Annotated in this window: 29 protein-coding genes; 13 read left to right on the top strand and 16 right to left on the bottom strand. The window is 45.6% G+C overall.

Going from position 1 to position 44538, the window contains the following annotated elements:
* Positions 1-42 precede the first annotated feature (42 nt).
* Positions 43-567 carry an XDD3 family exosortase-dependent surface protein gene (locus tag QUA03_RS17095; RefSeq protein ID WP_333213445.1) on the top strand — a complete coding sequence of 175 codons (525 nt, stop codon included), beginning with the start codon at positions 43-45 and terminating at the stop codon, positions 565-567.
* A 96-nt stretch (positions 568-663) separates the two neighbouring features.
* Here QUA03_RS17095 and QUA03_RS17090 read toward each other — a convergent pair whose 3' ends face one another.
* From QUA03_RS17090 to QUA03_RS17080, 3 genes are all read right to left on the bottom strand, one after another.
* A complete protein-coding gene (locus tag QUA03_RS17090) occupies positions 664-3318 on the bottom strand; it encodes a C39 family peptidase (RefSeq protein WP_333213444.1) in 2655 nt (884 codons plus the stop codon).
* A 544-nt stretch (positions 3319-3862) separates the two neighbouring features.
* Positions 3863-4303, bottom strand: a complete 441-nt coding sequence (locus QUA03_RS17085; RefSeq protein ID WP_333213443.1) for a peroxiredoxin — start codon at positions 4301-4303, stop codon at positions 3863-3865.
* A gap of 253 nt (positions 4304-4556) precedes the next feature.
* Positions 4557-6047, bottom strand: a complete 1491-nt coding sequence (locus tag QUA03_RS17080) for a catalase (RefSeq protein ID WP_333213442.1) — start codon at positions 6045-6047, stop codon at positions 4557-4559.
* Between the two features lie 157 nt (positions 6048-6204).
* Between QUA03_RS17080 and QUA03_RS17075 the strand changes: the two genes are divergently transcribed.
* Positions 6205-6471, top strand: coding sequence for a type II toxin-antitoxin system HicB family antitoxin (locus QUA03_RS17075; protein ID WP_333213441.1), 267 nt, complete (start codon positions 6205-6207; stop codon positions 6469-6471).
* Between the two features lie 287 nt (positions 6472-6758).
* Here the strand turns inward: QUA03_RS17075 and QUA03_RS17070 are convergent, their stop codons facing one another.
* The gene (locus QUA03_RS17070) at positions 6759-8384 is read right to left on the bottom strand and encodes a tetratricopeptide repeat protein (RefSeq protein ID WP_333213440.1); all 1626 of its coding nucleotides are present in this window, start codon (positions 8382-8384) and stop codon (positions 6759-6761) included.
* A 242-nt stretch (positions 8385-8626) separates the two neighbouring features.
* On the opposite strand from QUA03_RS17070, the gene QUA03_RS17065 reads away from it, so the two are divergent.
* From QUA03_RS17065 to ileS, 3 genes are all read left to right on the top strand, one after another.
* Positions 8627-9037, top strand: a complete 411-nt coding sequence (locus tag QUA03_RS17065) for an Npun_F0494 family protein (RefSeq protein WP_333213439.1) — start codon at positions 8627-8629, stop codon at positions 9035-9037.
* A 213-nt stretch (positions 9038-9250) separates the two neighbouring features.
* Entirely contained in the window at positions 9251-9814 is a 564-nt protein-coding gene (locus tag QUA03_RS17060) for a Uma2 family endonuclease (RefSeq protein WP_333213438.1), read from the top strand.
* A 262-nt stretch (positions 9815-10076) separates the two neighbouring features.
* The gene (ileS, locus tag QUA03_RS17055; RefSeq protein ID WP_333213437.1) at positions 10077-13664 is read left to right on the top strand and encodes an isoleucine--tRNA ligase; all 3588 of its coding nucleotides are present in this window, start codon (positions 10077-10079) and stop codon (positions 13662-13664) included.
* Positions 13665-13747: 83 nt separating this feature from the next.
* On the opposite strand, the gene QUA03_RS17050 is transcribed toward ileS, so the two are convergent.
* The 5 genes from QUA03_RS17050 to QUA03_RS17030 all read right to left on the bottom strand — a co-directional run bounded on the left by QUA03_RS17050 (position 13748) and on the right by QUA03_RS17030 (position 18818).
* Positions 13748-14044 (bottom strand): hypothetical protein, encoded by a 297-nt coding sequence (locus QUA03_RS17050; RefSeq protein ID WP_333213436.1) that lies wholly within the window; start codon positions 14042-14044, stop codon positions 13748-13750.
* 84 nt (positions 14045-14128) lie between these two features.
* Positions 14129-14641 carry a dihydrofolate reductase family protein gene (locus tag QUA03_RS17045; RefSeq protein ID WP_333213435.1) on the bottom strand — a complete coding sequence of 171 codons (513 nt, stop codon included), beginning with the start codon at positions 14639-14641 and terminating at the stop codon, positions 14129-14131.
* A 75-nt stretch (positions 14642-14716) separates the two neighbouring features.
* Positions 14717-17785, bottom strand: coding sequence for a leucine-rich repeat domain-containing protein (locus tag QUA03_RS17040; RefSeq protein ID WP_333213434.1), 3069 nt, complete (start codon positions 17783-17785; stop codon positions 14717-14719).
* A 328-nt stretch (positions 17786-18113) separates the two neighbouring features.
* Positions 18114-18476, bottom strand: coding sequence for a DUF5615 family PIN-like protein (locus QUA03_RS17035; protein WP_333213433.1), 363 nt, complete (start codon positions 18474-18476; stop codon positions 18114-18116).
* A 3-nt stretch (positions 18477-18479) separates the two neighbouring features.
* Positions 18480-18818 (bottom strand): DUF433 domain-containing protein, encoded by a 339-nt coding sequence (locus QUA03_RS17030; RefSeq protein ID WP_333213432.1) that lies wholly within the window; start codon positions 18816-18818, stop codon positions 18480-18482.
* 269 nt (positions 18819-19087) lie between these two features.
* On the opposite strand from QUA03_RS17030, the gene QUA03_RS17025 reads away from it, so the two are divergent.
* On the top strand, positions 19088-19972 hold the full coding sequence (locus QUA03_RS17025; RefSeq protein WP_333213431.1) for an aspartoacylase: 885 nt from the start codon (positions 19088-19090) through the stop codon (positions 19970-19972).
* 11 nt (positions 19973-19983) lie between these two features.
* On the opposite strand, the gene QUA03_RS17020 is transcribed toward QUA03_RS17025, so the two are convergent.
* Positions 19984-20685 (bottom strand): phosphatase PAP2 family protein, encoded by a 702-nt coding sequence (locus QUA03_RS17020; protein ID WP_333213430.1) that lies wholly within the window; start codon positions 20683-20685, stop codon positions 19984-19986.
* 160 nt (positions 20686-20845) lie between these two features.
* Here QUA03_RS17020 and QUA03_RS17015 point away from each other — a divergent pair, with 160 nt between their 5' ends.
* Positions 20846-21925, top strand: coding sequence for a M23 family metallopeptidase (locus QUA03_RS17015; protein ID WP_333213429.1), 1080 nt, complete (start codon positions 20846-20848; stop codon positions 21923-21925).
* A 108-nt stretch (positions 21926-22033) separates the two neighbouring features.
* Here the strand turns inward: QUA03_RS17015 and QUA03_RS17010 are convergent, their stop codons facing one another.
* Complete coding sequence (locus QUA03_RS17010) at positions 22034-22597, bottom strand: Uma2 family endonuclease (protein WP_333213428.1); 564 nt, start codon at positions 22595-22597, stop codon at positions 22034-22036.
* A gap of 46 nt (positions 22598-22643) precedes the next feature.
* A complete protein-coding gene (locus QUA03_RS17005; RefSeq protein ID WP_190662685.1) occupies positions 22644-22877 on the bottom strand; it encodes a hypothetical protein in 234 nt (77 codons plus the stop codon).
* 193 nt (positions 22878-23070) lie between these two features.
* Between QUA03_RS17005 and QUA03_RS17000 the strand changes: the two genes are divergently transcribed.
* Positions 23071-25233 (top strand): flavin-dependent dehydrogenase, encoded by a 2163-nt coding sequence (locus QUA03_RS17000; RefSeq protein ID WP_333213427.1) that lies wholly within the window; start codon positions 23071-23073, stop codon positions 25231-25233.
* A 166-nt stretch (positions 25234-25399) separates the two neighbouring features.
* Here QUA03_RS17000 and QUA03_RS16995 read toward each other — a convergent pair whose 3' ends face one another.
* The 3 genes from QUA03_RS16995 to QUA03_RS16985 all read right to left on the bottom strand — a co-directional run bounded on the left by QUA03_RS16995 (position 25400) and on the right by QUA03_RS16985 (position 27972).
* Complete coding sequence (locus QUA03_RS16995) at positions 25400-26734, bottom strand: hypothetical protein (RefSeq protein ID WP_333213426.1); 1335 nt, start codon at positions 26732-26734, stop codon at positions 25400-25402.
* Positions 26735-26990: 256 nt separating this feature from the next.
* On the bottom strand, positions 26991-27653 hold the full coding sequence (locus QUA03_RS16990) for a (2Fe-2S) ferredoxin domain-containing protein (RefSeq protein ID WP_333213425.1): 663 nt from the start codon (positions 27651-27653) through the stop codon (positions 26991-26993).
* A 73-nt stretch (positions 27654-27726) separates the two neighbouring features.
* Positions 27727-27972: an Asr1405/Asl0597 family protein gene (locus QUA03_RS16985; RefSeq protein WP_333156175.1), complete on the bottom strand. Its 246-nt coding sequence runs from the start codon at positions 27970-27972 to the stop codon at positions 27727-27729.
* 355 nt (positions 27973-28327) lie between these two features.
* Here QUA03_RS16985 and QUA03_RS16980 point away from each other — a divergent pair, with 355 nt between their 5' ends.
* Positions 28328-28870 carry a Dps family protein gene (locus QUA03_RS16980; protein WP_333213424.1) on the top strand — a complete coding sequence of 181 codons (543 nt, stop codon included), beginning with the start codon at positions 28328-28330 and terminating at the stop codon, positions 28868-28870.
* 129 nt (positions 28871-28999) lie between these two features.
* Here the strand turns inward: QUA03_RS16980 and chlP are convergent, their stop codons facing one another.
* Entirely contained in the window at positions 29000-30220 is a 1221-nt protein-coding gene (gene chlP, locus QUA03_RS16975; protein ID WP_172186475.1) for a geranylgeranyl reductase, read from the bottom strand.
* Between the two features lie 222 nt (positions 30221-30442).
* On the opposite strand from chlP, the gene yidD reads away from it, so the two are divergent.
* The 4 genes from yidD (at position 30443) to QUA03_RS16955 (ending at position 44124) form a co-directional block, all read left to right on the top strand.
* Positions 30443-31006, top strand: a complete 564-nt coding sequence (gene yidD / locus QUA03_RS16970; protein ID WP_333213423.1) for a membrane protein insertion efficiency factor YidD — start codon at positions 30443-30445, stop codon at positions 31004-31006.
* A 152-nt stretch (positions 31007-31158) separates the two neighbouring features.
* Positions 31159-31551, top strand: coding sequence for a hypothetical protein (locus tag QUA03_RS16965; RefSeq protein ID WP_333165791.1), 393 nt, complete (start codon positions 31159-31161; stop codon positions 31549-31551).
* Positions 31552-32783: 1232 nt separating this feature from the next.
* Positions 32784-38162, top strand: a complete 5379-nt coding sequence (locus tag QUA03_RS16960; RefSeq protein WP_333213422.1) for an AAA family ATPase — start codon at positions 32784-32786, stop codon at positions 38160-38162.
* Between the two features lie 223 nt (positions 38163-38385).
* Positions 38386-44124 carry an AAA family ATPase gene (locus QUA03_RS16955; protein WP_333213421.1) on the top strand — a complete coding sequence of 1913 codons (5739 nt, stop codon included), beginning with the start codon at positions 38386-38388 and terminating at the stop codon, positions 44122-44124.
* The last annotated feature ends 414 nt before the right edge of the window (positions 44125-44538 follow it).

Genomic DNA, 44538 nt, shown 5'->3' with positions numbered 1-44538 from the left:
TAAAAAGGCGATCGTTCCTTGTAGTGCAAGGGTTTGTGAGATTTGAACATTCCCCCTACTGGGGGAACTTCAGTTTACAGTAACGTTACAGCGAAAAACGTCACCCAAACTAACTCTGGCTTTAGCAATTTAAACCAATTCAATACGGTAGTGGCATCTCAAGGCGGAACCCCATCAATGGGCGATTTAGCTGCCACAGACCCCTATTTTCTACAAACAGGAAACTCGACGATTCTCAACTCAATAGCTACGGGTACAAAAGTAGGAGAAATCATTTTTTTAACACCAGCGACTTTGAGCGCCCTCGGTCTTGATTTCGCTCAGTTTAATGCAGTAGGTTCTCAAACAATTGGATTCAGTTTCAATAAATCCTCAATGCCTTCGGGGAACTATATTGCTAACTTTTTTGCCGAGTGCGCTAACGATGCGATCGCTATTAAAGGCTCTTTTGAACAAGGCTCTGCTGAACCAGTACCGGAACCTTCTACTATCTTCGGTACTTTAACCGGATTTGGGATTCTAGGTATTGGCGCAGCAAAACGCAAAAGTAAGCGCAAGATTTCCTAAGTTAGGTAGGGTGTGCATTCAGTACCTTACGAATAGCTGTTATGCACACCTTACTAATAAGCGTAGTGCCTCAGAAATTGCAAACCGTAGAGTAGATTATGGATAGATAAAATGCGCCCACACATTCCCATCTGGCCCAGCAACTTGATTGACGTAACTGTAGGAATACATCAACTTCCTCCCCTCAGTATCGCTGTAACCAGTGAGTGCATTTCCCCAAGGATCTTGCACGATATAACCCTGAGAATTGTAGCCAATTACAGTAAGAATGTGACCAGCCGCAGTAAAATCTCCGGCTAAAACTACTGGCCGCCGATTTAGCAATTCCGATCGCACCTCGGCCCATTTGCGAGTCGTACTAAAACTCGTCTTAAACCCGTAGGCCTGAATCAGCGCCGAAAGCACACTGTGATCCGTTTGAGAGCCCTGGCCGGCATAGTCGAAACACCACTGCAACAACTCATCCTCCAACTGTCCGCCCCACTGAGAACGAAGGCCATAATAATAAAGCACCATGGCGATCGAAGTTACGTTGCAAGTAGACCAGTCAAAACGCGGATTGTCCCGCTGCGAAAAATACGGCACGTTCAATTCCACATTGTTCGGAACCGGATCGAAAATTTTATCTCCCCGCTTGAACTGAACAAAACTAGGAAAAACATAACCTGTATTGCCAAAATTCGGCAGTTCTTCAGTCAGGGAAACTTTCAGGTGAGATCCTTCCGCACCGTAGCTGTTAACGCCGTAAACTCGACCTAAAGGCAGCGTAGTTTTCTCGGTACTGCTCAGGCTAGAAGAATCTACCGGCCGTTTTTTAAAGACAGTTGCTTGCAGGATTGTCATCGTCAAAGCATCGGGGTCAAAGGGAACTTCTTTGCCGTCTTTTTTAATTTTAACGTCCTGCCAATAAATAAATCCGATATTGCCAAAACCGGGAATAGATTCGGCTAGAGTTACTCGGAAATGCCCCAAAATGCAGGCATAACCAGTAATGGCATAGGTAGTGCCTAAAAGTAGGTCAACAACTTGATCAGCAGGCAGTTTCGATGAATCTTCGGGCTTAGCTTTAATCTGAGTTGTTTGAGTTACCAAAAGTTGAGCGCTGACGTTGCTATTCGGTACGTCAGCCAGGTTAAATTTTAGGATTTGAGTACCTTTGGCCAACTGAACGTCGGGTTCATAAAAATAGCCAAAAGTGCCGACAGGCCAAATTGCTGAATCCAGAACCACCTTGAGATGCCCGTCAATAAATCCGTATTTGCTAACGGCCAAAGTCTGGCCTGCTTTGACAAAAACTTTTTGCTGATTGTTGAGCCGGGAAGAATCAAGGGGAGCTACCTTAAACAAAGTGTCAGAAACTATTTTTAAGGTCAAACCTTTTCCGACAGTTAGCGGATCGGAAGTTACGGTAATGTAAATTATTTGGCTGCCAGTAACGTTACCTTTGCTGTCAGTTGCCCGCAACCTGAGCCACCGAGCTCCCGCTACGCTAAATCCTTTAGACAAATTAACTTCCCAAGTGCTGGCAGTTTGGTTTAGCGTGACGCTTAGGGGCAATGTATCCTCAGCTATCACCTCAATTTTTGCTGTTTTTTCTCTGTCAAAAGTACCCCGAAGGACGATCGGCTGATTTACTAAAACTTCTGACGGCCCTTGATAACTTAAATTCACAGCCGGATTAAAAGATTTGCCACCGCGACTGAATTGCACAAAATCGGGATAAATGAAACCAGTATTGCCAAATTGCGGCAAATTCTCGGTTAGCGAGACTTTAATGTGGCTTTGTTCGATCGAGAATCCGGCAATTCCGTAAATCATTCCCGCCGGCAAGGTAATTTTTTCTTGGGGTGGCAGGCTAGCGGCATTTATCGGCCGCTTTTTAAACACAGTCGTTTTGATTACAGTCATCGTAACCGCATTTCTATCATACTCAATTCCCCTGCCGTCTCGCAAAATTTGGACGTGCAGCCAGTACAGAAATCCCGAAGTTCCTAAGTTAGGAACTGCTGCTGCAAAAGCGACTCGGAAATGGTTCTCCACGCAAGCGTAGCCAAGAAGATTGAAAGTTTCTCCCGCGTTAAATTGTAATTTCTGAGTTGGTCCTAAAGTTCCAGAATCTGCAGGGGTGAACTTTAACCAGGTCTTTTTGATCACCCACAGTAACTGCATTCCAGGCGGCGGAACCGGCAACTCGGCGCGATCGAATATGAGAACTTTTGCGCCTTTGGTGATGAGTACGTGTTTTTCGTAGAAAAAGCCGGACTTTCCCACCGGATAAATTGGATTATTTAGTTGAACATTCAGATGTCCGTCTTCTAACTCGTAGTCGCTAACTTGATAAATTTTCCCTGCTGGTATGTCCGCTTTTTGCAGCTCGTTGAGATTGCTCGCGGGTAGTGTTCCGGCTTTGAATTTGGTATCTGTGAGAGTAATTAAAGTGAAAAATTGAGCAGGTGACCCAGAAGCAGGATTAACTTTGATGTTAATTGTTTGTTGGCCGATAACTTTGCCGGTCTTATCAGTTGCCCTCACCTGCACTGTGCGAGTTCCTGTGCTATCGAATCCTTTTTCTAAACTGATGTTCCAAATGCCTCTAGAGAGATTTATCCCTACATTCAGGGCATTTGAGCCTTCTGTTGCTGAAATCGCTGCCACTAAATTTTTGTCAAAAGTGCCAACTAAGACAGCGGCTCTATTGACCTCAATTTCTCGCGGGCCTAAGTAACTTAAAATAATGTTGCTGTTTGTCATTATCTATCCCCCTACCTACTTAATTATTCAGCTAAAGCAAGGATAACTTCTGATTTTATTAAACACAATGACCTGAACCAGGACAAAATCCCCCCTAGATTTAGCCTACGGGCGGTTAATGCCTTTTCCAGCATAAGTTTTTAATTATTGGCGGGAGTTGCCCCACAAATCTCACTTTAGGCGTAGAATAAGCACCTTAACCGAATATATGCCTGGTTAAGCGGATTTGTGGTGTAAGTTTTGAGGGAAAGAATTTAGTTCGAGTAAGTTGCTTCCCCCTGTACCTTTGACCCCTCACTGGCTGAGTCAATCGATTTTAGATTTTAGATTTTAGATTTTAGATTTTAGAATTGAAGCATTGACCCCACGGATGAATGCGTGGGGCTTGTATCCTGGATGCTTTCGGTCAGGACTTACGAAAAAAACCCGGTTCCTAGGAGAATATTGCCTATAGCAACTAGGATCTAGGAAGGAACCGGGTTTTTAGCCGTTTGGTGCGTGCAGGAGTGTTAGTGCGATCGGCTAAATTTCGACTAAACTGCGACTAAACTATAGTGACCAGAATATCTTGAGCGTGAGAGTCAACTTTCAGATTTTCTCCTTCATAAACTTGAATGATTTTGCCGTTACCGTCGATGACGAAGGTGACGCGCTTGGCATAATCACCTTTCTCGACATCGTAAGCTTTGGTAATAGTGCCATCAACATCTGCTAATAGCTGAAAAGGCAAACCGTATTTCTCTGTAAACTTTTGATGCGATTCTTCGTTGTCTCGGCTGACACCGAGAACTACAATATCTTTTCCCTTGTATTCTTCATGGGCTGCTTTGAAGCTTTGGGCTTGTCTGGTGCAGCCGGGGGTGTCATCTTTGGGGTAGAAATACAGGATTACGGTTTTACCGGCGAATTCGGAGAGGGAGACGGTTTTGCCGTTGGTGTCTTTGGCGGTAAATTGAGGAGCGGCACAGCCAATTGGTAAAGTCATAGTTTGGTTTTCCTTGTTTGGTTTTTCTTGCAGTTCCTCAAGTTATTTTACTTGGTTCTGTGCCTTTCCAAGAGACATTTGTTAAAAATCGCGTGAAGCGAAGCTATCCCGCTCTTAATCGCCCCCAACTCCATGACGTTAAGCTTTACTGCATTTAATTTACACCTAAGACGGGGCTAAGAGTCCCTGTTACACGCATAGTTTCAATAGACATCTGCTAAAAAGTAGATGTCTAATTGAATGTTCGGGGGTTCTACATACCAACCGGTTGACCAGCAGCGGCCATCATAGACGGATCGATCGCAATTCCTAAACCTTCTGCGACTTGGCGGCCATAATTCGGATCTGCGCGGAAAAAATGGCACAGTTGGCGCATCTGAATCTCCGGTTTTGCTGCACTCAAACTTTCCACAATGTTAGCTATAAGCCGCTGCTGTGCGTCGGGTTTCATCAAGCGATAAAGGTCTCCTGCTTGGGTGTAATCGTCATTGCCCTTACGGTGATCGTAGCGATCGACTTTGACATTTCCTAAGTCCCAAGCTGGGTCAGCATAAACACAGTTTTGCTTCGGAGCATCCTCGTGGCTGTTGGGTTCGTAGTTCGGCCCGCTACCACCGTTGTTACCCGGTGCCATTGCGCCATCCCGTTGATAGTGCATCACGGGACACTTTGGTTGATTGACTGGCAATTGTTGATAGTTTGCACCGAGACGGTAGCGTTGAGCATCTGGATAAGACATGATGCGAGATTGCAACACTTTGTCTGGAGAGAAGCTAATACCTGGAACGACATTAGAAGGAGAAAATGCCGCCTGTTCCACCTCAGCAAAAAAGTTTTGTGGATTGCGATTGAGTTCAAGAATTCCCACATCAATTAACGGAAACTCTGAGTGCTTCCACACTTTTGTCAAGTCAAAGGGGTTTTCGCGATACTCTGCAGCTTGGGCTTCGGTCATTACTTGAATGCAAAACCGCCACTTGGGATAATTACCTTGGTCGATCGCCTCAAACAAGTCGCGAGTCGCATGATCGGGATCTTCGCCTTTGATCTGCGTCGCTTCTTCGGCGGTGAAATTATCAATACCTTGCATGGTTTTGAAGTGGAATTTGCACCAAACCCGTTCTCCTTGAGCATTGATGAGGCTGAACGTATGGCTGCCAAAACCGTCCATGTGGCGGTGGTTTTTCGGCGTACCGCGATCGGAAAACAGAATAGTTATCTGATGCAAAGCTTCTGGACTCAACGACCAGAAATCCCACTTGGCGTCAGCATCTTTGAGATGCGTTTGGGGATGGCGCTTTTGGGTATGGATCAAATCAGGGAATTTGAGCGGATCGCGGATGAAGAAAACAGGCGTGTTATTGCCTACTAAATCCCAGTTTCCTTCTTCGGTGTAGAACTTGATCGAAAAACCTCTGGGGTCACGTTCGGCATCCGCTGAACCTTTTTCCCCGCCTACGGTAGAGAAACGGAGGAGAACCTGAGTTTCTTTGCCCACTTCTGAGAATAGCTGAGCTTTGGTGTAGCGAGTAATGTCATGGGTGACGGTAAACGTGCCAAATGCAGCGGCTCCTTTTGCATGGACAACGCGCTCAGGAATGCGTTCCCGGTTGAAGTGAGCCAGTTTTTCCATCAGGTGAAAATCCTGCATGAGGATAGGCCCGCGTTCACCTGCTGTCAAGGAATTCTGGTTATCTGCAACCGGAATTCCGCTAGCGGTTGTCAATGTTTTGTCTTCTGTCATAGTAGGTAATATTGATGGCTGCATCCTAGGTATTCTATACCTTTCTGGGATCCAGGTGTTTCTGTGGTGGTAATTCTCCGATCGGCGACTGTGTGTTAAATTATTAGTGTGTTTTCAAAATTGGCTGAGTCCATTAAAACTAATTTCTCAATAAAATATGATTGATTTCTACACTGTAATTCTCAAAAAAAGTGCTGATTATTGGGTTTCTTTGTGTTTAGAAAATGGCTTAGTGGGACAAGGAAATACTCCCGAAAAATCAATTGATAAACTAAAACAAGCTATTGAGTCATTTTCCGAAGTTTATGAATCAGAGTCTGATGTTTATCTCAGTCCTCTTTCTATTAATGAATTACACGAGTTTCTGACTTTAGAAGATGCCGAAAACTCAGATAGTTATGAGTTAAGGAAAATTTATGCCTAAAAACATTCCATCTTTAAAACCTAAAGCATTAATTAAGATTTTAGAACAAAACGGATGTCAGTTTTACCGATAGGGTAAAGGGGATAATCGTTTGTATAGGCGTGAAATTGAAGGCAGAAAAAGGATTGTTCCGATTGATATCGGTGCTGGGGAAATGTTACCCACTTATGTGTTGCGGATTTTCAGGCAATTTGGGTTTACCGATCCAGAAATTGAGGGGATGATTAGTTAAGTCTGCCTTTATTAGTCAGGGATTGAATTTAGCAATTTTACTGGACAGCAGTTTCCTAATCAATACCCCAATCTTTCAGTTGTTTGGTAACTGATTGTATCGGAAAAGCAAGAGCAGTATTGGTAGCAGGTCGTCGAATCGGCTCTTGATTCTGGGCTCGAGTAATGCTAATGGTATAACGACTTCCCTGCCCAATGGCAACAACGCGATTTTGCCGATCTAATACGGGACTGCCAGCATTAACTCTAACTGAAATTGCAGATATTTGTAACTCTCGATCGCTCTTGTTGATGACTTTTCCTGTTGCAACTGTCCAATCATCATTGGTGTCGTCAGAATATCCAATAATGTGGGTAGGTGAGTGGATGGGAACAGAGGCTGAGGCTCTGGCTAAAGGCTTAATATCCTTCGGAATGTTCGTGACTTCAAGTAAAGCTAAATCTAGCTTGTCAGAGGCAGCAGTATTTTTAGCAATCTTAGCGGGTTTCCGCTTACGGAATTCGCCAGAGGTCGGTTTACTATAAAATTCAACTTCGATTTCAGGAGCACTCTGGAGCTTAGTTGGGTCACTCGTTTTCACAAAGCGCTTGGTCACAATCCAAGCTTTGTTTCCTTTCCGTTTTACTACCCAGCCAGTAACCGACTGTAACTCGGGAGAATTTTTAATAATAACTCGGACAACAGAGCGCTTTAATGAAACTAAAGGTTCATCTTTTAAACTGGGCAATCGCTCAGGAATTTCGGAAAATTGCGGATTTTTCCGCATAGCTAAGAGCCGCTTGGTTTCTTTTATTAATAAATTAACCCTAATATTTTGGAGGGATGCGCTTATCCTGTCGGTGAAATTGTTGTCCGCTTGGTTATTCTTGAGGTTGAGTTGAATAGCTTGGCGGTAAGCTGCGATCGCCTCGTCTAATCTTCCCTGTTTATGTAAAATCCAACCTAAATTTTTGTAAGCTTCGGCATCGTTTGGATCTATTTGGATGGCTTGGCGGTAAGCTGCGATCGCTTCCTGTGGTTGGCCTTGGTTGAAAAGCGCATTACCAAGATTGTTATAAGCTTCGGCATAGTTTGAATCTATTTGGATGGCTTGGCGGTAAGCTACGATCGCTTCATCGAGTTTGCCTTGGTAGGACAGCGTATTACCAAGTTTGTTGTAAGCCCAAACCCACTGAGGGTTAACTTTGATGGCTTGGTGGTAAGTTGCGATCTCTTCATCTAATTTGCCTTGCAAAAACAGCCCACCACCCAGATTTTTATAAGCTTCGGCAAAGTTTGGATCGATTTGAATTGCTTGGCGGTAAGCTGCGATTGCTTCATCTGGTTTGCCTTGCAAAAACAGTGCACCACCCAGATTTTCATAAGCTGCGGCAAAGTTTGGATCTATTTGGATGGCTTGGCGGTAAGCTGCGATCGCTTCCTCTGATTTTCCCCGATCGCTGAAGTGAAAGCCGAGAGTTTGGTAAATAGTCGCATCCCAAAAATTAGGTTGAATCGCCTGCCTCAAACTCTCTGTTGCTTCATTTTCTGCATTTTGCTTTTTCTGCACAGCCGCTTGAACAATATAAGCAAAAGAAGTGAGGCGATTGGCAAGCAACGGCAGTGTTGCCGCCACGTATAACAATAAAAAAACTGAGGTTAACTTGGGCAAGAATTTTTGAGGCACTTTCGGTAAAGGCATAATCTTTCTTCCTCTCCAACGCAGTTAAGTTCATTCTACTTCTTCTCTCAAGCTACCAGCCAGGGTTTCTCTAAACCGGGTGATGGGAAATGCACAAGCCTCAGACAGTTATGAACTCAGAAAAGTTTATGCCTAAAAACATTTTTGTTCAACCCCATAACTTTAGTAGATTTTTCACAACTGCACTTTGACTATAAATCTGTAACAATAAAAAATATAGTACCTATTTCCAGTTTCTCGCAATGACTTTTATCCCATCCGAAGCGTTTAAATCTATTAGTTATCCCGATCGCACTGTCAAAAGAGCCGATCGCGCCGTCCGGTGCAGCCCTTTTCAATTACACTTCTTCCAGACCATCCGCGATAACAGTGTTTTCCTAACTGCGATCGCCTCAAATTCCGGTGTCGAAAGCGGCTACACTCGATCGCCCGTATCCGAACTCGTAGCCGAAAACTCGCTACTGTGGCTGATCCAAGTCGGCGTGTTGCGACGGGAAGTAGACGGACAAGGGATTACCGACAGTTTTCGCCTCACGCCCCTAGGCCGCCAACTCGTGGAAAAATGGGAACAGGAAGGACAGGGAGTGCCGGCCGCGTCATTGTGCGATCGCATGGGAAATGCCGTTAGCCGCGGGTTGGGACTATTTGTATAACCGGAATGGCGGCTAATAAGTGGTTGAACCTTAAAATTTGAGCTTTTGGGCGGGCTAGGATGGCCAACCCCACAAGAGTTTGAAGAAATCCACCCCACAAACAAATTTACTCTTTGTGGAACAGGCATCTTGCCTGTTCTTGAGAGATGTGAGTATAAATTAAATGCGCGATCGCTTAACTAATACAAATTAAACTTAAATCAAATAAAAATAATGGTTCAAACCGCTTCTAAACCTTTGACTCTCGATGAATTTCTCCAACTGTCGGAAACCAAACCCGCCAGCGAATTCATCGATGGTCAGATTATCCAGAAACCTATGCCCCAAGGAAAACACAGCACAATTCAAAGCGATTTGGGTGCTGACATTAACCGGGTACTCAAACCGCAACGCATCGCCCGCGCCTATCCAGAATTGCGCTGTACCTTTGGAGGCCGATCGACAGTACCCGATCTTGCAGTCTTTACTTGGGAACGCATTCCCCGCGACGAAAACAGCGAAGTAGCCAACACTTTCGCCATCGCCCCCGACTGGACAATCGAAATTCTTTCCCTCGACCAAAGTCAAACTAAAGTCGTCCGCAACATTCTCCACAGTCTCGGCCACGGAACCAAGATGGGCTGGTTGATTGACCCGGAAGAAGAACTGGTATTTGTCTATTTTGCCGATCGCACCATAGCAGTTTTTGAAGAACCGGGCGATCGCATCCCCGTTCCCACCTTTGCCGAATCCTTTAATCTCACCGTCGCTGAAATGTTCAGTTGGCTGACTGACTAGCGCCACCTAGATTTATGAATGATTAACCGCAGAGGGCGCAGAGGGCGCAGAGGAAGAGAAGAGAGAGATATCTATGGATTTGGTTCGATCTAATGTGCGGTCGATCGCTTATACTAAAATATCTAGTTGTCAGCTCTTCAATGACGAGAGATGACTAAAGTTGTCACTACAAACTTAATTATGATTATTTAACCGGACTTGATATCATCACTCAAATAACCGCTAACTACTAACAACTAACTACATAAAACGTTTGTCAAAAATGGAAGCTAAATCTTACAAAGACACGGTAAACCTGCCCAAAACCAAGTTTGATATGCGCGCCAACGCCGTCAAGCGCGAACCAGAATTGCAACAATTTTGGGCAGATCAAGAAATCTACGATCGCCTCTCGGAAAATAACCCAGGCGATTTGTTCATCCTCCACGACGGGCCCCCCTACGCCAACGGACAACTTCACATCGGCCACGCCCTCAACAAAATCCTCAAAGACTTTATCAACCGCTACCAAATGCTGCGCGGCAAAAAAGTCCGCTACGTGCCAGGTTGGGATTGTCACGGATTGCCGATCGAACTTAAAGTATTGCAGAACATGAAATCGGAGGAGCGGCTAAGTCTTACGCCGATCGAACTCCGCCGCAAAGCCTCCGCCTTCGCGCAGCAAACAATGGAACAGCAGCGCGAATCCTTCCAGCGCTACGGCGTTTGGGGCGACTGGGAACACCCGTATTTAACCCTGAAACCCGAATACGAAGCCGCCCAAATCGGCGTTTTCGGTCAAATGGTGCTCAAAGGCTACATCTACCGCGGCTTCAAACCTGTTCACTGGAGTCCGAGCTCGAAAACAGCCCTCGCCGAAGCGGAATTGGAATATCCCGAAGGCCACACGTCGCGCAGCATCTACGTGGGCTTTCATGTGAAAAAACTGTCAAAATCTTTGCAGTCGAAGCTCAAGCGCTATATGCCGAGCCTCTGGGCGGCGATTTGGACGACTACCCCCTGGACGATTCCGGCAAACTTGGCGATCGCAGTCAATCCCGAACTGACTTATGCCGTGGTGGAACCGCCGGCAAATTCCCACATCGCCCAACAATTTATGTTAGTAGCTGTCGATGCGGTCGATCGGCTGTCGGCAACTTTTAACACTGAATTAAAAATACTTGCCACCTTCAAAGGCAAAGAATTAGAAGGTTGCAGCTACAAACACCCGCTGTTCGATCGCGAAAGTCCGATCGTTGCCGGTGGCGACTACATTACCGCTGATTCCGGGACGGGATTAGTACACACCGCACCGGGACATGGACAAGAAGACTTTATAGTAGGAAAACGCTGCGGGTTGCCAGTTTTAACACCCGTAGACGAGAACGGAAATTTCACCGCAGAAGCCGGACAGTTCGCAGGTTTAAATGTCCTCGGAAACGGCAATGCCGCAGTGATTGATGCCCTTGCGGAAGCAAATTGTTTGATTAAAGAGGAAAGTTACGCTCACTCTTATCCTTACGATTGGCGGACGAAAAAGCCGACTATTTTTCGGGCGACGGAACAGTGGTTTGCCTCCGTTGAAGGGTTCCGCGATGAAGCCCTAAAAGCGATTGCCGAGGTGAATTGGATTCCCGCCCAAGGGGAAAATCGGATTACTGCAATGGTTAGCGATCGATCGGATTGGTGCATCTCCCGCCAGCGGACTTGGGGCGTTCCGATTCCCGTATTCTACGACGAAGAAACCAACGAACCGCTGTTAAATGAAGAAACGATCGCCCACGTGCAAGCCATCTTTGCGGAGAAAGGTTCGGATGCTTGGTGGGAATTGTCGATCGCCGAATTACTCCCCGAATCTTACCGCAATAACGGTCGCACTTACCGCAAGGGAACCGACACGATGGATGTATGGTTTGACTCCGGTTCTTCTTGGGCCGCAGTTGCAAAAGGTCGATCGGAATTAAACTATCCTGCTGATATTTATTTGGAAGGTTCAGACCAACATCGCGGCTGGTTTCAATCCAGCTTGCTGACCAGTGTAGCAACTAACGGCGTTGCTCCTTACAAAACAGTTTTGACTCACGGTTTTGTACTCGATGAAAAAGGCAGGAAGCAGAGCAAATCTGAAGGCAATGTCGTCGATCCGGCGACAGTAATTAAGGAATATGGAGCCGATGTTTTGCGGTTGTGGGTATCTTCGGTAGACTACTCGGCAGACGTGCCTTTGGGCAAAAACATTCTCAAACAGCAGTCGGATGTTTACCGCAAAATTCGCAATACAGCTAAGTTTTTGCTGGGTAATTTGCACGACTTCGATCCGGCAAAGGATGCCGTTGCTTACGAGGAATTGCCGGAACTCGATCGCTATATGTTGCACAGAATGGGCGAGGTTTTTGCGGAAGTCCAAGATGCTTTTGAAAGCTTCCAATTTTCCCGATTTTTCCAAACTGTACAGAATTTTTGCACGGTGGATTTGTCGAATTTTTACTTGGATATTGCCAAAGATAGACTTTACATCAGCGCGACAGATACCCGTCGCCGCCGCAGTTGTCAGACGGTGATTGCAATTGCTGTGGAGAATTTAGCAAGGGCGATCGCACCTGTTTTGTGTCACATGGCTGAGGATATTTGGCAATACCTTCCCTATCCGACTCCTTACAAGTCAGTATTTGAAGCCGGCTGGGTGCAAATTGATGCTTCATGGCACAATCCAGAATTGGCTACTCGCTGGCAGTATTTGCGGCAAGTGCGCGGCGAAGTTAACAAGGTTTTGGAAAAAGCCAGGATTGAAAAGGCGATCGGTTCTTCTTTGGAAGCTAAGGTTTTATTGTACGTTCCCGATGTTGAGAAAAGACAGCAATTGCAAGCTTTGAATCCCAGCAGCGAAGAATTGGTGGATTATGTGCGATCGCAAAATTCCGTCATCGAGTTAGCCGCAGAGGAGAAAGCAAAAGCAGCACAAGATAAACAGGAAGAACAAGCGGCAAAAGTTGCCAAAGTCTTGACAGAAAACACAGTTTATGTTGAGGCAGAAACGATAGAAAAGGGCGATCGACCTTCTCAGATAGTAGAGTATTCTGTCCCTGAACTGTCGGCTTCAGATTCGCAGCCAATCTTAGATCAAGCCGCCGAGTTTGTAGCTAATTTGCCTGAATACGCGGGCAACTTTTTTACAGAATACCAAAAAGTGTTGGTAACACTTGGGCTGTTAGCCTCTGTGTTAGTAACGGGCCGAGTAACGCTGGCGATTTTGGATACGATGAATCAGATTCCGCTTTTGGGAGGCTTATTGGAAGTCATCGGCATCTTATTTACAATCTGGTTTGCTTTCCGTCACTTGCTGTTTGCCGCCAACCGTCAAAAAATTGCAGAACAAATTGATTTCCTGACAGCAGATATGGTGGGCCGGAGTACAGCGCTTGTACTTGCAGAAACAAAGGCGATCGTCCTCGCACCGGCTTTAGATACAGCGCTTGTGCTTGTAGAAACACAGGCGATCGCACAAACAGCCCCAGCCGAAAAAGTGTTTGTAGAAACACCCGAAATCCCGCAAGCAGAATTAGTGGCGATCGAGCCCAAACCAGAAATTCCTACTGAAATAGCTGTAACCCACGATTCTACAATGACCGGCAACGGTGTAGACGAACTGCGCTATTTGTTCATTACTTCGGAAGTGGAATTGGTAGAATCGAATGCAATCCTGCAGGAATTGCCGTACAGTTATCAGTCTCCAGAGTTGGCGATTGGTGTAGTGAAAGCAGACGGGGAAAAGTGCGATCGCTGCTGGAATTACTCGACTCACGTCAGCGAGTCGATCGAACATCCGCTAATTTGCGAACGCTGCGTTTCAGCAGTAGACGACAAATTCTAACGTAGGCTGCGCTTCGGGAAAAATTCTTGAGTTTGTGGTAGCCACATTCACCCCGAAGCGCACCCTACAATAACTTCATTTACTTATTTCTGATTAAAAAAACGGCAGACGATTTCACCAGGGTTGTTTTGTCCAAACGCCAACATGGTTCCATCTTTCTTAACTGTAGTGCGATCGCGGCAATTGTAGACTTCTAGAGGCTGTTTAACTCCATCAACACTAAGAATTACCCTGTATTCCCAATAGTTTTTCGCACTGCGTTTGATATCGACAATGCAAATCTCGCTTCCTTGATAATTGCGGCATACAGAGGCCTCAGCAGGAAGCGCGACCCCGAAAAAAGATATTAATAGCAACAAGTAGCAAACACATTTCATCATCAGCCAATTTACTTATTCCTATCTTACCTTTTTTGATAATCAATTGACAGTATTGTGCAAGCAACTTAGCAATTGGGCGCGCCCTCAAGTCGCGACATCATAAGATAGCTGAACCATACCAGAACTATATGTCTGACATCCAGTTAACTGCAAAGCTGTAGTATTTAGGGGATTAACAAATAAAGGGATTCCCTCGCCTAAAATAATCGGGTGCACCGAGAGAATCACTTCGTTGACAAAATTTTGATTCAGGAAATCGCGAATCAGCAGAGAACCTCCCACCAACCAAATATTCTTGCCCTCAAGCAAGCGCAAATCATTGACAAAACTCTCTAAATCTGTTACCACTTCGACATCAGAAGTGGCTTGAAAATCTAGATTTTTTGTAAAAACATAACTCTTTTTTTCCTGGTACGGATACTCGCCAAAAGTTAGAACTTGTTCGTAAGTTTTCCGACCCATGAGAACCGTATCGATGCTATCTAAGAAGTTACTGTAACCGTAATTTTGGTCTGTAAAAAGCCAGTCAATATCACCATTCGATCGCGCGATATAACCGTCCAGACTAGATGCAATGAATAGTACAATTTTACGCATGATAACACCGAGCTTTTTGGAATGATTGGGGCGATTATCGCCAGAATCACCTTAATTTTAAATGATTTAGCGTCCTCACGGTAGCTTGAGTTCGATACCCAGTTTGTTGCTGACATCGATCGCCGTATTAGCAAAATCAGTCACGCCTGCGATCGGAATTGCGATCGCAGTACCCGCCGCAACAAGAGCTGTTAACCTTTTCTTTAATTTGGTTTTATTCCATTGGTTTTCCGGTTTCTTAATTTCCGCTTCGACATCTTCAATATCAATAATTATCTCATCGCGGATGTCTTCGGGAAACTGATCGGCGGTTTCACGCATCGATGAAATCAGTTTCAGGATTTCTGCCGTATTGGTGTTATTGTTTTGCAGGGATTGATTGCCACCAACTTCGGCACGGTTCGACGAACCGCCGATATTGCCGGAAAAGTTAGCACCTTGAAAAGCACCTTGAAAGTTGTTGGTTTCAGAAGAATTTTGCGTCATTTTTGCTTCTGCTTTATTAATAATTGGTCTACTAACAGCTAGTTTAGCGATATCTACAAGGTCGTCATATTCTCTTCCGTATTTGTCATCGCCCATTTGGTTTCTGCGCCGAAGTTCGATCGACTCATAACCATCCAGCAACTGCCGCAAATCGAGTTTGAGTTTAAGTTTGCCGACACGCACTGTATTCTCGCCCATATCCTCCAGCCCTAGCAATTCATCATAATCCAGCGGATCGGCATCGGGATAACCCGGAACCGGCACCCATTGACTGATTTCGAGATTGGCAAAAGAATTGTGGATTTTGGTAAACGTATCGCGAATCATGCTGAGGAAAGAACGCCGCGTCGATTCCCGCCCGCTAACGGCAATAAAGATTTTCTTATCTTCCGGGTCAGATTTGATCCGGGCGATGTTGTACACCTCAGCGCCTTCCCTGTACTCCAGCATCACCCCCGTGCGCCAGTGGGTGGAGTTGTGGATTTTTTCGTGCATCAGGACGATGAAGCGCGAGAGGATGCTGTCGGGGAGGATGCGGTAGTGATATTGAAATTCCAGGGTTTCGCCTTCGAGTTCGGTGTTTTCCGGTTGTTCTTTGGGCAAGATGCCGGGGATGAGGAAAGTCGGCGCGGGACAATGGCTGACTAGGAAGCAGAGTTCAAATTCGCCCATCAACCCGGTGAGGCAGTGGTAGCGGTGGCTGGGATATTTATTTGAGTCGAGGATGCGACTGAGATCGGCGTGGGTGAGAATGCCTTTAGTTTTGACTTTGAGTGCCTCGTCGCTGAGGAGGGCATAGATGCCTTCAGTCACCCAGTGGGGATTGAGGATGTTGGTGGATTGCAGGATCGGGTGTTCGCGGAAGTTGAGGACAATGCCCAGGTTGTGCAGCAGTCCGATCAGTTGGGTTTGGTCGGTTTCTTCACAGATTTTTTCTGTGGCGCAGATGGTGGCGTATTCGCTGATGCTGATGATGTCTTTGTCGAGGTTTTCCAGGCGCTGCTTGACTTGGAACCAGCTTAGCGGCAAAAGATCGTAGACTTCTTTGAGTTGGGAGATTTCCGTGTGGATGGCGCTGCGGAGTTCCTCGATGCCGGTTCCGCTTTCGCAGGAGGTTTCGAGAATCGCTTTGATGTTGGGATATTTGTCGCGCAAGGCTTTGCGGTTGAGATCCAGGGGTTGTTCGTCGCACTTGTTGCCGACGATGATCACGGGGGAAGCGTCCCCGAAGCTTTCGATCAGTTTCAGCCAGTATTCGAGGCGGTTTTCGTCTTCGCTGGTGCGGCAGTTGCACACGAGGAGGTAGAGGCTGCGTTTGGTAAGGAAAAATTGGTGGGTGGCGTGGTAGATTTCTTGTCCGCCGAAGTCCCAGACGTTGAGTTTGACGGGTTTGGTGTTGACTGTAATTTTCCAGTCTGTGATGTTGAGTCCGTCGGTTTGGGGCTCGTTGGGGTTGTATTTGTTGTGGATGAGGCGTTCGATCAGGCAGGTTTTGCCGACGCTGCCTTGCCCGACGAGGAGGACTTTGGCTTCGTTGAGGGGGAGGACTTCGCCGCTGCGGAGTTGGCGCAGGTAGTTGAAGATGGCGGCGGGAGTACCGGGGTCTTCTCTCAGGTTGGCAGGCCCCAGAACTTCTGGAGAAATGGGCAGGGGATTGCAGCGAAGGTCGAGTTTTTCAAGTTTTGGCAGGGTTTCTAAGCATTCGGGAATCTTTTCAATTTGATTGTTATGGAGGCAAAGTTCTGTCAGATTCGACAGTTTGCCTAGCGCCTCTGGGATGGAGGTAATCTGATTGTCACTGAGGTAAAGCTGTGTCAGATTCGACAGTTTGCCTAGCGCCTCTGGGATGGAGGTAATCTGATTGTCACCGAGGTAAAGCTGTGTCAGATTCGACAGTTTTCCGATGACTTCTGGGATGGATGTAATCTGATTGCTAAAGAGGTAAAGCTGTGTCAAATTCGACAGTTTTCCGATGACTTGTGGGATGGATGTAATCTGATTGCTAAAGAGGTAAAGCTGTGTCAAATTCGACAGTTTTCCGATGACTTCTGGGATGGATGTAATCTGATTGCTAAAGAGGTAAAGCTTTGTCAGATTCGACAGTTTTCCGATGACTTGTGGGATGGATGTAATCTGATTGCCAAAGAGGTAAAGCTTTGTCAGATTCGACAGTTTGCCGATGACTTCTGGGATAGATGTAATCTGATTGTAACTGAGATCAAGCTGTGCCAGATTCGACAGTTTGCCGATGACTTCTGGGATGGATGTAATCTGATTCTCTCTCAGGTAAAGCTGTGTCAGATTCGACAGTTTGCCGATTGCATCTGGGATGGAGGTAATCTGATTGCTACTGAGGTTAAGCCTTGTCAGATTCGAGAGTTGCCAGAGAGCCTCTGGGATGGAGGTAATCTGATTGTTACTGAGGTTAAGTATTTTTAAGTTGGTTAATTGAAGAACACCATCAGGAAACTTAGTTAGCTGATTTCCAACCCATTTCCTTTTTTCCTCATCCCACTTCCCCAACACCAACGTCTCAAGCTGCGTGCACTTGCCAATCTCCGCCGGCAATTCGTCCAAGCCCAGCCCCGACAAATCCAGTTCCGTCAATTTTTCCTCGACTGCCCGGTCAATTCGCCGCACTGCTTCCTCTCGCGTCATGCCCTTTGTCTCTCGGTAGGATTCATTTTATTGTGACAGGAATTTTTGGTTGGTGGGGGGAATTAGGACACGGCAGTGACCAAGGTGTGACAACTTAAGCTGTCAGTCCACCGAGCCTTCTCGCCCACCCGACAGTCCGCCAGGGAATCAATTCCCTGCCGGATTGCTGGACTATTGGTTGTACCTGGTTGTTGACACCAAGGCTCATTGCCATGTCCAACTTTGCCTACGCATCACAACCCCTAGAAACCGGGTTTTTTCCCTTTTCTACGGCTGTCACCAAATATTCTCGCAAAAATCCGGTTTTTGGCCTACGCATCAGTCCTGTTTATGTTAAAGGGAGATGAATGATTCGGTCTTGGTATTCGTTATCAAACGAACCATCAACAATCACAATCAATTCCTCAATATTTTGCCCAATACTTAAATCCTGATTCAAAATGAAAATCCCTGGAATATGAAAACCTTGAGCCAGATGATCTACCAAATGTACGGGCATTGACTTGCGATTGTTTGTCACCAAAATAAAGTTATGCTCCTCACACCACACCAAAATCTCCGGATCGAGAGTGCTTTTTGGGGGTGTACCAATTTCGCCCACTGCCCAAACTACTAAATCAGGGCGTTTTCGCCGAAGTTGTGTAGCATAAATGGGCGTAACATTCTCGTCCATTAAATATTTTAGCGCCATTGATCAAGCACCCTGGATAACAGATTTTCTTTCCCGTTCAGCTTTCAATTTTCGCAATCTTTCTGTCGCCGGATGGGGATTTGCTACTTGGAGCTTTCGCTGCTGATGCGACCATTCCAACCAATCTTGCAAATATCTACTTACTGATTCTTGATTTTGTAAATAATACAAAATAGTCGTATAGACTTCTGCCAAAGTTAGAGATGGATAGAGTTGCTGAATTTCTTCTGGGGTGCGTTCTCGATACAAATACTCATACAGTACCGTCTCAATCCCGATGCGATGTCCTTTAATGCGAATATCATCCGGTGCTAAGAAATCAAAATACTCATTCAGTCCCATATCTAAAATCCCTCTTTTAGCTATCTACTATTCTACTATTCGGTTTGATCGGAAACTATAATGCGATCGATTTCTTCGCGGTGGCGTTCGTATTTTTTATCTAGTGACGAGAAATACCCAGATAAACCGGGTTTCTCAGTTCTGCGTGTGATACCTACTTACTTAAACTTTAGCTAATCTAAATATAAACACATAATCAACCTCAATCTCATGTTTTTTACCAACAGATGACAAAGGGTGATACCCTTAAGATAAGAATTTATTTGTCTATGAACCAAATTAAACGTGTTGTCATAGTGGGAGGAACCCACGGAAACGAACTCACAGGAATTTACCTGGTGAATAAATTCGATCGCGCGCCAGAGTTAATTGGGCGATCGACTTTTGAAACAATGACTCTGCTAGCCAATCCCAAAGCTTGCGAAATCGGGACACGCTACGTCGATATCGACCTCAACCGCTGCTTTCGACAGCCAGATTTAGAAAATCCCCATCTCTCCAGCTATGAAGCGCAGCGGGCGAAAGAAATCTACCGCATTTTTAGCTCAAAAAACACTCATCTGCCCAACGTAATTATCGATTTGCACAGCACCACATCCAACATGGGGCTAACATTTATTCTCGCCAGCCATCATCCATTTAACCTGCAACTAGCAGCTTATTTAACCTCTGTGTATCCCCACCTAAAGCTACTGGCTTCGGCAACCAAGAATCATGATAGTCCTTTGCTGCGATCGCTTTCGGTATTAGGCGGTACGCTGGAAGTTGGCGCAGTCCCGCAAGGCGTATTAGATGCGTCTTTATTTCAGCAAACTGAGCAAGTTGTCGGCACGATATTAGACTGCGTAGAATCCTACAATCAAGGCACAATGCCTGCTGCAAAGAATCCCCTGACTATTTATCAGACTATTGGGGCGATCGACTATCCCAGAAACGAGAACAGAGAAATTCAGGCAATGATTCATCCTCATCTGCAATCCAGAGATTATCAAGCCCTGAATCCCGGCGATCCGATGTTTTTGACTTTGGATGGTGAGTCGGTATTGTATGAAGGTAAATCAACCGTTTATCCGATTTTCATTAACGAGGCTGCTTACTACGAAAAAGGAATTGCCTTGTGTTTTACTCAAAAGCTAATAGTCAATCTTGAGTAGAAGATTAAAAATTATTCTTGAGAATTTTCCGGTGACAAAAACTCCTCTTTAGAAGCCGTAGTCAAAGAACGCAATTCCTTCCATATTTCCAAAGTAATAATACAGGTAATCAGCCACACCAAACCAGCCGTATAACCAGCAATAACATCGGTAGGCCAGTGAACTCCTAGGTAAAGCCGGCTAAAACCAATAGCAGCAATTAATACAACTGTCAAGCCGTAAATCGACCAGCGCTGCTTGGGAAAGCGTAGACCCAAAAAATATCCTAGCAAACCGTAAATAACCATTGAAATCATTGCGTGTCCGCTAGGAAAACTGTAAAATGTTACATTAACAACGCGCTCCCAAAGTTGAGGTCGATCGCGGGCAAAAAGTTTTTTTAACAGTAAATTCAAACCGATCGCTCCCCCAGCCGCGAGCGCAATAGTTGCAGCTTCCGATCGGTGATTGCGCGCTAGCAAAACAATACCCAACGTCAGACAAATCACTAGCAGCAACTTCGGCTCGCCCAAAAAAGTAAAGCCCAGCATTATTTGATCGCGCAACGGAGTGTGCAATTGCCTCAGAGCTAGTAAAATAGAGGTATCGAAAACGTAACTTTCTTTTTCCAACACGTCTTCGGCAAGGGTGGCAAATCCCCACATCCCCAAAGCCGCAACAGCAAGCCCGGCCAGCCGAATTATTGAAATGAGCGATCGAATTTTAGAACGCATTCTTGAATTAATTAAAAATTTTAAATTTCCAACTCAAAATAATACAACAAATATAGGAAACGAAAAAGCCTTACCAATCGTCTAGATGCTTGAGCAACTATATTCTGAATGATTAATTGAGTTTTCACTACCCACCTCAGCTTTTACATCCAACCTGCGAATGACTATACTATCAAAAAAACACATTTATGCAATTTTGTTGGCCGTGGGGTTGACAAATCTTTATAGTTGTGCTAATAAAAGCGGAGTAAATGCCCCGATCGCCGAAGCCCACACGATCGCCCAGCGTCTCGTTTCGACCGCAGTCGCCCAAAAGCCGAACAACCCGCAATTCGGCCAGCCGATCGACTGTACCCTAGGCAAAGACTGTTTTGTATTGCTGTATTTCGATCGAGAACCCGGCCCCACTGCCGTCGATTTTGGCTGCGGGCGTCAAACCTACGACGGGCACGACGGCACAGACTTTGCGATTCCCGATGCCAAAGCAATGGCAAAAGGAGTGCCAGTGATTGCCTCCGCTGCCGGTAAAGTTTTGCGAGCACGAGATGGTGTGGTCGATCGGCGTTTACAAAACGAGACAGAAAAAGCCAACATCGCAGGCACAGAATGCGGCAACGGCATGGTAATCGACCACGGCGGTGGTTGGGAAGCCCAATATTGCCACCTCCGCAAAGGCAGCGTTGCCGTCAAACCGGGTACGCAGGTACAAAAAGGCACTGTTTTGGGCATGGTGGGGAACTCTGGGATGGCCTCTTTCCCCCACGTACACGTAACTTTTCGCTATCAAGGCAAACCCGTAGATCCCTTTGTCGGCCCCGACGCGAAGGTAGGCTGCAACATCGCCCGCAATCCTATTTGGGACAAACCTCTAGACTATATTTCCACAGGTTTAATTAGGGCAGGTTTTGCCAATAAGCCACCCGATATCAACGCTGTCTGGGAAGGACAATTTTCCGAGACTCAACTCCCTCTAAACAGTCCAGCTTTGTTGTTTTGGGTGCAAAGTTACGGAGTGCTCAAGGGCGATCGCGAACAATACAAATTATTTGCACCCAACGGCACAACCATTGCCGATCAAACCAATGAAATTAAAGCCCCCAGCCGCACTTGGTTGGGTTATGTCGGCAAAAGAAACAGTACAAATTCTCCTCTGACTCCCGGAGTTTGGCGGGCCGAATACCGGTTGACGCGGGGCGATCGAGTTTTGGCAGAAGTCAAGCGAGAAGTAGAGTTGCGTTAGTTAGTTGACTGTTGACTGTTGACTGTTGAATGTTGGCAGTATTTAATCCGTGTAGCCGTGTCAAAATGACTCTCTTCCTTCTTCCTTCTTCCCTCTTCCTTCCGAAGATTATTTCAGCAGCCAGCCAAATAATTCTCCGACACTCAACCGCAGTTCGTTAGCGAAGGACGGCACAGGTAGCAGCATTTCTGGTTCATCAAATACTGCTGTCTGTTGCTGGGGAACATAAACAAAAACGCATTGTTCGTCGGGATCGATCAGCCAGCCCATTTGAGTTTGATGATTTAAGCAGTGCAGAATATTTTTAGTAACTTTAGTTTGACTTTGGTCTGGCGACAAAATCTCAATTGTCCAATCAGGAGCTATGGGAAAGACATCAGCAATTTCGCCGTTCTCATCGGCGGGAATTCGGTTCCAGACAAATACTGAAACATCAGGCACTGTTGACCTTCCGCCAAAGGTACACCGGAGTTCTGGAAATGCTCGTGCAACTTTTTTGGGTTTTAATATAGCGTTAATGAAAATAATTAGTTCACATTGAGTCGTACTGTGTTTCCCTTGTGGCATTGGCTTCTGAATAATTTGATTATCAATGTATTCGCTGGCAGGTTTGGTTTCGGGTAGTTGGAGAAACTCTTCTAAAGTTAAGGATTTTAATCTTGTTTGTACCATTTTAAGTTCACCTCTAATGAAGTAGATCTTTTAGCAGCAGTCTAGTCTAAGGTAAATTGTTCCAAGCTTGAGCCACAATGTCGCTCAGCCATAGCCTCTGAGCAAAATCGAGCAGATTGTCGTCCGCGAGTACCTCAGCCTTTAATTCATCCAAAGACTGAGATCGCGATCGAGCTATTTGAATCACACCCGCGATCGCCGACGCCACCAATTCTTCATTCAGCGGCTGCTGTCGCAAAGCAATCATTTCTTGAGGATTCGTAGGAATGGGATAATTCATAGAAGTGCATACCGAAAGGAGTAGATATTCAGCCGTTGCGCCCCCACCGAGAGCAAGAGCGATCGAAAACCTAAAAATCTGAGAACATTGTAAACTTATTTAAAACTAAATAAGTATTCGGGAGTATAGCCTACTTTGCTCCCTTGTCAACTCCCCCATCTTTATTAATTTATTCAGAATTGAGAGCCTAATCATGCAAGAAATTCTTTATCTAGAAGTCCCGACACCGGATACAGCAGCCGTCTGCACTTGGTTGCAGCACGAATTCGATCCCGGAATGGGAGAAAAAATTATTACTGCTGACGGCTTTCGACTGCTTTCACCAGCCACAACAGCCGAGGTTCTCAAGTCTGGAACTCAAAAGGCCAATCCAAAACCCGCATTGGCTGACACCAAATTAGGAAACCCAAATTGGCGATCGACTGAACTTTCCACCTTTGTCTGGTCACTGCAGCGCACCACTTATTTAAAAGTCTTTCGTCTAGAAGAGGCGCCTGCGGGAGAAAAAAAGTTCCTGGAAGCTCTGAATCTTGCTGTAAGAAACAAGTTTCCCGATCGCTACCGGGAACCCCCTGTCATAGACCTCTCCAAACAGTCAATTTTTGAGGCTCTTGCCCCCTATTACCCCCTCACCGTCAAATACTTCCAAAAAATGCCTCAAGGCGAATACGACCTCAAGCGCGTCTACTGGTGGGAACAGCGTTGGCGCGAAGGCACTCGCAATCCTCAAACGCCAAAACAAGTAGTGTTTTTGAAGGAAGAGGGTTCGGCAACGGATTCTGTAACGGATTTAACGGATGTAACGGATGTTAAGAAGAAGGTAAAAAGTACAGTTTCGGTGTCTGATTCTGGCGATACTTTTTACGACTTAATTTATATTGGCGGGGCCTTGGGAGTGATTCACGCCGCAGTCATGGCGAGATTGGGCTACCGGGTGCTGCTAGTTGAACGAATGCCTTTCGGGCGAATGAATCGCGAGTGGAATATTTCGCGGGACGAAATTCAAAGCTTAATTGATTTGGGTTTATTTACTGCTGCAGAAATCGAAACTTTGATTGCCAGAGAATACAAAGATGGCTACAACAAGTTTTTTGATGCTAACAATCCGTTCGTGGCTAAAGCGCCTGTTCTGCACACACCAAAGGTACTCAATGTAGCTTTGGACGGAGAGAAATTGCTAAATTTAGCGGGACTTAAGCTAACAGAAGCTGGTGGAGAAATCTGGGACGAAACTGAGTTTATCAGAGCAGATGTTGAAGCGGAAAAAGTAGTAGTTCAGGGCCGCCACTTGCCGACAAAAGCCGATCGCACTGCATTAGGACGGCTGCTGGTGGATGCAATGGGGTCGGCTTCTCCCATCGCTTGGCAATTGAACGAAGGGCGGACTTTTGACAGCGTTTGTCCGACAGTGGGAGCAGTCATCGACGGAGGATTTGAGCCGGGAATATGGGATTCCGATTACGGGGATGTACTCCACACTCACGGGGACATTTCCCGCGGACGCCAGCTCATTTGGGAGTTGTTTCCCGGCGCCGGCACAGAACTGACAGTTTATCTATTTCACTACCACCAAGTACATCCAGAGAATCCCGGTTCTTTGCTGGAAATGTACGAAGATTTTTTCGCAATTTTGCCGGAATACCGCCGCTGCGATGTCGATAAATTGGTTTGGAAAAAACCGACCTTTGGTTATATTCCGGGGCATTTTAGCAGCAACAGCAGCGATCGCTCCGTGGCGATCGATCGCCTAGTCTCGATCGGCGACGCAGCATCCTTGCAATCTCCCCTCGTTTTCACAGGCTTCGGCTCTCTTGTCCGCAATCTTTTCCGCTTAACAGACCTGTTGGATACAGCATTAAAGCACAATTTGTTGACGGCAAATCACTTAAACCAAATTCGCGCCTACCAGAGCAATATTTCAGTAACTTGGCTATTTTCTAAAGGCATGATGGTTCCTACCGGCAGCAGTTTGCCACCCCAAAGAATTAATTCAATGCTCAATACCTTTTTCGGTATTTTGGCAGCACAAAAACTCGCCGTCGCCGAAACTTTTATTAAAGATAGAACCGACTGGCTAACTTTCAATCGACTGGCGATCGAAGCAGCGGGAAAAAATCCTTCTCTCCTGTTGTGGATTTTAGATTTTGTCACATTGGGGGATATTTGGCGCTGGCTGGGAAGTTACTTGAATTTTACTCTGCTGGCTTTGGCCAGTTTGCTCTTCGGATGGCTTCCCAGCTTCGCCCGCAGGGTACAGCCTTGGTTGGAACCCCGGTATCCGGCTGTTTGGCTGTGGCTGTTGGCTACCAGCTATGCTCTCACCTATGGCATGGGAAAGGGGAGAAAAGAGTGTTGAGTGTTGAGTTTTGACTCAAAACTAGCAACTCTCATATCCAATCCGTTAGCATCGGAATAGTAAATTCGAGTTGACTGTTCACTGTTGACTGTTCACTGTCAACCGTCAACCGTCAACCGTCAACCGTCAACATCATTCCGGTGTTACCGGAAATGATATCAGTTCGCTATCGAAAACTCGGCAATTCAATTTCAGCTAGCGATCGACGTTTTTTAGAAGCCCGCAGCGGACTGGCAATCAAGCTCAGCCAGTCTGGTTGGGCGACTGCTGTAGGTTTTGCCACACTCGATCGCACTTCTTGAATGCCAAAGGTTTCAACAGAGTTCAAAATTTGAAAAGCCCTGGCCAATTCTTGGGCGTCCACTTTGGTAGCTGTTTCGGGTTCAGACTCAGCCATCGGCAGTTCAGGTTCCGCAACCGGTTCGGCCGAGTCAGTTGCCGGCTCATGAGGCTGGTAGGTTTCGGTCTCCTGTAATTGAATGGCGGATACTTGTGCTAATTTGTTGAGTTCTAGAGGGGCTGGGGATTCAGGCTCGATCGCCTCAACAGCAGCGGCTAACTCTGGAAGCTCTTCTGGTTCCGACCAAGGTTGGACAGGGGAAGCGTTGAAGGCTGGCGGCACCGGCATCTGAGAGCTTTTGACCGCCGCGAGCAAAGATTCTAATTGTGCGCTGGCGGTGTCCAGATTATTGTCAGGCGGCTCAATCCTCGGAGACTTTACCTGCGGCCTGTCCAAACTTCTTTCCAAGGCAGCTTTGAATTGCAGAGTGTGGCGCTGCTGGCGGTGCAAGCGGGCTCGCAATTCCCTGCAAATATTTTCTGTGGCTACTAACTGCTGTAACTGTTCGTTGTAGCGCTGCACAGTAGACGCACATTCTCGCTCAACAGTCGCTAGTCTGACTTGGCTGGTTGCCAACTGACTTCTTAAACTTTCGACTAAAATTTCTTGACTTTGGAGGGTTTGATGGGAAACTTCCACTTTGCCAAACAGCCGCGTCAATTGTTCTTGAGAATTTTCGAGTTCTGCAGTCCGCTGTTCTAGCAAAGTTTCGCGATTCTGCAAGGTTTTTTGGGACTCTTCCAAAGCTGTTTCTAGCTGGGCGATGCGCTGCAAAAGGTCGCGGTTGCATTCGTGCAGCGCTTGCATAAGGGTGACTGGGGTCGATCCTTTGCCCTTGGCCTGTTCGGCATTCCCAAGCATATTTTTTAGATTGTCTGAAATTGGGGGCGAGCCCGCCTCAGTTGGCTGTGTGGGAGATTGCGAATTTTTTGTTTCAGGTGTTGTGGGAATTGCATCTACGCTGATGGCGTTGGGAAAATCTACTGTTTGCCAGTCTTCATCTTCTGGCTGTTGGGGAACCGTTGCGGGAGTTTCTGTCGCATCGGGGGCGATCGGCTCAAAATCCCCAGTAGCAGCAAAATCTGACTGAAATGGTTCGGTATCGGATGGAACAGCAGGGTGCGGTTGGTGCTGATGGGCTCGAAGATCAGCTTCTGACATGGCTTTTTATCCCAATACTCACAGGGTCTCAGATACAGTCTATCCTTAGAGATTCTACAGAAGGAAGCCCCTAAGTGATAGTTTTGGCCTTTTTCCTATTTTTTCGGACAATAACCTCTGAATCGGGTGGCGCGATCGAACTACAACCCGAACTCAAATTAAGGCGTAAGATGGGCCTGTGAGTTTTTTGCCCAGAGTCCTATTAAAATAATTTTTCCCGATCTCTAACGCACTGTTTCGGTATCTCGGCGCTCGCCTAAGCTTTAACAACTGCACAATGTTTGTCAATGATTGCTGGAACTTCTGCCGGTGCAATGCGGCTGTAGCGAGTTTTGTCCGGCATCACAACTATATTTGGGCCCGCTTTACACTGTTTGAGACATCCGGTTCCCTGTACAGTCACTTTGTCTTCTAAACCGCGCGCATTCAAAGCATTTTCTAAAGCTTTACAGACTCCTCCAGCGCCCCGCTTCAGGCAGTCTGATTTTTGACATACTAATATTTTGGTTGGGGTTTTTGCCGGAGCTTTTACAGTTTTAGCTGCTGTGGGAGAGCTGACTTCGGTTTTAGCGATCGCGCGATCGTCGGATGTCAATACCGCAACAGGCCCATTGGTGGAGTCAAGGTGTTCGTGCGATCGATCGTTGTTACCCTGAGCCAGCTTGAGGCTACGAGCTTTAAGTTTTATTTTACCGTTTTTCAAGTTAAGTTCTTTCTCACCTACAACTTGAACTCTCAACCCCGGTGTCAAAATAGGCGACAGAAATGACCGCAATTCCTTGCAAAGTTTAACAAGATATTCTACTCCGCGATCGTTGCTAATTCGCAAATATTTAAGTTTGCAGCCATCTTCAATAATTAGGCCGAGGATTTCTCCCTCTAAACTGAATTCGGAAACTTGCTTGCCAGACTTATACATTGTTATAACTCCTTTAAATCCGTTACATCCGTTACATCTTCTACACTGCTCGTTGCCGAACTTCCTTCTACCTTTACCCGATTTGCCAGCAGCATTCCAGCCACTGCACGAGTTCGCATCGAGGGGCACTGACTTGCCTCAACACACTCATTAACTGAGCCGCTTGTTTAACAGTATTGACTTTTGCCCGCAAAGGTTGGTCAACCGCACACCAGCAGGGAATTTCTAGTTCTTGCAAGCGTTTGTAAACTTGCCACCTATCTAGCCAACTAACTTGCACAATGTCACAAACTTCTAATTCTGGATCTGCTGGATTCATTTTGTAACAACAGTAATAATTTGCATTAATTTTTACCCTGACTGGTAGCGGGTAGAAGTGAAAAGCCAGATTTCAGCAGAACATCAAAGATGATCAAAAGCCCTTCCTGAAAAATTATGCCTCTTGCCTTCTGCCTTCTGCCTTCTGAAGGTTCGCCCCACTTTCAGGAAGCGTTCAGAACGAGGATCTTGTTCAAGCATAACCCAACTGCTAATAATTCTCAATAGGTTTACAAAAAAAATTTCCTACTCTACAAAATCTTCTACTATCGAGGCAGACGCTGCTTGACGGGTAAATCTAGGGTGCTAGACTGACTCTATTGGCAACAAAACTGCCTATTGAGAGGAGAACACACATGGCCCAGACTCAGAGTGCATTGAGACCATTTGGCCACATATCCGAAAACCCAGTTCTACTGGAACATTCAGTCACAGCACCGATTTGTGAAGGAATGAACGCGCTGCTGGCCAGTTTTCAGGCTCTATACCTGCAATATCAAAAACATCATTTTGTGGTGGAAGGGGCAGAATTCTACTCCTTGCACAAATTCTTTCAAGAAAGCTACGGAGAAGCTCAAGATAGCGTCCACGAGTTGGGCGAACGGTTAAACGGATTGGGCGGCATACCAGCAGCTAGCTTTAGCAAGTTAGCCGAGCTGTGCTGTTTTGAGCCGGAAGCCGACGGCGTATATTCCTGCCGCCAAATGCTAGAACACGATTTGACGGCGGAACAAGCTATTATAGGTTTGCTGCGCCGTCAAGCAGGGCAAGCAGAAAGTTTGGGCGATCGAGCTACCCGCTACCTCTACGAAAAAATCCTGCTAAAAACAGAAGAGCGGGCTTATCACATTTCCCACTTCCTCGCCCCCGATACCTTAGTGCAATTGAACTTGAACTAACAATTCTTCTTCTTCCTCTTCCTTCGCGCCCTTAGCGCCTTCGCGGTTCGTTATCTTAGATCAAAAAAAAAGCGAGCAGTTTTGTGACTGCTCGCTTTTTTATACAAAGTGCGTTTGAACCGCAGGGAATTAAGGCGCTAAAGCATTCCCACGCAACAAGCTACCAATGGTTTTCGCAGTAATCTTCATCTGAATGAAAGGATTAGCCGGTACCACGGTTTTATACAAGTAGCTATCGAATGTGAGCTTTTGCACATCGCGATCGGCACACATTTCCACAAAAGCTTCGCGAGTAGCGTCGGAACGGTAAAACACGCGCTGCAAAATGTCGAGAACTTTGTAAGTAATGCCGTAGGCTTTATCCCACCGCTTCAGGTAAATCTTAATTTCCTCTTCAGTCGGAATGCGCGCGCCTTTATTGGAAATCTCAACAATAGTTTCGGCGCACATCCGGCCAGACTTGGCGGCAAAATAGATACCTTCGCCGGAAGACTTGGTAACATAACCTGCAGCATCGCCTACGAGAGCAACTCGGCCGACAACCCGGCGAGGACGCGGATGTTCCGGGATAGGGTGAGCTTCCACTTTAATAATCTCACCGCCCATCAATTTTTTGGCAGCGCGGGCGCGGATGCCTGCTTGCAGCTTTTTAATACTGGCTTGATTGACTTTCATCGTGCCGGTGCCGACGGCTACGTGGTCGTATTTGGGGAACACCCAAGCGTAGAAGTCGGTAGATACGTCATCGCCGACGTACATTTCGGCTAAGTCGTGGTAGTAAGCCATTTTATCTTCCGGCAGGCGGATTCGTTCTTGGAAGGCGATCGCATAATTGTAATCACCAGCGTCGATCGCCTTTGCTACGCGGGAGTTAGCGCCGTCAGCCCCGATTACCAAATCCACCTTCAGAGTTTTCTGAATTCCCATGGCGCTGCCGTCGGAGTGGTCGGCATAGTGGAGAGTATAGGGGTCTGTATTGTTGCCGGGAATTTCTAATTTGTGAACGGTGCCGTTAATTAGTTTTGCACCCAAGGAAGCGGCGCGATCGCGCATGAAGCCGTCGAGCACTTCGCGGCGGCACATACCGATGTATTCGTGTGCGTTTTCAATATTGATGTCCACCTCGACGTTGGAGGGGGAGATCATTTTCATTTTTCTGACTTGGCGGTCAATAATACTTTGCGGCAAGTCAAATTCGCTGACCATGCACAGGGGAATCGCCCCACCGCAGGGTTTGGCGTTGTCTAATTTACGCTCGAATAGGTATGTTTCGATGCCTGCTTTTACCAATGTTTCGGCGGCGGAAGAACCCGCAGGGCCTGAACCTACTACTGCAACCCTTAGTGTCAAAGCTTTTCTCTCCAGTTTTTTTCTATAGGCATTACTCAGGTGTGATGGTATCACGGACTTGGGATGCGGTGGCGTGAAGCAGGGGAGATTTCAATGAAATGAAACAGAGCTTAACAGTTCGATACGAAAATAGCCATCGCGCGAGGGATGGGGCGCGGCGAATTGTTGAGCTGTTGGTTGTAGTTTTTAGCAGGAAGGAAATACCTAACGTATGAGAAACCAATGCAAACGCCTATCTTTGATGCAGCCCTCCGACAATTAGCTGTAGCTTCTATTAGCGGATACCAGAAACACATCTCGCCGATAAAAGGGTTTTCTTGCGCTCACCGAGTGCTGTACGGGGGGGAGTCTTGCTCGCAGTATATCAAGGGCGCGATCGCCAAATTGGGTTTATTTGGGGCGATCAAAGCATCGCGCCGCCGGTTTGCGGCTTGCAAACGCGCGAATCACATCTTGAAAGCCCGGTTTAGCACTGAATCTGGCTGTGAAGACTCCAATTTCGAGGGTAACGATGAACCAAAATCCGATCGACCAAAATCTCAGGGGAAAACTCCTCGCAGAAGCTCTCAGGGTGAAAATTACTGTATTGAAGGCCTAGATTGTGGAATCTCGGAATGTATTTCGGGGCTCGATTGTAGTGGCGCGGATTGTTCGGGACTCGATTGTGGCAGCGCGGATTGTTCGGGGCTCGATTGTAGTGGCGCGGATTGTTCGCGGCTCGATTGTAGCGGCGCGGATTGTTCGGGACTCGATTGTGGCAGCGCGGATTGTGGCAGTTGTTTCTAGTTTTACTCCCCAACCGCTCTCCAAATAGGTAAATTTTTTTTACTAAATGTAGGGGAATTTTCAGAGGGTGCGATCGCGATTGTCGATCGAACTCGGTGCAATTACGTTACATTTAAGTTACGTTAAGCTCCTATATAAAATTTCAAATTGCTATGCTAGGTAATTTTCAACAAAGCAACCTGCGGATTGAGCTTGAAGCTTCCGAAACAGCGATTAGAGACAGCTTGTTGCGTCCAACTCAATTGCAGCAGTGGCTGTGGCCGCAGCAGTTGTCTAGCGGTTTGCCGGAAGAATTTGCTCAAGGTTTGACCTTTACAAGTTGGCTGGGCCCCGTGGCAGTTCAGCATCACGTTGATATTGTTGAGCACAATTGTCTGCGGCTGTTATTGAGTCAGGGAATTGACGGATTTCACGAGTGGTATTGGGGCGATGGTTGGGTGCAGTCTCGGTTGGAGGGAGTGTCGCTGCTGCCACTGAATTTGGGGCAAACGGCTAGTTTACTCCGGCTGCGGGAGTTTGTAGCCGGGAAGGGTAAGCGGAAGTAGATAAATCACCGAAAGCATCCAGGATACAAGCCCCCTGATTCATCCGTCCAGAAATAAAAAACCTGTATCCGATGAAACTTGCCCCCCGAATTTATCCGTGGGATCAATGCTTCAATTCTAAAATCTAAAATCTAAAATCTAAAATCGATTGACTCTCCAAAATCATCAGAACAAAGCCTGGTAGTTCTGCATAGCAACGAAAAATTCTTAATCCTTTTAGGGATAAAGAAGCGTTGTAATGATGAATAAAATACCACAAAGCTCCCACACGATTGGAGAGCTTTTTAGATTAGGAAAGACTCTTTCTTAGAACAATAGCGAGATATCTTGTACATCAGGGAGTTCTTGCATCTTTCGATATCAAAAGTTTTGCCCCTATCTTTCCCGACAGATTTGTGTCGCTGGCGAGGCAAAACTTTTTTAGATGCGACCAAAAAATCTGTATAATAGACGGCACATTGTCTGTAAACTCCTGGGAGGGAATCCCAAAAACCTTTAGCACCCATTTCAACTAGACTTCCTATATATAGTCATCCTCGCATCATTTGTGAATTTCTTACTCCCTCCCCTTAGTAAGGGGAGGGTTGGGGTGGGGTGAAAAACTTACGACTCATGTAGGATTGCTATAAACCCCTAGAATTTCTTTGGTTAAGGCATCAATCGCCAGCTATTTCCACTTCTTGTTACCCTTATTGCCTACAAACGACCACATTTCATCACCTTGGATCGTTAGCTTGCCTGGGTTTTTTGACTTTACTTGAACTTTCCGGGAGACTGATACTAATTGTTGAAAAACACATAGTATTGGAACCAGCGGGGGGACACCCTCGTGACTTTGACAATCGCGACTCAAGATATTTTTTCTAATAAAAGCCGATCGCTCATTTTTTTTGTTTCTTCTGAAATCGTTTGATGTCTCGGGTTTTAAACAAACTTCCTGTGACAATATATTCATTTAAAGTTTTGCTTAGCGCTGGGGGTGGGACAATTTTTAACGATGTTTGAATAACAGAAACGGTGACAATTCATGGAGTTGAGAATTAACAAGGCTTAGGTACGTCGCATGATAACTCCTTAACCTTACTATGCCAGACCACCTGAAAGCCACTTCGCTGCCGAAAAACTAAGAGTGTGTTATAAAAACATAATTTGTTCCTTTCTAAAGCGCTATTCTCGACACAACGAACCCGGTGTGTTTTGACTTCGCGTTAATTTTTACCAAAAAAATAAATATGCTGTCCATTCCAGGCATTGCCGTCCAGAAGCTGCTTTACGAAAGTGCTAACTCTCTGGTTTACCGGGCCCTTCGGGAAGCGGATCGCCAACCGCTCATCCTCAAACTGCTCAAAGAGAGCTACCCGACACCTCAAGAATTGCTACGCTACCGTACCGAATACCGCATCACCCGAGAGCTGAAAGAGGCGGGAGTCGTGCAAGTTTATGACTTGCAAAAATACCAAAACAGCCTCGTGATTTTTGTGGAGGACTTTGGCGGGGAATCGTTGAAAATATGGATGCAGCAGCGAAAGTTTAACCTCAAGGAGTTTCTGCAAATTGCGATCGCAGCCACTGAAATTTTAGGACAAATTCACAGCGCCAATATCATCCACAAAGATATTAACCCCTCAAATATTGTTTATAACCCGGAAACGGAACAGCTCAAAATAATCGACTTTGGTATTTCCACTCAGCTAACGCGAGAAATGCCAACCCTGAAAAATCCCAACATTTTAGAAGGAACCCTCGCTTACATCTCGCCGGAACAAACTGGTAGGATGAATCGCTCAATCGATTACCGCACTGACTTTTACTCCCTCGGTGTCACCTTCTACGAATTGCTGACAGGAAAACTCCCTTTTGAGACAGAAGACGCTTTAGAGCTAGTTCACTGCCACATTGCCAGACAACCAGTTCCACCGCACGAAATCAAGCCGGAAATTCCCCTAATTGTCTCTCAAATTGTCAGTAAATTGATGGCAAAAAATGCGGAAAATCGCTATCAAACTGCATTGGGACTCAAGCAGGATTTAGAAATGTGTCTCGTTCAACTACAAGAAACCGATAGCATAGAAGAATTTGACTTGGGAACGCTGGATCTTACAGACCATTTCCTGATACCCGAAAAGTTATACGGCAGAGAAACAGAAGTTGTTAATCTATTAGCTGCCTTTGAAAGAGTTCGTAATTCTAGTGCCGAAATGATGCTGGTGGCTGGCTTTTCTGGGATTGGTAAAACCGCAGTAGTGAACGAAGTCCACAAGCCGATCGCCAGACAGCGTGGCTATTTTATCAAAGGCAAATACGACCAATTTCAACGCAATATTCCCTTTAGTGCATTTGTGCAAGCATTTCGGGAATTAATGGGACAATTATTATCAGAAAGTGACGCTCAGTTACACAGATGGAAAACCATGATTCTCACCGCAGTAGGCGAGAGTGGGCAAGTCTTGATTGACGTAATTCCTGAATTAGAACACATCATTGGCGCTCAACCGGCTGCACTAGAATTGTCCGGGAGTGCGGCCCAAAATCGCTTCAATCTGCTGATGCAGAAATTTGTGCAAGTATTTACCCAAGCAGAACATCCCTTAGTGATATTTTTGGACGATTTGCAGTGGGCGGATTCGGCATCGCTGAAATTGCTACAACTGTTGATGGAGGATACCGGGCATCTGTTGGTATTGGGTGCTTATCGAGATAATGAGGTATCATCGGCTCATCCGTTTATGTTGACTGTAGATGAGATTGTGAAGTCGGGAGCCACTGTGAATACGATTACCCTGCAACCGTTGAGTTTAGCAGATCTCAATCAGTTGGTAGCAGATACGCTGATTTGCGATTTATCTTTAGCCGGGCCCTTGACAGAATTGGTTTATCAAAAAACCCAAGGAAATCCATTTTTCTCAACTCAATTCCTAAAAGCCTTGTATGAAGATGGTCAAATTATTTTTAACCCCCCTCAATCCCCCCTTACCAAGGGGGGATTGAGGGGCGTACAAGGGGGGTGGCAGTGCGATATTAATCAAGTTAAATTTGCCGACGCCTCTGATGTGGTGGAGTTTATGGCGGCGCAATTGCAGAAGTTGCCTGCACAAACTCAGGATGTTCTCAAACTTGCCGCGTGCATTGGGGCGCAGTTTGATTTAGAGACATTGGCAATAGTCAGCGAAGAATTACCAGAAGAAACGGAATCAGCGCTGTGGAAAGCCTTGCAAGAAGGACTCATTTTAGTGATTTCAGAAGGCTATAACTTCATTCAAGCAGATGCTCAATCCCCAAATCAGTCTGTTGCTAATCCCACTTATAAGTTCCTGCACGATCGCGTCCAGCAAGCGGCTTATTCATTGATTCCCGACGACCAAAAACAAGCCACTAATCTCAAAATAGGACAGTTACTGCTACAAAGTTCTTCCGAGATAGAAATAGAAGAAAAACTATTTGATATTGTGGGGCATTTAAATCAAGGAATTGAGTTAATTCATCAATTAAGTGAACGCTCAGCCTTAGCCCAACTCAACTTAGAAGCTGGACGTAAGGCTAGAAATTCTACCGCCTACGCTGCGGCAAATATCTATCTACAAACGGGAATTGAGCTACTGACAGTCAACTGCTGGCAAACTCAATATGAATTGACACTAAATCTATATGTTGCTGCTGCTGAAATTGCCTATTTGAATGGTGACTTTGATGGTATGGAACAGATGGCAGCACTGGTTTTGCAAGAAGCCCAAACAATTTTAGATCGAGTTAAAATTTACGAAATTAAAATTGCCGCTCAGACAGCCCAGAGCAAGGTGTTAGAAACGATCGCAGTAGCAAGAGAAGCACTCTTACAATTGGGGATTGAACTGCCTGCTGAACCTGATGAAGCCAAGATTGGCAAAGCGCTACAAGCCCTTGCGGCCCTCCTCGGCGACAGAAAGATTGAGGAATTGGTTGACCTAACTGTGATGACAAATCCACAGACTCAGGCAGCTATGCAACTGTCTGGTATGTTGTTTCCACCCATTTTCCAGGGAATGCCCGGTTTGCTGCCCCTGCTGAGCTCAACGATGGTGAGTTTATCGCTCTCCTTTGGGAATGCACCCGCATCGACGGTGGGTTATGCGATGCACGGGATGGTTTTCTGTGCCTTTTTCCAAGAGGTGGAAACGGGCTATGGCTTTGGGCAATTGGCACTTTCATTGCTGGATAGGTTGAATGTACCCGAATTCAAGTCCACAGTTCTACTTTTGTTTGGTGGCTGGATTCAGCATCGCCAAGAATCTCTTTTGGCAACGATACCGACGCTGAAAGAGGGCTATAGGTTTGGTATGGAAACCGGCGACTTTGTAGACGCTGGCTACAACATATATATTTGCTTTTATACTCATTTATTCGCTGGTGTAGAACTAGACACTTGGGAACCAGAAATAGCAAGTTATAGGGCGGTAATGGCGCAGTTGAAACAATATTCTGCGCGAGTTTATTTGGATATGATTCAGCAGACGGTGCAAAACTTGAGGGAAACCCATACTCGGCCGGATTTGTTAATAGGCTCTGCCTACGATGAAACGGTGATGATTCCTAAGCACTATCAGGATAATGAATTTACGGCGATCGCCTGTGCCTGCATCTTCAAACTGCTGCTTGCTTACTGCTATGGCAATTATACGGCTGCCCTAGACCACATTACCCAAGTCAAACAGTATTTGATGGGAGTATCTGGATCGGCTTTTGTTCCAATTTTTCATTTTTATGCAGCCCTAACGCATCTGGCACTTTTTCCCGCACAGCCAGCAATTGAGCAAACTGAAAATATTGCCTTAGTAGAAACCCATCAAAGCACGCTGCAACAGTGGGCGCAAAATGCTCCGATGAATTATCTGCATAAATGGTATTTAGTGGAAGCAGAACGACAAGGAGTTTTAGGCAATAAAGCCGAGGCGATTGAAATGTACGATCGCGCCATTTCTGGAGCCAAAGAAAACAAATATGTTAATGACGAAGCCCTGGCCAACGAACTAGCAGCCAAATTCTACTGGGAATGGGGTAAAATAAAAGTTGCTCAAGCCTACATATTTGAGGCGTATTATTGTTATGTTGAATGGGGAGCCACTGCTAAGGTAACGGATTTAGAAACGCGATATCCCCAATTATTCGCGGTAACTCAACCGGGAAGAAAAAACACTCAAACTACCGTAGCAATGACAACGACTGGTTCGGGGAATCACCTAGATATCACCGCAGTCATGAAGGCTTCTCAGGCAATTTCTGGAGAAATTCTGCTAGATAAGCTACTGTCTAGCTTGATGAAAATTTTGATGGAAAATGCAGGGGCGCAACGAGGCTATCTGATTTTGTTAAGCCAGGGACAACTGTTCATTGAAGCTGAAGGAACCATCAATGACGAACTCGTTACCGTGTTGCAGTCAATCCCCGTTGCAACCTGTCAAGAACTTTCCTCCGCAATTGTCAATTATGTGAGTCGCACTCAAGAAAGCGTGGTACTAGATGATGCTGCGAGATCGGGACAATTTACCAACGACGCCCACATCCGAAAGCATCAGCCAAAATCAATTTTATGTGTACCGTTGATTAACCAATCTCAAATCATTAGTATTGTTTACCTAGAAAATAATCTGACAGCCGGAGCTTTTACCCCAGAAAGAGTGGAACTATTAAAAGTGTTATCTGGACAAGCAGCTATCTCGATTCAAAATTCTAAGCTTTATACAGAAGTTCGCAAAAATGAAAGCAGGCTGGCTCAACTAAACAAAGCTTATGAGCGATTTATTCCCCATCAATTCCTCCAGTTTTTAGAGAAATCAAGCATCATTGATGTGGAACTGGGCGACCAAGTGCAGTTAGAAATGTCGGTGTTATTTTCCGACATTCGCGACTTCACCACGCTTTCGGAAACTATGACACCGGAGGATAATTTCAAATTTATCAATTCTTATCTTTCTCGCATGGAACCAGTCATTAATGAAAATCACGGGTTTATCGATAAATATATTGGCGATGCGATTATGGCGCTGTTTAGCGGTGAGGCGGATAATGCGGTGAAAGCGGGAATTGCTATGCTGCACCGTCTCGTTGAATACAATGAATACTGCGCTAACGCTGGCTGTGCGCCGATTCAGATTGGGATTGGGATTAATACGGGTTCTTTGATGCTGGGAACTGTGGGAGGACCAAATCGCATGGACGGGACAGTCATCAGCGATGCGGTGAATTTAGCTTCTCGCGTAGAAAGTTTGACGAAAAATTATGGGGTGGCGCTATTAATTACCCAGCCAACTTATACGCGCCTGAAAAATCCATCCCAGTACGCAATCCGCACTCTCGATACGGTAAAAGTTAAGGGAAAATCCGAAGCTGTGACGATTTATGAAGTGTTTGATGCAGATCCACCAGAAATTAAACAGGCCAAGTTAGCTACGCTGGAATTGTTTGCAGAAGCTAGGGCACTTTATTCGGGAGGGAAGTTATTTGAAGCGGCGCGGCTTTTTGAAGAGTGTTGGCGTCAGAATCCGGGCGATCGCGTTGCTAAAATGTACTGGGAACGCTGTGAGTCTGCATTGTTGACTCGCACAAAAATCAAAGACAGGCTACACAATTTACATTAAGCAATTGCTATACCTGAAAATCACAGCAAAAGTGCGATCGACTCTTGGTGCGCCATACAAATTAGGCGATCGCGATCGGGGCTAGCACAAAGTATTTGCAAGCTGCTACCGGAAAAACTAAACATTTGTTACAAAAACAAAATTTTTTCCTTTCTAACGCGCTATTGTATACACCAAGCTGGTGCGTTTTGACTTCGCGTTAATTTTTAGCAAAAAAATCAATATGCTCTCGATTCCAAGCGTTACCGTTGTGACACTTCTCTATGAAAGCGCCAACTCTCTAGTTTACCGGGCGATTCGGGAAGCGGATCGCCAGCCGATTATCCTCAAACTTCTCAAAGAAAGCTACCCCACACCTCAAGAATTGGTGCGCTACCGCACCGAATACCGCATCACCCAAGAGTTGAAAGAGGCGGGAGTCGTGCGAGTCTATGACTTGCAAAAATACCAAAACAGCCTCGTGATGTTTGTGGAGGACTTTGGCGGCGAATCCTTGACAATTTGGATGCAGCAGCGGAAGTTTACTCTAGAAGAGTTTCTGCAAATTGCGATCAAAACCGCTGAAAGTTTAGGCCAGATTCACGCGGCTAACGTCATTCACAAAGATATCAACCCTTCCAATATTGTCTACAACCCGGAGACAGAACAGTTAAAAATTATTGATTTTGGTATTTCCACGCAGCTAACGCGAGAAACGCCAACCCTGAAAAACCCGAATATTTTAGAAGGCACATTAGCGTATATTTCACCCGAACAAACGGGGAGAATGAATCGCACTCTCGATTACCGGACTGACTTTTACTCGCTCGGCGTTACATTTTACGAATTGCTGACAGGAAAACTACCTTTTGAGACAGAAGATGCTTTAGAGTTGATTCACTGTCACATTGCCAGACAGTTAGTTCTCCCACACGAAATTGAGTCCAAAATTCCCCTAATTCTCTCCCAAATTGTCAGCAAACCGATGGCAAAGAATGCAGAAAACCGCTATCAAACGGCATTAGGGCTAAAGCACGATTTAGAGACTTGTCTGGTTCAATTACAAGCAACGGGTAATATTGAGAACTTTGCCTTGGGAACGCGGGATATTACCGACCGTTTCCTGATTCCCGAAAAACTATATGGCCGAGAAACTGAAGTTTATAATCTATTAGCAGCCTTTGAACGAGTCAGTACAGGTAGCGCCGAAATGATGCTGGTAGCTGGCTTTTCTGGAATTGGGAAAACCGCCGTAGTGAACGAAGTTCATAAGCCAATTGCTAGACAACGGGGCTATTTTATTAAAGGCAAATATGATCAATTCCAGCGCAATATTCCTTTTAGTGCCTTTGTGCAAGCATTTCGGGAATTGATGGGGCAATTATTATCAGAATCCGATGCCCAATTACAAACATGGAAAACCAAAATTCTGACAGCATTGGGTGATAGCGGGCAAGTGCTGATTGAGGTGATTCCTGAGTTAGAACGCATTATTGGCCCTCAACCGACTGCACTAGAACTGTCAGGGACTGCGGCACAAAATCGCTTCCATCTGCTGATGCAGAAATTTGTGCAAGTATTTACTACTGCCGAACATCCCTTAGTGATGTTTTTGGACGATTTGCAGTGGGCAGATTCGACATCGTTGAAGTTGCTACAACTGTTGATGGAGGATAAGGGGCATCTGTTAGTCTTAGGTGCTTATCGGGATAATGAGGTGTCACCTACTCATCCGTTTATGCTGACGGTGGATGAGATTGTTAAGTCTGGGGCAGTGGTGAATTCTATTACCCTGCAACCGTTGAGCCAAAGAGATCTGAATCAGTTGGTAGCAGATACGCTGATTTGTAATTTATCCTGGGCCGGGCCCTTGACAGAATTGGTTTATCAAAAAACCAAAGGTAATCCCTTTTTCTCAACTCAATTCCTGAAGGCGTTGTATGAAGATGGTCAAATTATTTTTGACTGGAATGTACGGCATTGGCAGTGCGATCTTGCTCAAGCTAGACTTACCCACGCCTCGGATGTGGTGGAGTTTATGGCGGCGCAATTGCAGAAACTGCCGAAAGAAACTCAGGATGTCCTCAAACTTGCCGCGTGCATTGGGGCGGAATTTGATTTAGAGACGTTGGCAATAGTCAGTGAAGAATTATCAGAACAAACGGCATCAGCATTGTGGAAAGCCTTGCAAGAAGGACTCATTTTACAGATGGCAAAAGGCTATAGCTTAATTCAAACAGACGTTCAATCCCTGAATCAGTCTGTTACTAACCCAATTTATAAGTTCCTGCACGATCGCGTCCAGCAAGCAGCTTATTCCCTCATTCCCGACAACCAAAAACAAGCCACTCATCTCAAAATTGGACAGTTATTTTTACACAAATATTCGGACATAGAAAGAGAGGAAAAACTATTTGATATTGTCGGGCATTTGAATTTAGGGAAAGAATTAATCAGCCAGCCAAGCGAGCGGGAAGCTTTAGCACAACTTAACTTAGAAGCCGGATGTAAGGCAAGAAATTCTACCGCCTACGCTGCGGCAAATATCTATCTGCAAACAGGAATCGATCTCTTGACAGCAAACTGCTGGCAAAGTCAGTATGAGTTGACCCTGAATCTCTATATTGCTGCTGCCGAAGCCGCCTATTTGAATGCTGACCTTGAGGGCATGGAACAGATGGCAGCACAGGTATTGGAGAATGCTCAGACAATTTTAGACAAAATCAAAATTTACGAAATCTCAATCGCCACGCAGACAGCCCAGAGCAAGATGTTGGAGGCGATCGCAATCGGTAGAGAGGCCCTGCGACTATTGGGAATCGATCTCCCCAGCGAACCTGACAAAGCCACGATTGGTAAAGCGCTACAAACCCTGAAGAGCCAACTTCAGGGCAGACAGATCGAGCAACTGGTTGACTTGCCTTTGATGACAAATCCACAGACTCGGGCAGCTATGCAACTCTTAAGAATGTTATGTGCACCCATTTTTCAAGCAATGCCCGGTTTGCTGCCCCTAGTTACCTCCACGATGGTGAGTTTATCGGTCTCCTTTGGGAATGCACCCGCATCGACGGTGGGGTATGCGATGCACGGGATGGTTCTGTGTGCCTTTTTAGGAAAGGTGGAAACGGGTTATGCCTTTGGTAAATTGGCACTTTCATTGCTCGATCGGTTCAATGTGCCCGAATTAAAGTCCATGATTCTGTTTGTGTTTAGTTGCTTTATTCAGCATCGCCAAGAAGCTGTCTTGGCAACGGTACCGACGCTGAAAGATGGCTACACGACGGGCATGGAAACGGGCGATTTTCTACACGCTGGCTACAGTATAAATATTTACTTTTCTGCTACCTTTTTATGTGGGCTAGAACTAGACACTTGGGGAGTCGAAATAGCAGGTTACAGTGCTTTCATGGCGCAGGTAAAGCAATATTCTGCCCAGACTTATTTGAATATGGCCCAGCAGAGGGTGTGGAATTTGAGGGAAACAGTAAGTCAACCGGATTGTTTAATAGGAACTGCCTACGATGAAAGAGTGATGATTCCTAAGCACCATCAGGACAAAGAATTCACGGCGATTGCTATGGTCTACATATACAAATTGCTGCTTGCTTACTTATTTAGCAATTACACTGCTGCTCTAGACCATATTGCCCAAGCCAAGCCGTATTTGATGGCAGTATCGGGATTTGTTCTTGTTCCCGCTTTCCATTTTTATGCAGCTCTGACGCACTTGGCACTCTTCCCCACACAGCCAGAAACCGAGCAAGCTGAAATTATTACTCAGGCGGAAGCCCATCAAACAACTCTACAACAGTGGGCGCAAAATGCTCCCATGAATCATCTGCATAAATGGTATTTGGTTGAGGCAGAAAAACATCGCGTTTTGGGTAATAAAGCTGAGGCGATCGAAATATACGATCGCGCCATTGCTGGAGCTAAAGAAAATCAATTCCTCAACGAAGAAGCCCTAGCTAATGAGCTAGCAGCCAAATTTTACCTAGAATGGGGTAAAGAAAAATTTGCCCAACTCTACATGATTGAGGCGTATTATTGTTATATCCAATGGGGAGCCACTGCTAAGGTAACGGATTTAGAAACGCGATATCCCCACTTATTGAAACCTATTCAATCGGCAAATAAAAACACTAAAAAAACCGCAATAGTGACGACCACTGGTTCCGGTAACAACTTAGATATCACCACAGTAATGAAGGCTTCTCAGGCAATTTCTGGAGAAATTGTGCTAGATAAGTTGCTGTCTAGCTTGATGAAAATTTTGATTGAAAGTGCAGGGGCGCAAAGAGGATATCTAATTTTATCAAGCCAGGGAGAACTGTTAATTGAAGCTCAAGGGACAATAAATTCCGAACAAATCATCGTGTTGCAGTCAATCCCCGTTGAAACTTGTCAAGAACTTTCCTCCGCAATTGTCAATTATGTGTCCCGCACTCAAGAAAGTGTGGTACTGGATGACGCTGTTCGAGAGGGGCAATTTACCAACGACCCCTACATCCAAAAAAATCAGCCCAAATCAATTTTATGTGTACCGCTGATTACTCAATCTCAAATTATTAGTATTGTTTATCTAGAAAACAACCTGACAGCCGGAGCTTTTACGCCAGAAAGAGTGGAAGTATTAAAAGTGTTATCGGGACAAGCAGCTATCTCGATTCAAAATTCTAAACTCTATACAGAAGTCCGCGAAAGTGAGAACAGGCTGACTCAATTTTTAGAAGCAATTCCAGTCGGGGTGTCAGTGCTGGATGCTTCTGGAAAACCTTACTATAGTAATCGCGCTGCTATCCAATTATTAGGTAAAGAAGTGATTACCGAAGTCACCAGCGAGCAATTATCAGAGGTTTATCAACTCTATGAAGCTGGAACACAGCAGGAATATCCGTCTGCACAATTGCCCTCTACGCGGGCGTTGAGTGGCGAAAGTGCGACCGCTGACGATATGGAAATTCACCAAGGCAACAAGATTATTCCGATCGAGGTTTGGGCTACGCCAATCTATGATGAAAAGAACAATATTTCTTATGCAATTGTAGCCTTTCAAGATATCACGGAGCGTAAAAAAGCCGAAGCTGAGCGAATCAAGTTTACAAATGAACTGTTCAAGCTCAACAAAGCTTACGAGCGCTTCGTCCCCAATCAGTTCCTCCAGTTTTTAGAGAAAGCAAGTATTATTGATGTCGAATTGGGCGACCAAGTGCAGTTGGAAATGTCGGTGTTGTTTTCCGACATTCGCGACTTCACCACGCTTTCGGAAAGTATGACACCGGAGGATAATTTCAGATTTATCAATTCCTATCTTTCTCGCATGGAACCCGTCATTAATGAAAATAATGGGTTTATTGATAAATATATTGGCGATGCGATAATGGCGCTGTTTAGCGGCGAGGCGGATCATGCGGTGAAAGCCGGGATTGCCATGCTACATCGCCTCGTTGAATACAATCAACAGCGCGCTAATTCTGGCTATGGCCCGATTCAGATTGGGATTGGCATTAATACTGGAACTTTGATGTTGGGAACGGTGGGAGGACAAAATCGCATGGAGGGCACAGTAATTTCCGATGCGGTGAATTTAGCTTCTCGCGTGGAAAGTTTGACAAAAAATTATGGGGTGTCGCTGTTAATCACCCAGTCAACTTACTCGCGTTTAGAAAATCCATCCCAGTACGCAATCCGCACTCTCGATACGGTAAAAGTCAAGGGAAAATCTGAAGCGGTGACGGTTTATGAGGTGTTTGATGCCGATCCGCCAGAAATCAAAGCGGGCAAGTTAGCTACGCTGGAATTGTTTGCAGAAGCTAGGGCAAATTACTTGCAAGGGAAGTTAGCTGAGGCGGTCCGGCTGTTTGCCGAGTGTTGGCGTCAGAATCAGGGCGATGCCGTCGCTAAAATTTATTGGGAACGCTGTCAGTCTACTTTAAGAAATCGCACAAAAATCAAAGATCTGCCACCCAATTTAGATTAATGATAATAGTCCAAAGCTCGATCGCTACATTGTTGGAGGGGGATCTCATTTTCATTGTCTCATTCTTCACGTTTACCAATTTTGCCTATTAAGGTGTAGTGCATCGCCTTAAATTTTACCCCCTCTTTACTCCCTAAATATTTTAATTTACTTAACTAACTCGAAGCCAAATTGCCTCACACTATTGACATAACTTTGGTCAGATATCTATTAATAATTCGTAAATACCTAGCTCTGAAGGAACACCAAACTCGACAAAAATAATTATCTCTGAAGATAGAAGAACCCCAAATTAAACACCGCTAATCTATAAAACTATGAGGGAGAAAAAACTACTTAGGGCTTGCTGAAAAAGCCTAAAACCCTTACATCAAAAGACTTTGGCTCCTGACAGCGCTGAGCATGTGTAAGATT

Origin of the sequence: Microcoleus sp. S36b_A4, from assembly GCF_036700645.1 — a bacterium.
Lineage (GTDB): Bacteria > Cyanobacteriota > Cyanobacteriia > Cyanobacteriales > Microcoleaceae > Microcoleus.
The sequence above is the reverse complement of the archived record's forward strand: the minus strand, read 5'-3'. Positions and strand labels throughout refer to the sequence as shown.

Bases quoted from the DNA above. Each gene is read 5' to 3' on its own strand.
- QUA03_RS17060 (WP_333213438.1), top strand. From the start codon at position 9,251: ATGGTTCAAACCGCTTCTAAACCTTTGACTCTCGATGAATTTCTCCAA.
- QUA03_RS16995 (WP_333213426.1), bottom strand. From the start codon at position 26,734: ATGTCAGAAGCTGATCTTCGAGCCCATCAGCACCAACCGCACCCTGCT.
- QUA03_RS16960 (WP_333213422.1), top strand. From the start codon at position 32,784: ATGCTGTCCATTCCAGGCATTGCCGTCCAGAAGCTGCTTTACGAAAGT.
- QUA03_RS17085 (WP_333213443.1), bottom strand. From the start codon at position 4,303: ATGACTTTACCAATTGGCTGTGCCGCTCCTCAATTTACCGCCAAAGAC.
- QUA03_RS16985 (WP_333156175.1), bottom strand. From the start codon at position 27,972: ATGAATCCAGCAGATCCAGAATTAGAAGTTTGTGACATTGTGCAAGTT.
- QUA03_RS17050 (WP_333213436.1), bottom strand. From the start codon at position 14,044: ATGATGAAATGTGTTTGCTACTTGTTGCTATTAATATCTTTTTTCGGG.
- QUA03_RS17045 (WP_333213435.1), bottom strand. From the start codon at position 14,641: ATGCGTAAAATTGTACTATTCATTGCATCTAGTCTGGACGGTTATATC.
- QUA03_RS16980 (WP_333213424.1), top strand. From the start codon at position 28,328: ATGGCCCAGACTCAGAGTGCATTGAGACCATTTGGCCACATATCCGAA.
- QUA03_RS17005 (WP_190662685.1), bottom strand. From the start codon at position 22,877: ATGAATTATCCCATTCCTACGAATCCTCAAGAAATGATTGCTTTGCGA.
- QUA03_RS17035 (WP_333213433.1), bottom strand. From the start codon at position 18,476: ATGGCGCTAAAATATTTAATGGACGAGAATGTTACGCCCATTTATGCT.
- QUA03_RS16955 (WP_333213421.1), top strand. From the start codon at position 38,386: ATGCTCTCGATTCCAAGCGTTACCGTTGTGACACTTCTCTATGAAAGC.
- QUA03_RS17015 (WP_333213429.1), top strand. From the start codon at position 20,846: ATGACTATACTATCAAAAAAACACATTTATGCAATTTTGTTGGCCGTG.
- QUA03_RS17025 (WP_333213431.1), top strand. From the start codon at position 19,088: ATGAACCAAATTAAACGTGTTGTCATAGTGGGAGGAACCCACGGAAAC.
- QUA03_RS17000 (WP_333213427.1), top strand. From the start codon at position 23,071: ATGCAAGAAATTCTTTATCTAGAAGTCCCGACACCGGATACAGCAGCC.
- yidD (WP_333213423.1), top strand. From the start codon at position 30,443: ATGCAAACGCCTATCTTTGATGCAGCCCTCCGACAATTAGCTGTAGCT.
- QUA03_RS17020 (WP_333213430.1), bottom strand. From the start codon at position 20,685: ATGCGTTCTAAAATTCGATCGCTCATTTCAATAATTCGGCTGGCCGGG.
- ileS (WP_333213437.1), top strand. From the start codon at position 10,077: ATGGAAGCTAAATCTTACAAAGACACGGTAAACCTGCCCAAAACCAAG.
- QUA03_RS17090 (WP_333213444.1), bottom strand. From the start codon at position 3,318: ATGACAAACAGCAACATTATTTTAAGTTACTTAGGCCCGCGAGAAATT.
- QUA03_RS17070 (WP_333213440.1), bottom strand. From the start codon at position 8,384: ATGCCTTTACCGAAAGTGCCTCAAAAATTCTTGCCCAAGTTAACCTCA.
- QUA03_RS17040 (WP_333213434.1), bottom strand. From the start codon at position 17,785: ATGACGCGAGAGGAAGCAGTGCGGCGAATTGACCGGGCAGTCGAGGAA.
- QUA03_RS17065 (WP_333213439.1), top strand. From the start codon at position 8,627: ATGACTTTTATCCCATCCGAAGCGTTTAAATCTATTAGTTATCCCGAT.
- QUA03_RS17080 (WP_333213442.1), bottom strand. From the start codon at position 6,047: ATGACAGAAGACAAAACATTGACAACCGCTAGCGGAATTCCGGTTGCA.
- QUA03_RS16965 (WP_333165791.1), top strand. From the start codon at position 31,159: ATGCTAGGTAATTTTCAACAAAGCAACCTGCGGATTGAGCTTGAAGCT.
- QUA03_RS17075 (WP_333213441.1), top strand. From the start codon at position 6,205: ATGATTGATTTCTACACTGTAATTCTCAAAAAAAGTGCTGATTATTGG.
- QUA03_RS17010 (WP_333213428.1), bottom strand. From the start codon at position 22,597: ATGGTACAAACAAGATTAAAATCCTTAACTTTAGAAGAGTTTCTCCAA.
- QUA03_RS16990 (WP_333213425.1), bottom strand. From the start codon at position 27,653: ATGTATAAGTCTGGCAAGCAAGTTTCCGAATTCAGTTTAGAGGGAGAA.
- QUA03_RS17030 (WP_333213432.1), bottom strand. From the start codon at position 18,818: ATGGGACTGAATGAGTATTTTGATTTCTTAGCACCGGATGATATTCGC.